Here is a 56,461-nt window from a genome sequence, read left to right as displayed (position 1 = left end):
GAACCGTCGAGCGCGTTCATCAGCTCGGCGATCAGGATCACGACCAGGGTGATCGTGGCGGCCCGGCCGGCCCCGGTGGGGCGGGTGTGGCCGGTGGTATGGGTGTCGGTTGACACGGAGAAGAGTCCTGTTCGCGTACAGAAGGAAAAGGGGGCAGGGGCAGGCCTGGGCGTGCCCCCGCACGCCGACAGCGCGACAGGGGAAAGCAGGGTGCAACGGGCCCAGGCCGGCAAGGGCGCCGCCGTCGAGGCATACATCGGGAGCCCGCCGTAGCGGACGACCGGGGAAGAGCCTCAGAACGAGCGGCTACTTGGCCTGGGAGATACGTCATCACCTCGAAACGCAGCGCCGGGCCCCGGAACGGGCACCGACGGAACGGAAACAGGCTAGAAGGGCCGCGGACATCCGTGCAACGCGATATCTCTCGGCCCGGGCGACCCGCATCCCACCGATGATGCGGTTCCTGCGCCGTCGCCTCTCTGTCGGATGCGCAAGGCGGCCCTGCCCCCGCCCGCAGCGCGCGCGAGCTGCGGCGGACATGAGGCCGACCTTCTCAGGGAGGACCGACAGGTCGCGGTCACGGCGTCGGCGTTGTGCGCTGTCAGATGCCCGCCGAGTCCATCCACAGCCGGGCGACTCCGAGATCACCGGTCACGCCCGGGCCCGCGAGGGGGAGTCGGTTCCACAGGGCCGCGTAGAGCCAGGCCGCGTCCTCCGTCACCTCGCAGTCGGCCGGGTCGTCCGTGGCGCCCGGGACGGTGCGCGGCGGCTCCGCGGACAGGTGGACCGTCCACACCGCGCCCGTGTCGGCCGCCCTGACCCGCAGGACCCGGGGTTCCGGGGTCCGGACCCGGCTGCGCGGCCGGGCGTGGAAGCCGGTGAGCAGCTCGTCGACGCCGTCCTCCGCGAACTCCGGCTCCAGCGGCGCGTAGGCCAGCCCGAGCGCGGCCTCCGCGTCCATGCGGTGCACGGCGGTCTCGTGGGCCTGGCGCCGCGCCCAGAACGCCGGCGGCGACGGGGGTGCGGTCGGGAGGAAGGTCCAGCACTGCACTTCCGCCGGGGCCTCGGACAGCGTGCGCACCAGGGCGGAGTGGCCTTCGCGGAACCAGCCGAACAGCTCCCCGCCGGCCAGCTCCGGCGGGTCCGGGAACGGCACCCGCTCCAACCACCCCTCCCGTACGTACCCGGTCGCCCAGCGGTGCACCGCGCCGGTGTGCCGCAGCAGATCGGCCACGCGCCATTGCGGGCAGGTGGGAACCGGGACGTCAGGGCCCGCCCGTTCCGCCAGGTCGGCGAGCAGCTCGCCTTCCCGTTCGAGGATCTTCAGGTACGCGGTGATCTCCATTCGGGGGAGTCTGCCAGCCGGCCCGCCACAATGGGGAGGGGGAGCCGGGAACCGGAAACGGGGGACCGGACGCGGGGACGGGTGGAGGCGGCGATGGACGGCGCGGCGATGGACAGGGCCGGGAAGGACTGGGACGCGGCGGGTGCGCGCGCGACGGGCGGCGAGCCGGTCGAGCTGTTCCCGCGCGAGCGGACCGTGATCGCTCCCGGCGCCGTGCACCTGCCCGACTGGCTCGGTCCGGCCCGGCAGGAGGAGTTGCTGGCGGCCTGCCGGGCGTGGGCGCGCCCGCCGGCCGGCCTGCGCACCGTACGTACTCCCGGCGGCGGCACGATGACCGCCCGGCAGGTGTGCCTCGGGCTGCACTGGTACCCGTACGCGTACGCCCCGACCGCCGTGGACGGCGACGGAGCGCCGGTGAAGCCGATGCCGGGGTGGCTCTCGGAGCTGGGGCGGGAGGCGGTAGCCGCCGCGTACGGTGAGCCGCCGGCTCGCGAGGTCGCGTACGACATCGCACTGATCAACTTCTACGAGGGCGACTCCCGGATGGGGATGCACCGCGACGCCGAGGAGAAGTCCCCGGCTCCCGTGGTCTCGCTGAGCCTGGGTGATTCCTGCCTTTTCCGTTTCGGAAACACCGCATCGCGGGGACGTCCGTATCGGGACGTGCGGCTGCGCAGCGGTGATCTGTTCGTGTTCGGCGGACCGAGCCGACTGGCCTACCACGGTGTGCCGAAGGTCCTGCCGGGCACCGGCCCGGTCGGACTCGGGCTGACCGGGCGGCTGAACATCACCCTCCGGGTCGGCGGGCTCGGCTAGCGCCCGGCGTCCGCCGCCCTCCGGCCGTGCGAGGATCGCTGTCATGAACGGCAACGGGGCCCCGCCGCGGGTGGGAGATGCGACCACGGCGCCCACCGCGACCACCGCGACCACGGCGCACACCGCGTCCACGGCGCACACCGCGTCCGCGCGGACCAAACTGGAGCGGGGTCGCGGCGCGCTCGGACCGGCGCTGGAGCTGGTCCACACCGGCAGGGCTCCCACCAGGGCCGTCCTCACCGCCGAGCTCGGCGTCACCCGCGCCACCGCGGGGGCCGTCGCCGCCGAACTGGAGGCGCTCGGCCTGATCCGCGTCGACTCCAGCCCCGGCGGCGCGGGCGGCACGCAGGGCCGGCCCTCGCACCGGCTCGCGGTCGACGAGAACGGCCCCGTGGCGCTGGCAGCCCAGGTCCACCCGGACGGTTTCCGCGCCGCGCTGGTCGGCCTCGGCGGGCGGATCGTGGCCACCGCACCGGGCAAGGTCACCGTCTCCGCCGACCCGGCGCAGGTGCTCGGCGCGGTGGTGGACGCGGGCGCCGAGCTGCTGGCGGACAGCGGCCGCCGCTGCGTGGGCGCGGGCCTCGCGGTGCCCTCGGCGGTCGCGGAACCGGAGGGCACGGCGCTGAACCCGCTGCACCTGGCCTGGCCGGCCGGTTCGCCCGTACGGGCCATCTTCGCCGAGCGGGTGAAGGCGGCCGGGATCGACGGCCCCGCCCTGACCGGGAACGACGTCAACCTCGCGGCACTGGCCGAGCACCGGCACGGCGCCGGCCGCAGCGCGCAGCACCTGCTGTGCGTGGCCACCGGACACCGGGGGGTCGGCGGCGCGCTCGTACTGGACGGGCGGCTGCACACCGGCAGTTCGGGCCTCGCCCTGGAGGTCGGCCACCTCACGGTCAATCCGGAGGGCCGGGCCTGCCACTGCGGCGGCCGGGGCTGCCTCGACGTCGAGGCCGACCCGCTGGCCTTCCTGACCGCGGCGGGCCGTACGCCCGGGCCCGAGGTGTCGCTGCTCCAACAGGCCCGTGACCTGCTGCGCGAGGAGTACGCGGAGCCGGCGGTACGGGAGGCCGCGGAAGAGCTCATCGACCGGCTGGGGCTGGGTCTCGCGGGCCTGGTGAACATCCTGAACCCGGACCGGATCATCCTCGGCGGGCTGCACCGCGAGCTGCTCCACGCCGACCCGGAGCGGCTGCGCGCGGTGGTCGCGGACCGCAGCCTGTGGGGGCGCAGCGGGGGCGTACCGATCCTGCCGTGCACCCTGGACCACAACAGCCTGGTGGGCGCTGCGGAGCTGGCTTGGCAGCCGGTCCTCGACGACCCGCTGGGGACCCTGGGCACGACGGTCGCGTAGGAGCGGGCGGCGCGGCGGAGGAGCCGGACGACGGCGACCCGAGGCGCTGACCGCCGAACGCCACCCCGGCCGCTACCACGACCGCCGGCCTCCGGGCCGCTATCCGGGCCGCGACCCGGCCGCGGCTTCGGCCCCGCCGGCCCCGGACCGGGTGCCGACGGGCACCACGACCGACGGACCGGCGATGTCGATGTCGATGTCGATGTCCGGCTCGGCGCCCGTGCCACCGGCGCCGGCGTCCATGCTGATCAGCACCGGCCGCACGGGTTCCCGTACGGGTTCGAGCCCGATCCGGACCGGTCGCTGCGGCGCGGGCGGAGTGGGCGTCGCCGTCAGCGAGAACCACACCACCTTGCCCGGACGGTCGTCATGCTGCCTCGCCCCCCAGGCCTCGCTGACCGCAGCGACGAGCGCGAGCCCGCGCCCGCAGGTCTCCAGGGTCTCCGGCGTGCGGGACGGCTGGACCCGACTCTCCCGTAGCACCGGGAGCCGGGGATCACTGTCGATCACCGAGACGGTGAGGCGCCCGAGGCGGAACTCGATCTCGACCGTGCAGGTCTTGTCGGGCTGCGCGTGGCGATGGACATTGCTGAGCAGTTCCGTCACTCCCAGCGCGGCCCGGTCGATGAGCGGGTCGAGTTGCCAGTGGCGCAATTGCGCGGCGACGATGCGGCGGACCTGACCGATCCGCGAAGGCAGGGCCTGCAGTTCTACGACGCAGTGCCTGCGGGAATGACTGATCACGGCTGCGACTCCCCGACATCAGTGTTACGGGTGCTGCACCCTCGGTAATGCTCCACCAGGGTCACCCACGGTGTGCCGGTGTGCAACCGAAGGCGATCGAAAGCGATCCGAATGGAAACCCAAAGTGACTGTTTGTGCAGGTGAGGGAGGTACATTGCGAAAGCAGGGGGTAGAGATACACGCACGAAGGAGCACGGCGCATGAGCACCACCGGCACCACCGGCACCACCGGTTCGACTGCCACGACCACGGCCGCGACGGTCGACGTCGACCGCAGTGACGCGGAGTACCGTGCCTGGCTCAAGGAGGCCGTCCGCAAGGTCCAGGCGGACGCCAACCGCTCGGCGGACACCCACCTGCTGCGCTTCCCGCTCCCGGAGTCCTGGGGCATCGACCTCTACCTCAAGGACGAGTCCACGCACCCGACGGGCTCGCTGAAGCACCGCCTCGCTCGCTCGCTCTTCCTCTACGCCCTCTGCAACGGCTGGATCCGTCCCGGCCGTCCGGTCATCGAGGCCTCGTCCGGCTCGACGGCCGTCTCCGAGGCCTATTTCGCCAAGCTGATCGGCGTCCCGTTCATCGCCGTCATGCCGCGCACGACCAGCCCGGAGAAGTGCCGGCTCATCGAATTCCACGGCGGCGAGTGCCACTTCGTCGACGACTCGATGAAGATGTACGAGGAGTCCGCCGAGTTGGCCGCCCGCACGGGCGGGCACTACATGGACCAGTTCACCTACGCGGAACGGGCCACCGACTGGCGCGGCAACAACAACATCGCGGAATCGATATACCAGCAGCTGCGCCTGGAGCGGTACCCCGAGCCCGCCTGGATCGTGGCCACCGCCGGTACCGGCGGCACCTCCGCGACCATCGCGCGCTACGTGCACTACATGCAGCACGACACCCGCATCTGCGTCCCGGACCCGGAGAACTCCTGCTTCTTCGACGGCTGGACGAACAACGACCCGTACGCGAGCAGCGACTGCGGCTCGCGCATCGAGGGCATCGGACGGCCCCGGATGGAGCCGAGCTTCGTACCCGGCGCGATCGACCGGATGATGAAGGTCCCGGACGCGGCGAGCGTCGCCGCCTGCCGGATGCTGGAGACAGCCATAGGGCGCAAGGCGGGCGGCTCCACCGGCACCGGCCTGTGGAGCGCCCTGAAGATCATTGCGGAGATGGTGGCCGAGGGCCGCACGGGCAGCGTCGTCACCCTGCTGTGCGACCCCGGCGACCGCTACCTGGACAAGTACTACTCCGACGGGTGGCTGGCGGCCCAGGGCCTCGACATCGCCCCGTACCTGGAGACGATCACCACCCTGCTGTCCACCGGCACCTGGCGCGAACCCACCCGTGACGGCGTCCCCGGACCGACTCCGCGACGGTGACCCCGGACCGACCTCGTGACGGTTACCCCGGACCTACCTCGGACCGGTCCCGCGCGGGCGGGGCCGGCGCTACTGGTCGGCCCCGCGCCGGGTCGTGAGGCGGGTGTCCAGCGCGCGGACCGCCGTGCGGAAGGAGCGTCCCAGGCCCGGGCGGGCCGCGGTGAGGGCCAGCCGCAATGGGATCGGCCCGTCCGCCGCGAAGGTCCAGCGGATGCGGGTGCCCGAACCCGCCGGCGCGAGCCGCCATTCCTCCAACAGGGCCCGCAGGCCGGGCGCGTTGGTCTCGTCGACCCGGTAGGCGTAGCGCCGCTCGGGCTCCGCCGCCATGACGGTCTCCTGGAAGCGGACGCCGCCCACGAGCTTGATCTCCCGACCCGCGCCGCCGTGCGTCGGGCGGGCCAGGGACACGGCCCCGAACCACCGCGGCCAGCCGGTGACTTCCTCGGCCAGGGCCCGGTACACGTCCTCGGGCGCCGCCGACACCTCGGCGGCGAAGACCAGACGGATCGGCGCGTCCTCGATGAAGTCCAGTCCGACCGGGCGCAGTCGACGAGCCATGAACGTACCCCCTGGGCGTGGTGACGGACACTCCCTGTGTGCGCTGCACCCTAGCTGGCCGACCGTCAGATGTCCTCTCCACCGACCGAGTCCCGCAGCAGCGGTCGGGGGCCTGGGCAGGAGCGGCCCCGCGCGGGATGCTGGTGCGAGCCGAACCCGCGCCCGTGAGCGGAGGCCGTCGTGCCGGACACCCCACCCGCCCCGCCCCTCGCCCTCGAACTCCTGGTCCACGGTGTCGCCGGAGCCCCGCCCGGTGAACTGCTCGGCGATCCGCGCACGGTCCGCGTGACCGGGGACTCCACCGCCGCCGTGTTCCGCCGTACCGAGGACGCCGACGCAGAAGCACACCCCGACCGGTACGCGGGCCGGCCCGTCCCCGAGGCCTACTGCTGGTCCCGCCTCACCTCCGGCAACGGCGCCCGCGCGCTGTGGCTGCTGCTCCTGCCGTTCATGGTGGTCAACCTCGCCCACTGGGCCCGCCCGGCGACCCCCGCCCGCGACCCGGCGCCGCGCGCGGTCCGCGCCTACGGGTTGCTCGTACGGATCCTCGCGCTCAGCCTGACCGTGCTGCTGGTCGCGGCCGCCTGCGAGGTGGCGCTCGACCTCGTCGCCTGGCAGTGCGCGGGCTCCGGTACCTGCGCCGCGTCCCGTTCCTGGCTCGGCTTCCTCGCACCCGGCGGGGGCTGGTGGGCCCAGCCGGGGCGCCGGTTGGCGCTCGCCGCCGTCGTTCCCGCCGCTCTCACCGGCCTGCTCTGGTTCCTGTCGGACCGCACCTGGAGCGCCTACGAGTCCCAGCCGCCGCCCGCCGACGAGCACCCCGGCACGACCGCTCCCGCTCCCGCCCCCGCTCCCGCACCGAAATCCGCCCGCGCCCCGGACCCGGCCTCCGCCCCCGACGACTCCGCCCTCGCCCCGGACCCGGCCTCCGCCCCCGCCCCCGACGACTCCGCCCGCGCCCGCCACGACTCCGCACGGGCCCCGGACCCCGACGGGCAGCCCCCGCTCGCCCGCCCCGGGTTCTGGTACGGCCGCCGGCTCGTGGCCCGGCTGCGCGCCGCGCACACCGCCGCCGCACTGCTCACCGTCGCCTGGGCCGTCGCCGCGCCCACCGCCGCCCACGACCGCCGCAACGACACCCCCGTCCTCGAAGTCCTGGGCTGGGCCGCCCAGGCCCTGCTCCTCGCCGGCGCGCTGACCGCGGCGGGGATCGTCTGCCGCCGCGGCCGCACCGAGGTCCGGCCCGATCACCGGCTCGACCGGGCCGCCGTCACCCTGCTGCCCGGCGCCGCTCTCGCCCTCCTCGCCGCCGTCCTGCTGTACGCCGCGTGGTCCCGCCCGGGCTGGACGTCCGCCGGGCGGCTCCCCGGGGACTTCGCCTTCGGCACGCTGATGCTCGGCCAGGGCATGTGCGTGCTCGGCCTCGCCGCCGTCGCCGCCCGCCTGCACCGTCGCGCCCCCGACCCGGCCGCCGCCCTGCACGGCCTCGGCGGACCCGCCGTCGCCATGCTCGGCTGCGCCCTCGGCGGCGTGATGTCCGGCGGGGTCGCCCAGCGCGTCGCCGACTGGCTCGACGGCGCGGCCACGCCCGGGGCGGCCGGCGCCCCGCTGCCCGGGCCGCCCGTGCTGCTGTCCTGGCAGGCCGCCGTACTGCCGCCCCTGCTGCTCGTACTGGCCCTGCTCGCCGCCTGGTTCGCGGCACGCGGCGCCCGGGACCGGCGCCGCATCGCACGGGCCGTCGCCGCCGAGTACCCGGGGGAGCGGGCGGACCCGGCCCGCAGCGGCCGGATCGCCGGGGCGCGGGCCGCGGCCGCGCTGACCGACTCGGCTCCCTGGTTCGTGGCGGCCGTCTCCGGGATCACCCTGCTGCTCGGCGCGGGCGCGCTCGCCGGAGCCCGGATCAGCGGACAGGTCCCGGCCGAGGCGGCCCGGGGCAGCGGGCCCCTCCTGGAGCTCGCCGCCCGCGCCGCCCAGGACTCCGGGTCCTGGCTGATCGGACTCGGCGTCGCCGCCTTCGTCACCTGGGGGCGCCGCGCCTACCGGGACCCCGCCGCCCGCCGCACGGTGGGCATCCTGTGGGACGTCGGCACCTTCTGGCCGCGCGCCGCGCACCCCTTCGCACCGCCCTGCTACGCCGAACGCGCCGTCCCCGACCTGACCTGGCGGATGGCCGGCTGGACCGCGCGCACCGGCGGTCCCCTGGTGATCTCCGGGCACTCCCAGGGCAGCGTGCTCGCGGCGGCCGCCGTCTGGCAGCTGCCGCAGTACGCCCGCGGCCGCGTCGCCCTGCTCACGTACGGGTCCCCGCTCGGCCGCCTGTACGGGCGCTGGTTCCCCGCGTACTTCGGCCCCGGCCCGCTCGCCGCCCTGCACCGAGAGGTCGACTGCTGGCGCAACCTCTGGCGCGCCACCGACCCGATCGGCGGCCCCGTGCTGCCCGGCCCGGGTGCGGGCGTCGACCGGGGTCCGCTCGTCGACCCGCTCTCCTACGGGCGCACCGCCCGCCACCCGCTGCCCGCGCCGATCCTCGGCCACTGCGACTACCAGGCCGACCCCGTCTTCGCCGCCGAACGCGACGCCCTGCTGGCCCGGTTGGCGCGCCCCGACGGACCGGGCGTTCCTGCCGCCCGGCTCAACAAGGAGCGGGCAGGGCCGGCAGCGCCGGCAGCGGCGGAAGGTCCGCCGGGAACAACAGGGTGAGGTCGTCCGTACTGGGCTCCGACAGCTGCGCCACGCGCCCCGCGTGCCGCTCGACCATCGACTCGAAGGTCTGGCGGGCGGTGCGGCCGTTGCCGAAGGCCGGTCCCTTGGGCAGCTCCGTGAAGTACACCAGCAGCGCCTCGCGGGCGCCCTCGCCGAGCCGGTACTCGTGCTCCTCCGCCTGCTGCTCCACGATCCGCAGCAGCTCTTGCGGGCCGTAGTCGCCGAAGGTGATGGTGCGGGAGAACCGCGAGGCGACCCCCGGGTTGACGGTCAGGAAGCGGTCCATCTCCGCCGTGTACCCGGCGACGATCACCACCACCGCGTCCCGGTGGTCCTCCATCAGCTTGACCAGCGTGTCGATGGCCTCGCGCCCGAAGTCCCGACCCGAGTCCTCCGGCGCCAGCGCGTACGCCTCGTCGATGAACAGCACGCCGCCGCGCGCCCGTTCGAACGCCTCCTGCGTACGGATCGCGGTGGAGCCGATGTGCTCACCGACCAGGTCCACCCGTGACACCTCGACCAGATGGCCGCGCTCCAGCACGCCGAGGGAGGCCAGGATCTCCCCGTACAGCCGGGCGACCGTGGTCTTGCCGGTGCCGGGGGAGCCGGTGAAGACCAGGTGGCGGCGTACCGAGGCGGCCTTGAGCCCCGCCTGCTGCCGCCGGCGCCCCACCTCGATCATGTCGGTGAGCGCGCGCACCTCCCGCTTGACGCTGTCCAGACCGACCAGTGCGTCGAGTTGGCCCAGCACCTCGGCGGAGCCCCGCGCGGCCCCGTCCGCACCGCCGTCCGGCAGGTCCGCGGTCCGGGGCACGGGGACTTCCGGCGCGTGCCCCGCGGGACCCTGCGCCGCGGCCACCGTACGCACCCCCGCGCGCGCCCCGGCCAAGGCGCCGCCCGCGGCCGACCGGTCCGCCGCCCGCGCGCCGGACTCGTCGCCGGTGCACTCCTCGGCGACCGGCCCGTCCTCCGCGAACTCGTAACCCCCGCGCGCGCAGCGCTCGGTGTGGCAGCCCTTCAAGGTGGTGCGGCAGCCGTCGAGGACGTGGAAACCGAAGCCCGCGCTGTCCGTGACCCGGCACGCGGTGAAGGTGCCCCGGCCGCCGGCCGACACGTAGAACCCGGCCTCGGCGGGGGACGTGACCGTGCACCGCTCCAGGGTCGGATCGGCGCCCTTGGTGACGATCACACCGGTCTGCACGGCGTCGATCGTGCAGTTGGCGAGGGTACCGCCGCTGCCGTGGTCACGGAACCAGGCCCCGGTGGCGGCTTCCCGGATCCGGCAGTCGTCCAGCTGGGCGGTGGCGCCGTCGCTGACCGAGACGGCCGTGTTGCGGACCTGCGACAGGTCGCTGTCGACCACGTCGGCGCGCGAACCCCGGTCCAGAACGAACACCGCGTCCGGTACGTCGTGCACCCGGCAGGAGTCCAGTGAGGCGGTCGCCCCGTCGCTGATCCAGACGGCCGGGTAGTCGCCGGTGCTGTCGTGGATCTCGCAGGACTCCGCGTCGACCCGGGTGCCCGGGTCCCACACCGACAGGCCGTTGCGGCCGAACCGGCGCACCGTGGTGCGGCTGAGGGTGAGCACCGAACGGGAGCGCAGGTCCACCGCGTTCTCCGGGATGTCGTGGATGTCGCAGCCGACCAGGGTGAGGACCGCGTCCGTGTCGAGGGTGACCCCGTCGGCCGAGGTGCGGTGCACGGAGCAGTCCGTGAGCCGGGCCGTGGCGCGGGAGGCGATCTGCACCCCGGTGCCGTTGATCTCGTACACCTCGCAGCCCAGCGCCTCCAGGCCGGAACCCTCACCGGTCACCCCGATACCCGCGCCGGTGGCGTGGTGGATGCGGCAGCGCTCCAGCCGGGGGCGGCCGCCGCCGCGCACGGAGACCCCGGTCTGGCCGGCGGCCACGACCTCGCACTCCTCGAACACCCCGCCGCCGCCGTCGAGCACGGCGATGCCCACGCCGGTCGGATTCTCCACCGTGCACCGCCGCACGAGGGGCCGGGCCCCGCCGCGGACCTCGATGCCGGCCGCGGAACGGGTGCTCACCCGCAGGTCGGTGAGCTCGGGGGAACCGTCCTCGACGAGCAGCGCGGGCGCCGCCCGGTCCTGGCCCTCCAGATGGAGGTCCTGGACCACCGCCGAGGCGCGCACGGTCAGCGCGACCCCGTCGGGCGGGGCGATCCGGACCGAGCCCAGCCCGCCCTCGGGCCCGCGCAGGATGACGGCGTGGTGCAGCACCAGGTTCTCCCGGTAGGTGCCGGGGGAGATGGACAGCACGTCGCCGTCGCCCGCGACGGCCAGCGCCGCGGTCAGCGTCGGATACTCCCCTGAGCGGCGCCGCCACCGCGAAGACCCGCCGCCGTGCGTCACCTGGACCGTGCCCTGAGCCATGGTGCTGTCGTGCCCCCACCCTCGTACTCGTCCTGCCGATGCGACCGATCCGGTCCGGCCGCCCCACCGTAGCGCGCGTGGCGCCGGTGAGCTGCCAGGTCAACTGCCCGCGCCCGCTCGCCCCCAGTCGGGTCCGGCCGCCGCCCACGCGTGGTCCAGCCGCGCGTACCGCTGATGCATGAGCCGCCGTACGACCAGCCGGCGCACCGTCTCGACCAGGGCGGCCACGGCCAGGGCGGCGGCCAGGCCGGCCGCGGTCGCGTGGAAGACGGCGGCGGACGTGTCGAGCGGCTGCCCCACCAGGCGGCCGTGCGCGTCGGTCCATATCCGGAACCGGTCGCCGGTGAGCGGGGGTTCCTCCGCGGCGGGCACCGTGCCCTCGTGGCTGCTGCCGTCCGGCGCGGTCCACGCGGCCACGACCTGGGTGCGCCGCGGGGCGGTCCGCTGCGCCGCCGGGTCGGCGGACTCCGCGGCGGCCGGCTCCGGCGCGGGCCGCACGACCACCGCCGGGACGAGGTGCCGCTCCCGCAGCTGCTCGCGCGCGGCCCCCTGCAAGGTGGCGTCCACCCGGACGCCCGCGACGCAGCCGACGGTCGGAGCCACCACCAGCACGCACACGAGTGCGGCGAGGGCCGCCCACGCCTCGATCAGATCGCTCCGCCGGCGCAGCGGATTGCGCCGCCAACGCCACACACCCATCGCTGTCCGCACGGTCCGGCTCCCCCCGCTTCCGCCTGCCTGCGCGTCCCAGCCTTCCGCATGCCCCCGGGACGCGCATTCCGGGACGCGCGAGACATGCGTCACCCAGTACGTCACGCGTACGTCACCCCGAGGTCCCTGTCGGAATCCGGGCGGGCGTCCACCTGTCCCGACTGATCCAACGGCCCGGCGGGGCCCGTTGGTTCCGGCACGGGCCGCGAGCCCCTCGAAGGTGTCATTCCGGTCGGCCGACCGGGCTGCCCCCGCAGCGTCACCCCAGGACACGGACCTCGTCGCCGACCCGCACCGTGCCCAGCCGCACGGGCACCAGCTGCCGCCCGAAAGCCAGCGACGTGCCGATCCGCCGGTGGGCGGCCAACGTCCTCAGCGGTTCCCTGCCGCGTTCCGCCGTGGTCTGGTCGGTCGTGGTGACCACGCACCGGCCGCACTCCCGCACCCCGCGGAACACGGCGTCGCCGATCGCGATGCGCCGCCAGCCGTCCTCCGCCCAGGCCTCGGCGCCGGACACCACCACGTTCGGTCGGAACCGGTTCATCGGCAGCGGCCCCTCCGCCGCGTGGTCGCCCCGGGCGATCAGCGCGTTGAGCGCGTCCAGCGAGGCGAGGGTGGTGACCAGCAGCGGGTACCCGTCGGCGAGGCTCACCGTCTCGCCGGGCAGGGCGTACTCGGGGTCCACCGGCCGGCGCACGGCCGGGTCGTCCATGTGCACCAGCCGCGCCGGTGTGCCGAGGTAGGCGCTGAACCAGTCGGCCGCGGCCGCCCCGGCCACCACCGTCTCGAACTTCTTCCCGAACAGCACCACCGGCTCCAGCGGACCGGGCGCGGGCACCTCCACGACCAGCTCCGCCATGCCCGGCGCCGTCACCGCGATCCTCCCGCCGTCGACCGGCCGGGCCGCCGCCAACGCCAGCCGCGGTTGCCGGCGTTGCGTGATGACCGTTCCCTCGGCGTCGACCAGCGCCCACCGCCGGTCCCCGGCCGGACCCCAGGGCTCCACGGCCACCTCGTCGGGAGCGGTCCCCGCGAGCGACTTCACCGGATGGACGTGGAGGGCCTGGACGTACAAGTTCGACATGGGAGCATCCTGCCAGCCTCCCGTGTCACCGCCCCGGACGGGCGGATCGGACCCCGTCAGTAACCACGCCCCTGGTAAGGCCGCCCGTACGGGTCCTCGTACGAGGCGGCCGGCACCGGCGCCGGAGCCTGCATCGGCCGGGGCGCGGCCGGGCGCATGGCCTCGTAACCGGTGGCCGCGGCGACCGGACGGGGCTGCTGCGGCTGGGGCTGCTGCACGTATCCGCCGCGGGCCGCGACCGGCTGCTGCTGCGGGATGTACGGAGCGGGCGCGTGCTGCAGCGGCATCGGCTGCGGCGCGGCCTGCTGCTGGTACGGGTACCCGTACCCCGAGGCCTGCTGCTGCGGCGCCGCGGGCGGCAGCGCGGGCATCGCGGACGAGAGGGCCGGCAGGTACCCGCCGCTCGAATAACCGGCACTCGGGGAGTCGTAGGCGGCCGGGACGCGGATCGGGGCGATCTGCGGAGTGCCGCGTTCGGCGACGAGGGAGTCGTAGATGGGGGTGTCCGGGAAGGAAGGCGCGGAGTAGTAACCGCCGCCATAAGTGGAGCGGGGGGAGGTCATGGGACCTAAGTTAAGCCCACGACTTCACCGGGTCCATAGCGAGGTGCTGCGAACACCGCCCTGACCTGCATCTTCCCAGGTCAGGGCCACAGCTTTCACTTGGGGTTCACGTGCACGATTCGCCACTTCCACCCCATCTTGTTCCTACTCGTGCCTACCGGTTGTGTGTTGCACCGACTTCTTGCTGACGCAGCGTCACAACGCGGTGACCTCGGATGACTCCGCTCCGGGCAGGGGACCGTCGTTTCAGGCGTCGCTGGGACGGGCATAGGTACGTCCCTTCCAGGCCGCGCCGCGGCCCCGGTAGTGCTGGACGGCCGAGTCGACGGTCATCAGGAGGTACAGGAAAGCGGTCAGGGGCAGCAGCGGCGCGAGCACGGCCGGCTGGCGGTAGTGGCGCAGCATCGGGAGGTACGTACCGGCCATCAGCAGCCAGGCGAGACCGCCCGCCCACGCGACGGCGGGCCGGTCGGCGGCGAGGCCCGCGAAGAACGCGGCCGGCGGCACCAGGTACACCAGGACGAGCCCGGCCACCGTCCCGGCCAGGAGCAGGGGCTGGTGGCGCAGTTGCGCGTAGGCGCTGCGCGCGATCATCCGCCACAGGTCCGCGAGTGCGGGGTACGGGCGCACGCTGTCGACCCGCTCCGCCAGGCCGAGCCAGATCCGACCGCCGGAGCGCTGGACCGCGCGGGCGAGGGAGACGTCGTCGATGACGGCCTGCCGGATGGAGTCGGGCACCCCCGCGCGCACGGCCGCCGCGGTGCGCAGCAGGACGCATCCGCCGGCCGCGGCGGCGGTCCGGGAGCCGGGGCGGTTGATCCGACGGAAGGGGTAGAGCTGCGCGAAGAAGTAGACGAACGCCGGGACGACGAGCTTCTCCCAGACGCTGACGGTGCGCAGCCGGGCCATCTGGGAGACGAGGTCGAGGTCCGCGGAGGTCGCGGCGGCGACCAGCTCGCGCAGGCTGTCCGGCTCGTGTGCGATGTCGGCGTCGGTGAGGAGCAGGTACTCGGGCCCGGAGGCGGGCGGGGTGCCGCCCCTGTCGTGCGGGACCTCGTCCGCGGTGCCCTGCGGGGCCTCGTCCGCGGTGCCCTGCGGGGCCTCGTCCGCGGTGCCGTGGGCGGAGCGGACGAGCGCGATGCCGTGGCGCAGCGCCCACAACTTGCCGGTCCAACCGGGGGCGGGGTCGCCGGGGAAGGTGACCGTCAGCGGGAGGCCGGGGTTCTCGCGGGCGAGCCGCAGGGCGAGTTCGGCGGTGCCGTCGGTGCTGCCGTCGTCGACCAGGACGACCTCGGCCTCGCCGGGATAGTCCTGGGTGAGGAGGGAGGGGAGGCTGTACGGAAGCACCTCGGCCTCGTCCCGCGCCGGGACGACGACGGCGACGGACGGCCAGCGGGCGGGGGCGGAGCGTGGGGGGAGCCGGACGTCGGTGCGCCAGAACATGCCCTGGGCGAGGGTGAGCCAGAGCCAGGCGGCGAGGGAGGCGTAGGCCGCGCAGGCGGCGATGAGGGGGCCCATTCCGGCAGTGTGCCGGGCGCGACGGGACGTGTCGCGCCGTTCCGCGCCTGCGCGTCGGGCACGCCGGTCCGGCGCGGCCGGGACCGCCGCCGGGAGCTCGCCCGGAGCGCCGCCGGGAGCGCCGCCCGGACACGACGCCCACACCCGCCGCCCGGAGCGCCGCCGTACCTGCCGCCGTACCTGCCGCCGGGAGCGCCGTCCGAGCCCGGTGCCGGGAGCGCCGCCCGGACCGCAGTCGCACCCCGCCGCCGCACCTGCCGCCGGGGCCGCCGGGGCCGCCGCACCCGCCGCCCGGAGTCTGCGGCGGTGCCGGGTGCGGAAGGGGGGTCGGCTAAGGTGGGGCGGGTGAAGATCGCGCTCATGGACTCCGGAATCGGCCTCCTCGCGGCGGCCGCCGCGATGCGGAGGCTGCGGCCGGACGTCGAGCTGGTGCTGTCCTCCGACCCGGACGGGATGCCCTGGGGTCCGCGGACTCCCGACGACCTCACGCAGCGGGCGCTCGCCGTCGCCCGGGCCGCCGCCGCGCACCGCCCGGACGCGCTGATCGTGGCGTGCAACACCGCCTCCGTGCACGCCCTGCCCACCCTGCGGGCCGAACTGGAACCGTCCGTCCCCGTCATCGGAACCGTGCCGGCGATCAAGCCCGCCGCGGCCGCCGGCGGGCGCGTGGCGATCTGGGCCACCCCCGCCACCACGGGCAGCCCCTACCAGCGCGGCCTCATCCGGGACTTCGCCGCCGGGGTCCGTGTAACCGAGGTGCCGTGCCCGGGACTCGCGGACGCCGTCGAGGCCGCGGACGCCGCCGCCGTGGAGGCCGCCGTCGCCGCCGCGGCCGCGCTGACCCCGCTCGACGTCACGGACGTGGTGCTCGGCTGCACGCATTACGAACTGGTCGAGGCCCCGATCCGTGCCGCCCTCTCCGCGCGCGCCGGAATCGGTTCGGACGCCCCGGCGCCCGTCTTCCACGGTTCCGCCGAGGCCGTCGCCGTGCAGGCGCTGCGCCGCTGCGGGGTCCGCCCCGAACCGGCTCTGCCCCGTACCGGCACCCTCACCGTGCTGCACAGCGGCCGGCCTGCCGAACTCCCCGCCGCGGCCCTCGGGTACGCCGCCGGCCGGCTGCTGCTCGCCGGGCACGGCGCGGTCGTCGTGTAGGACGCTCCACCACCGCTCGCCGGGGGCGGGGCGCCGGGCCCACTGCCGTCGGGCCCGCCCTGAACGCCCACACCGCCTCAGCGGGCGCCGGCCTCCGCGAGCCGCCGCGCCAGAGCGCGCAGATCCTCGGCGTCCAGCACCCGGTCACCGAACCCGGGCAGCGGTACGTGCAGCGGCCCCGTCCACTCCGTCGGAACCGCCCCCGCCCCGTACCGGGCCCCGGCCGGCATGCCCGTCACCGCCTCCACCGTGTCGGCGTCCCCGCCGAGGTCGACGGCGGCACGTACGGCCCGCGCACATACCCGTTGGTGGTGCGCAGCGCCCACACCGCCGAGCCCGAGCACGGCCGGACGGCCCCGAACTCGGTGGCCAGGCCGGGGTGCCGGTCGGGGGCGAGTACGCGCTCGTAGCGCGCGCGGTGCTCCGGATGCACCTCGGCGAGCGCCCCCAGTGGGTCGCCCCCGTCCAGGGCCACCCGTACGAGCTCGTGCAGGACGGCGGTCCCCTCCCACGCGGCCCGGTCGCCGTGCGTCAGCGCCGCGATCCGGCGGGCCGCGTCCATGGTGCCCAGGCGTCCGGCGGCGGCGAAGTACACCGCCGAGGTGGCGGCCCGCATCAGGGAACCGTTGCCCGTCGCCCGGACGTTGACCTGGAAGTGCAGCGCCGCCGCGAGGTCCCACGGCTGGCCGCTCGTCAGTACGTCCTCGGTCCGGAGCCCGATGTCCTTGGACTCGCCGGCGGCCCAGCGCCGGAACCGCTCAAAGGTGTCCGGGAGTTCGAGGCCGCCGTGCTCCAGCAGGGATTCGCCGACCAGCACGGCCATCTGGGTGTCGTCGGTCGCCTCGCCCGGATCCCAGCCACCGCCTCCGCGCATCTCCGCGCCGCCCGCGGACAACTGCCCCGCGGGGCCGAACTCGTAGGGCGCGCCGAGGGCGTCGCCCGCCGCCGAGCCGACCACGGCCCCCGCGGCCCGGTCCAGTCGGGTGATCACGCCGTTCCCGCCGGGAACAGGGCGGTCAGCAGGCCGCGGGCGAAGCCGTCCAGGTCGTCGAGCCCCGCCGCGGCCAGGGTGTCCGGAGCGCCGGCCAGCAGGTGGGGGATCGCACCGTGGAGGGCGAGGGCGAGGGCGAGGGCGAGGGCGAGGGCACGGGCGAGGGCAAGCGTGCGGGTCTGCGCGGGTCCACCGGGCAGGCCGACCCCCCGCAGCAGGTGCGCGTACGCCGTGAAGTCCGCCGCGCCGATCGGGTCGAGGAGCGCGGCCGGCCACGACCGCCGGGTCGCCTCGGTCCGGAGTTCCAGATGGGCCAGGACCCGGGGCCGCCCGGGACCGGCCGCGTCGCGCAGTAGTTCTTGGTGGTGCCCGTCGGTGCCTCGGCGGCGGCGGCGACGGCCCGGTGCGTCAGCCCGCGCGCGCCCGATTCCGCCAGTACGGCGACGGCCGCGTCGCGCAGCCGGTCCCTCCGGTCCTGACCCACATGGCCGCCCTCACCACGTCCGTGGTTCCGCGGATGCAGTGCCGCAGATGTGGTGCTCACGCCGCCGGCTGGATCCGGTACGGGATGCGCCTCCTGTATCCGCGCTCCGCGCCGACGGCCACGGCGGGCCGCGCGGGCGTCCTGGGGCGGTAGTGCTCGGGAACGGCCCGGGCCGCGTCATGGGTGTTCATGCGGACGGACGCAGGACCTCGCGTTCGGTTCAGACGCCTGTCGGCACGCCTGTCGGCACGCCTGTCGGCACGCCTGTCGGCGCACCTGTCGGCGCCCGGTGCGGTCGGGTGGGCAGGCGGTGGCGGGCATGCGGAACGTGAGTAGGCTGACGCCCATGACGGTTCACCCCCCGGGCCCGCTCTGGACGGGCCGGGCTTCCAACCGCGCGCAGTGGCTCCTGGCGGCAGCCGGTGCGGCCTGTCTGGCCCTGGGCATCCAGCTCGCCGTGGACGGCTCCTGGACCTCGGGCATCGCACCCCTGCTCATGTCCGTGGTCGGCTGCCTCGCCGCGGGCCTGCTGATCCTCTACGGGACCCTGGCCTTCGTGCACGTCGCCGTCACCGTGGACGCCGAGGTCCTGGAGGTGCGCTGCGGGCACGTCGGGCTGCCCCGCCGTACGATCAGGCTCGCCGAGGTGACCTCCGCCGCGTTCGTCCCCCGCATCACCCCGCAGCAGTGGGGCGGCTGGGGGTACCGCTGGCGCCCGGAGAAGGGCACGGCGGTCGTCGTCCGGCGCGGCGAGGGACTGGAACTGGAACTGGACGACGGCAAGCGGTTCACCGTCACGGTCGACGACGCCGAGAACGCGGTCCGGGTCATCCGGACGCACCTGAGGGCCCTCTCCCGGCCGGACCACCCGTGAGGCGGTAAGGGGCTCACCCGGCTCCGACCGGCGGGGACGTACACTCCGCCAGATGAGCAGCAGTGTCACCCGCGCGGCCGGGAACGAGCCCGTGAATCCCTCCGGAGCGGCCCCCGCGAGTCCCGATCCGGCGGACCCGCCCGCAGGATCCTCCACCGGTTGCGACCCCTCCGCCGGTTCCGGCCCCGTCGCCGGTTCCGACCCCTCCGCCACGCCGGCACCCGCCGGGCCCGCCGCCCCGGCCGGTCCCGGGCGCAGGGCGATCCCGCTGCTGCGCGCCGTGCTCGCGGCGCTCGCCGGCGTACTGCTCTACCTCAGCTTCCCGCCCCGCCCCCTGTGGTGGCTGGCCCCCCTCGCGCTCGCCCTGCTCGCCGGCTGCCTCCACGGCCGCCGCGCCCGGGCGGGCTTCGGCCTCGGACTCCTCGCCGGCCTCGGCTACCTGCTGCCGCTGCTCGTCTGGACCGGTGAGGAGGTCGGCCCCGTGCCGTGGGTGGCCCTGGCCGCCGTCGAGGCCCTCTTCATCGGCCTCACCGGCCTCGGTATCGCCCTCGTCAGCCGGCTCCGGGCCTGGCCCCTGTTCGCCGCCGCGGTGTGGGTCGCCGGAGAGGCGCTGCGCTCCCGGGTCCCCTTCGGCGGGTTCCCCTGGGGCAAGCTCGCCTTCGGCCAGGCCGATGGTGTCTTCACCCCCCTCGCGGCGCTCGGCGGCACTCCGCTGCTCTCCTTCGGCGTCGCGCTGTGCGGATTCGGACTGTACGAGGCCCTGCGCACCGCCCGCGCCCACCCGCGCCGGGCCACCGCCGCGCTGGCCGCGCTCACCGTCGCCGCGCCGATCTGCGCGGCTCTGGCCGCCCGACCCCTGGTCTCCGACGCGGCCGAGGACGGCACCGTCGTCGCCGCCGTCATCCAGGGCAACGTGCCCCGCCTCGGCCTCGACTTCAACTCGCAGCGCCGCCAGGTCCTCGACAACCACGCCAAGCGCACCGTCCAGCTCGCCGAGGACGTCAAGGCCGGCCGCGTCCCGAAGCCCGACTTCGTGGTCTGGCCGGAGAACTCCTCCGACCTCGACCCGTACGCCGAGCCCGATGCCCGAGCCGTCATCGACCATGCGGTCAAGGCCATCGGCGTGCCCGTGGCGATCGGCGCCGTGGTGGCGCCGGAGACCGGCACGCTGCGCAACACGATGATCCTCTGGGACCCCGTCGCCGGGCCCACCGCGACCTACGACAAGCGCAAGATCCAGCCCTTCGGCGAACGCATCCCGATGCGCTCCTTCGTCCGGCTCTTCAGCTCCGACGTGGACCGGGTACGCCGCGATTTCGGCCCCGGCAAGGATCCCGGCGTGTTCGACATGGCCGGGAGCGGGGTCGGCATGGTCACCTGCTTCGAGGCCGCCTTCGACGACGCCGTCCGCTCCACCGTCCAGGACGGGGCCCAGGTCATCGCCGTTCCCAGCAACAACGCCACCTTCGGCCGGAGCCAGATGACCTACCAGCAGCTCGCGATGGACCGGGTCCGGGCCGTCGAGCACAGCCGGACCGTCCTCGTCCCCGTCACCAGCGGGGTCAGCGCGGTCATCCGCCCCGACGGGACGATCGTCCAGCAGACGAGGATGTTCACCCCGGACGCGCTGGTGGCCGAGATCCCGCTGCGCTCCAGCCGCACCCCGGCCACCGTCGTCGGGCCGCTGCCGGAGTACGCGCTCCTCGCGCTGGCCGCCGGCGGACTCGGCGGGATTCTGGCGCGCCGAACGCGCACGCGCCGGACCACCTGAGCCGCGCCGACGCGCGCGACGCGGCACGTCACGGCCCGCCCGGGTTCGGAAGCGGCCACCCAGGCCTCGTACGCTCGGGGAATGACCACGCCCGAGTTCATCCGCGAGATCCGTGCCGGCGCCGGGCACCAGCTGCTCCTGCTGCCCGGCGTCACCGCCATCGTCCTCGACGACCGGGGCCGGGTGCTGCTCGGCCGGCGCTCGGACACCGGGCGGTGGAGCGTGGTCGGCGGCATCGCCGAGCCGGGCGAGCAGCCCGCGGACACCGCCGTGCGCGAGGTCTACGAGGAGACGGCGGTGCACTGCGTCCCCGAGCGGGTGGTCCTCGTCGAGATGCTCGCGCCGATCACGTACGCCAACGGCGACGTCTGCCAGTTCCAGGACATCACCTTCCGCTGCCGGGCGACGGGCGGCGAGGCGCGGGCCAACGACCACGAGTCGCTCGAAGTGGCCTGGTTCGAGGTGGACGCGCTGCCGCCGCTGGAGCCGTTCTCGCTGCACCGGATCCAGCGCGCCCTGCGGGACGAGCCCACCTGGTTCGCGGCCGCCGCCGAGGTCGCGCGGTAGCGCGGCGCGTCTCAGCCGACGCCGGCCGCGCGGCGCGCATCAGCCGACGCCGGCCGCGCTGCGGTACAGCTCCAGCGCCGCGTCGCCCATCACCGCGCTGTACGAGACCTCCGGCACCGTGCCGCCGCCCTCGTGGCCGCCGAGCACCCCGGCAAGGGCGCCGTCCACCAGCCAAGGGCTCCCGCTCGTGCCGCCGCTGAGGTCCGGGCAGCCGATCCGGCGCTGCGTGTCGGAGATCAGCTCGGTGGCGTTCACGCAGCGCAGGGGGGCCTCCTGGTCCCGCGGGTACCCGACCACCGTCACCGCGGCGCCGTCCGGCTGCGCCCCCGCCACCGGGAAACCGCCCACCGCGTCCTCCACCGCGTCCTCCAGTGCGGCGTGCTCCCCGCCGTCCACCGGCGCCACCGTGGCGAAGGCGATGTCGGCGTCCGGGTCCTGGCCGTCGGTCCAGCCCGGGGCCACGTGCACGCCGGTGAGCCGCCAGACACCGTACGGGGCCGTGCCGTCGCGGTAGCCCGGCGCGAAGACCGTGGTGCCGGGGCCGTCCAGGCAGTGTGCGGCGGTGGCGATCACGTCGCGGCCGGCGCTGCGCACCACGGCGGCGGAGCAGAAGTGCCCCCCGTCCAGGCCGCCAGCGAAGAGGGGACCCACCCGGTCCGCCACCGCGTCGGGCACCGCCCGCGCGGTCACGCCCAGCGGCGTGCCGGCCGGGGCGTCGGGGACGTCCACGCTCAGCAGCGCGGCCATCGCGGCGAACGCGAGCGCGATCCGGGCGGGGCGCCCGGTACGGGCGCGGGACCGGCCGGCCGCCCGGGGCGGGTGGAACATGCGGTGGATCATGTTCCGAACCTGCCCGGCGAACCTTTGTCCGGAGCCCGGTATTCCGTATGAATCCGCTGTGAATCCCGTGAACCCCGCGTGAAACCCGGGCCGTCCCGGTCGTCCGAGGCGGCGGCGCGGCCCGCCCGGTCGCGGTTATCCCTGCTCGCGCCGTTCGTACACCGTCACCCGGCGGCCCCGGACCTGCCGGTCCTCCACCACCGTGAACCGCTCCCGCAGGACCTGCGTCTTCACCTTGTCCCGCTCCGCCGACGGCGGCTTCGCGACCCTCGCCGCGTCCGTCACAAGCAGCACCCGCCGCTGCCCGAGCAACGCCTCCCTGATCCGCGCCGGATCACCCTCCTCGCCCTTGAGGGTCCCCGACTCCGCCGGCGTCCGGGCCAGCGCCAGGTCCGTCAGCCCCGTGAACGCACCGGGGGAGACCAGCGCCGTGTCCCGCCGCGCGGCCGGGACGAACACCACCGCGTCCCCCGCCCGCTTGAGCTCGGCCACCTCGCCGGCCGCCGCCAGGACGTCGTCGACCCGGCTGGCCGGCGCCCGCTTGCCCAGCTCCACCGGCAGCAGCGCCAGCGCCGCCACGCCCACGACGCCCGGCACGAGCGCGCCCGACACCCTCGGGAAGCGGGGTGCCAGGGCCCGTACGGCCGCGCCCAGCGCGCCGCCGAGCAGCAGAGCCAGACCCACCATGGAGAACAGCACGTACCGGTCGAGGAACAGCGGCTGGACCAGCGACAGCCCGATCAGCCCGAGCTGCGGCACGGCGAGCAGCGGAAACCCCACCGCCGCCGCCGAGAGCCGTCCGCGCGCCGGGCGGTCCGCCCACGCGCACAGGCCGCCGACCGCGAGCAGGATCCCCGGCCCGATCAGCATGTGCCAGGTCAGCGGCGGTATCCACGACACCTGGCCCGACTGGCCCCGACTGAAGAGGATCAGCGGCAGCGCCCCCGCCACCGCGCCGGCGCCGTACGCCGCCCAGCGCAGCCGCACACCGCGCCCGGCCCGGGTCCACCACAGGGTGGCGGCGTGGGCGGGCAGGACCAGCAGCGACAGCCAGTTCAGCAGGGCGCACACCAGCACGGTCAGCCCGTACGCGACCCAGCGCGGCCACGTCCGCCGGCGCCCGGCCGCCTCCCCGACGAGGGACACCAGCAGCAGCGTCGACAGCGCGGCCCCTGCGGCGACGAGCGCGTACGGGCGTCCCTCCTGGAGGTAGAACTGCACGGCCGGCAGCATCGCGAGGGCCAGACCGGCGCCGAGCCCCGCCCGGTAACCGGCGAGCCGCCGCCCCAGCAGCGCCACCCACCCCGCGGCGGCGGCGACCGCCAGCACGGACGGCAGCCGCAGGGTCGTGGTGCCGGGGCCGAAGACCTCGAAGAGCCCGTGCATCAGCAGGTAGTACAGCCCGTGCACGGCGTCGACGTTGCCCAGCATGTGCCAGATCTCGCCCGCCGAGCGGCCGGCCACCTGCCAGGTCGCCGCCTCGTCCCGCCACACGCTGTCCTGCCGGGAGAGTCCCCACAGGCCGAACGCCAGGGTCCACAGGAAGGGGACCAGCCAGAGGAAGGCACGGTGTCGGGGCGCGGATGTGTGGCACAGCATGAGAGTGCTGGGGTCCTCGGTCGGGCGGTCGGGCGGTCGGGCGGTCGGGCGTTCGGGTGGAAGGCGCCAGTCTATGGACGACACGGACGGTTCCCGACCACCTGTTTGTGCACGACGGTGCGTGAGCGTCCGGCCCGCCCGCCCCTAGCCTCGCCGCAGGAGCACGAATGAGGGGCGGTACCCGGTGAACTGGCTCATCCACGACTACCGCGAGAGCGATCTCGCGGCCGTCGTCCATCTGATCGACACCACGGCCGAACTCGGCCAGGAGTCCCTCTTCTCGCTCGCCGAGTGCATCAGCGCCCTCACCGACCGGCAGCCCTGCGTGGTCGCCGTCCACCAGGGCGTCCCGATCGGCGCCGCCCTCGCCTGCGTGACCGGCGAGCGGGCCTGGGTGATGCGCATCGCCATCGCGGCCGGTTGGCGCGGCCGGGGACTGGCCAGCGCCCTGCTCGTCGAACTGGAGCGGCGGCTCATCGCCGCCCGCGTCGGCCGGATCGCCTACGTGCTGCCCGAGGAGGACCTGCTCGGCGAGGGCCTGCTCAACGCCGGCTACACGCGCCAGCCCGCCGTCGCCTACTTCGAGAAGACCGAGCCGCTGCACGGCCCGGCCGCCGGCCTCCTCGACGACCTCGGCGGGCGGTTCCTGCAGGGCGACCTGTGGGCCGGGGTCGCGGGCATGGAGAAGGAGAAGGACCTCATCGAACGGCGCGTGGTGCTGCCGCTCGCCGAGCCCGAACGGGCCGCTTCGCACGGCGTGCGGCCGCCGCGCGCCATCACCCTCTTCGGTCCGCCCGGCACCGGCAAGACCACCTTCGCCCGGGCCATCGCCTCCCGGCTGGGCTGGCCCTTCGTGGAACTGCTGCCCTCCCGCCTCGCCGACGAGGGCAATCTGGCCGCCGCCCTGCGCGACGCCTTCGCCCGGATCGCCGAGCTGGAGCGTGTCCTCGTCTTCATCGACGAGGTCGAGGAGATCGCGCCCGTGCGCACCGAGCCCGCGCAGCCGGGCGGCATCCACGGCGTCACCAACGAGCTGCTCAAGCTGATACCCGGCTTCCGGGAGGGCGACGAGCGGCTGCTGGTGTGCGCCACGAACTCCATCCGCTCCCTGGACCCGGCGTTCCTGCGGCCGGGGCGCTTCGACTACCTCATCCCCATCGGCACCCCGGACGCCGGGGCGCGCGCGGCGATCTGGTCCCGCTACACGGCGGGGCGGGCGGACGTCGACGTCGAGGCCCTGGTGGCGGCCACGGAGCTGTTCACGCCGGCCGACATCGAGCACGCGGCGCGGATCGCGGCGCAGGTGTCCTTCGAGCGGGACCTGGAGGCGGTGGGCGCGCGGGGCGGGGGAGCCGCGCGGCTGGGAGCGACCACGGACGACTACCTGGCGGCGGTCCGCGAGTGCCGGCCGACGGTGACCCCGGCGATGACGGGGGAGTTCGAGGCGGACATCACCGCGCACGCCCGGTTCTGAGCTCCGTCCCCCGGTCGCGGCGGGGAGCGTGTCGCGCGCTCCTCCCGACACCCGGCCGAGGGGCCCGCGGCACGCCCCGGGACAGGGAGGGGGCCGGCTCAGGGGGCGCAGCGGTAGGTGAACTCCACCGCCGCCGTGCGCTGCCCCGGCGAGACCAGCTGGAGCTCGGCCCGCGCCGGGTAGGTACCCGTGCCCCGGAACGTCCACAGCAGGTGCAGGCGCGCCTCGTGCCGTCCGCGCGGCACCCGCTCGGTCAGCCGCTCGGAGTACGTCCCGTCGCTGCGCGCCCAGCGGTACGTCAGGGTCCCGGGGCGCCCGTTGGTACGTACGACGGCCACCACATCGGCCGCCGAGTCGCAGGACGGTCCGGCGGCATCCGCGACCACGGCGACGTCGCGCACCTCGATGGCCGGCCCGTACCGCTGCCAGCCGAGGTAGCAGAGCACGGCGAGCAGCACGGCCGCGGCGAGGGCGTACCGCCGCAGGCCGCCGCCCCGGCGCGGTCGGGACGGCGCGGGGGCGGTCAGCGGGAAGGGCGCGGGCATGGCCGCGGTCACCCCGGGCCCGAACCGGAGCACGGACCCCTCGACCCGGTCGGGGGCGACCTCCGGCTGCTGCGCGGGCCCGCTGAACCAGTGGCTGCCGAGGACCGTCGCGCTGTAGTCGTCGTCCTGCGGGGCGCGGGGATCGGTCATCGGAGGGGCTCCTGGCAGCGCAAGAGGTACTGAGAGTCGGACGCGGACGTGTTCCCGGCGGCGGGCTTGGTGGTGACCCGGACGCCGCCGTAGCAGCCGCGGTCCCGGGCGAAGGTGTGGGTCCGGACCAGGGGCGCCAGGGATCCGGCCTGGACCACGACGGTGTCCGTGCCGTCGGGCACGGAGTAGTCGCCCGCCCTGCTGCCGAGGAACCACTCCAGTACGACGGTCACCGGGCCGGTGCCCTGCGTGGCGACGGAGACGGTCGCCTCGCCCCGGTAGACGCCCGTCCGGAGCGAGACGTCGACCTTCGTGACCTTCGTCGCCGGGGTGGGCGTGGGGGTGGGCGTCGGCGTGCGGGTCGGGGAGGGCGTGGGGCTCCATGTCGGTGTGGCGGTCGCGGTGGCGGTCGCCGTCGGCGACGCGGTCGCCGTCGGTGAGGGGCTCGCGGAGGCCGAAGGGCTGGGACCCGGCGACGGGGAGGCGGAAGCGGCGGGCGTCGCGGACGGCGTGCCGGTACCGGGCGCGGCCGGGCCCGTGGTCGCGAACGCGCTCAGGGCCGAGGCTCCGCGAGGCGCCGCGCCCAGGGCGTCCGTCGTGAGCACCAGCGCCGTCCCCAGCACCAGGGCGAGTCCCGCCGCCAGCCAGCCGCTGCGGCCGGGGGCCCAGCCGGAGCCGCTGCTCAGCGTCGTCGTCGCCACCGCCGTGGTGCCCGCGGCAGGCGCCCCGGCCGAGGGGAACAGCAGCGGGAGCAGCGCGGCCAGAGCGGCGAGCTTGCGCTGCCCCGTCTCCTCCCAGTGGGGCCCGTACGCGGCGAGCGCCACGCCCTCCAGCTCCGCTACGAAGGCCTCGGCGTTCTCCGGGCGCTGCTCGGGCTCCTTGGCCAGACCCCGCCGGATCAGCGGGCGTACGGGTTCGGGGGCCTCGGTCTCCGGGACCGGGGCCTCGATGTGCTGGACGGCGAGCTCGGCGAAGTTCTCCCCGTCGTAGGGCTTGCGTCCCGTGAGGCACTCGAAGAAGGTCGCCGTCGCCGCGTACACGTCGGCGGCGGGCGAGGCCGGGCGGCCCTGCCACTGCTCGGGAGCCATGTAGGCGGGCGTTCCCGCGACGCCGGGCGTGGTGCCGCGGCCCGCGGCGATCCCGAAGTCCACGAGCTTCGACGAACCGTCCGCCGCGACCAGCACGTTCTCCGGCTTGTAGTCGCGGTGCACCACGCCGGCCCGGTGGGCCGCCGCGAGGCCGAGCAGGGAGCCCTTGAGGACCACCAGGGCGGCCTCGGCGTCGGCCCGCCCGGACTGCTTCAGCAGGGCGCGCAGGGAGATGCCGTCCACGAGCTCCATGACGATGGCGGCGCCGCCGGGCGCCTCCACGTACTCGTACAGGCCCACCACGTACGGCGACCGCAGCCCGCCGAGGAGCCGCGCCTCGGCCCGGAACTCGCCGACGAAGGCCGGGTCCTGGCGCAGCCGGTCGCTGAGGTACTTGACGGCGACCGGCGTGCCCGTGCCGTCGTGGACGGCGAGCACCACCCGCCCGCTGCCGCCCGAACCGAGGTCCCGGATGTGTGTGTACCCGGGGACCGTCCACGCGTGGTCCATCGCCCTGCCCCCTGCCTGCCGTGACGCACCGCGTCCCTGCGCCGGACCGGTCCTCTGTGCGGCCGGTCGGTGACCGGCCGCACCGGGCCCGGTCTCCCCCTGGGACACGGTTTCCGCCACGGCCGGTTCCCAACCGCGCGGGGTGTCTCAGCCCGCGGCCGACATCGCGCCGATCAGGGCGTGCAGCCGGTCGGCCGCCGCCCGTCCGAAGTCCGGATCGTTGATGTGGGTGTCGTAGTCGTAGAGCCGGGCGGCACTGCCCCGCAAGCCTTCGCGCAGCGCCGAGAACAACGCCGTGTCCGCCGCGGGGTCATGGTAGGGCCCGCCCGGCGCACCGAGCGTCGACAGTCCGCGGAGCGGGACGCAGACGGCGGTGGGTCCGGTCGCCGCGCGCAGTTTCGCCGCGACGCGCCGGCCGAGTTCGGCGCACTCGTCCGGCGTCGTGCGGATGACGGTGATGGAAGGGTTGTGAACGTGGACGCGCCGGTGGGGGGCCTGTTCGGGCAGGGTCTCCAGGGGGCCGAGTTTCACCATGTCCAGCGCTCCCAGGCTCACCACCTGCGGAATCCCGGCGATCCCGGCCGCGCTGAGCCGGTCCGGGCCGGCCGTGAGGATGCCTCCGCACAGGTCGTCGGCGAGCTCGCCGAGCGTGAGGTCGAGGACGCCGGCGAACAGTCCCCGGCCGGCCAGGGTCTCCAGTGTGCGGCCGCCCGTACCGCTCACGTGGAAGACGAGCACCTCGTAGCCCAGTGCGGTCAGCCGCTCGCGGGCCGCGTCCACGCCGGTCGTGGTCACCCCTGCCATGCTCGTGGCGATCAGCGGCCGGGGGCCGGCTCCCGGGAGGGGGGACGGGCGCGCCTGCGGGGCCGAGCGGGCGAAGGCCTCGGCCATCGCGGCGATCGCCTGCACGGCGTTGGCGAGGATCGGCCCGGACACACGGTTGATGCCCCCGATGTCCACCACGCTGTACATCATCGTGATGTCCGAGGAGCCCACGTACGGGGCGACGTCCCCGGACGCCATGGACGAGACCATGAGTTTGGGTACGCCCAGCGGCAGGGCCCGCATCGCCCGGGTGGCGATGGAGGTGCCGCCGCTGCCGCCGATCGCCATCACCCCGTGCAACCGGCCCTCGGCGTGCAGGCGCAACAGGGTCGCCTCCGCGCCCCGGGCCATCGTGGTCACGGCCGCGCCCCGGTCGGCGGCCGTGCGCAGTTCCGACAGTTCGGTGCCCGCGGCCCGGGCCACCGCCCCACGCGGCACTTCGGCGGGCACCCGGGGTTCGCCCATGATGCCCGTGTCCACCAGTACCACGTCGACGCCGGCGCGCAGCAGCCTCTCGCGCAGCCAGCCGTACTCCATCCCCTTGGTGTCCAGGGTCCCCACCAGCACGACGTTCGTCATGTGTGCAATCTGCGCGCAGGCCGACGGGTTGGCAAGCCGGGTCGCGTCAGTCCTCAAGAAGGGTCAACAACCGCTCCAAAAAGGGCATCTGAGAAACCATCAGCTTCTTGGCGGCCGCCTCCGGAGCGAACCAGGCCACCCGGTCCAGCTCCGGGAACTCCTGTACGTTCCCGGAGCGCCGCGGCCACTCCATGGAGAAGGTGCCGGGCACCACCAGCGCCGGATCGAGGTCCGCCTCCACCGCCCAGATGGTCACCAGCTTCCCGCTGGTCAGCGACACGTCGCCGAGCGGGAGGTACGGGCCCTGCGGCGGCGGCAGCCCGAGCTCCTCGGTGAACTCCCGGCGAGCCGCGTCCCGGGGAGTCTCGTCCGGCTCGTACTCGCCCTTCGGGATCGCCCAGCCGCCCGCGTCGCGGGAGGACCACAGCGGACCGCCCATGTGCCCGAGCAGCACCTCGACCCCCGGGCCGGTCCTGCGGAACAGCAGCAGGCCGGCACTGCGTTTGCGCGTCATGTTCCATGCATGCCCCGCGCGCCCGCCGCTCAGTGCTCGGATCGTTCGCCGCGGCCGTTCAATGCGCGTGCGGGCCGTGCCGGTGCACCGGCCCGTGGGCGTCCGCGCAGTGTGCGTCGGCCGGCTCCTCGCCCGCCCGGCCCACGGTGAGCAGGGAGTCCTGCGCGTGGTCCACCTGGAGGGTGGTGTGGGTGATCCCGTACTCCTCGGCGAGCAGCCGCTCCAGGTCGCGGCGTACGGCGTGGCAGTCACCGGCCGGCTCCACGAGCACGTGCGCGGAGAGCGCCGCCTGCCCGGAGGTGATGGTCCAGATGTGCAGGTCGTGGACCTCGGTGACCGGCGGGTGGCCGACGAGCCGGTCGCCGACAGCGTCCGGGTCCACATGGGCGGGAGCGGCCTCCAGGAAGATCCGGCCCGACTCGCGGACCAGCCCGTAGCCCGCCTTGACCATCAGCACCACCACGACGAGGGTGGCGATCGAGTCCGCCTGCCGGAAGCCGGTGGTGAGCACGATCAGACCGGCGACGGCCGTCCCGATGAAGGCGAAGAGGTCGTTGAGGATGTGCTGGTAGGCGCCCTCGACGGCGAGCGAGGACCGGTTCGCCCGGGAGATGCACCAGGCCGCGGCCAGGTTGACGAGGATGCCCGCGAGCGCCGTCACCAGCACCAGCCCGCCCTCCACCGGCGGCGGGTCCATCAGCCGGCGCACCGCCTCGTAGGCGAGCCAGACCGCCAGCAGGAGCAGGGTCAGCCCGTTGGCCTGGGCGGAGAGTATTTCCGCCCGCTTGAGGCCGTACGTGAAACCGCCGCGCGCGGGGCGGGCGGCGAGCCGCATCGCGATCAGCGCGAGGACGATCGAGACGGCGTCCGTCAGCATGTGGGCGGCATCGGAGATCAGCGCCAGCGAGTGGGCCACGATGCCGATGCACACCTCGACGGCCATGAACGCGCCGATCAGGCCCAGGGCGATCGCCAGCCAGCGGCGGTCCGCGTCGGCGCTGACGCCGTGGCTGTGGCCCGCGTGGCCGTGCCCTCGGTCGTGCCCCCGGTGCCGGTCGTCACCGTGGTCCTGACCGTGGTCGTGCCCGCTCATCGTGTCCCCCGTCTGTTCGGTTTCTCCGCGTCCTTCGCGTGAAGTGAAGCGCACCCCGGCGCGATGGGCAAAGGCTGCAACGGGGACCGTTGTCATTACCCATAAGATGCCTCTGACCTGCGACGATGCCGGGCCGCTGCCGGTGCTCCGGGATCGTGGGAAAATCTGGTCATGGTCCAGCGCTCCGGTGTGCCGCCCGCGCCCCAGCTCGTCCTGGAGACCGACTGGGGCGCCACTGACATGGATCCCCGCCGCGTCTACCACGTCGGGCGGGACCCCCTCTGCGAGATCTGCCTCGAAGACGCCCGCGTCTCCTGGCACCACGCGATCCTCCGCCCCGACGGCGACCACTGGACGCTGGAGGACGACAACAGCACCAACGGCACCTGGGCCGACGGCCACCGCGTCCACGCGTCGAGCGTCGGCCCCGGCAGCGAACTGCGCTTCGGCAGCGCCCAGGACGGCCCCCGCGCCGTCCTGGTCGGCCGTACGCCGCCCCCCGCGCCCCCCGCCGACGGGCCGCCCCAGGTCTCCCACCCGGATCTGACCCGCACCTTCCGCCGGCCGACCAGCGTCCGTCCGGTGCCCGCACGGGCCGTCGTGACGATCGGCCGCGCCCCCGACAACGAGCTCGTCATCGACAACCTCGTCGTCTCGCGCCGGCACGCCGAACTGCGCGGCCTCGCCGACGGCGCGTACGAGATCGTCGACCTCGGCAGCCACAACGGCACCTACCTCAACGGTGCGCGGATCCACGGCGCCGCCCGCCTCGCCGAGGGCGACATCGTCGGCATCGGCCGGTCGGCCTTCTGCCTCGTCGGCGACCAGCTCCAGCAGTACGTGGACACGGGCGAGGTCTCCCTCGACGTCCAGGAGCTCGCCGTCACCGTCGACCAGGGCCGCAAGACCCTCCTGGACCGCGTGTCCTTCCCCGTGGGCGCCAAGAGCCTGCTCGCCGTCGTAGGCCCCAGCGGAGCCGGCAAGTCCACCCTCCTCGGCGCCCTCACCGGACTGCGCCCGGCCGACCACGGCTCCGTCCTCTACGACGGGCGCGACCTCTACCGGGACTACGCCGAACTGCGCAGCCGCATCGGGCTCGTCCCCCAGGACGACATCCTGCACCTCCAGCTCACGGTCCGGCGGGCCCTCACCTATGCCGCCGAACTGCGCTTCCCGCAGGACACCGCCAAGGCCGAACGCCGGGCCCGGGTGGACGAGGTCATCGGCGAACTCGGCCTCCAGCAGCGCGCCGACCAGCCCATCCACAGCCTCTCCGGCGGCCAGCGCAAACGCGTGTCCGTCGCCCTGGAGCTGCTCACCAAGCCCTCCCTGCTCTTCCTGGACGAGCCCACCTCGGGCCTCGACCCCGGCATGGACCGCTCGGTGATGAACATGCTGCGCGGCCTCGCGGACGACGGCCGCACCGTCATCGTCGTCACCCACAGCGTGCTCAACCTCAGCGTCTGCGACCGCCTCCTGGTCCTCGCGCCGGGCGGCCGCGTCGCGTACTACGGCCCCCCCGACGAGGCCCTCGGCTACTTCGGGTACGACCAGTGGCCCGAGGCCTTCGAAGCCTTCGAGAACGACCGCGACCGCGACTGGGCCGGCGAACACCGGGCTTCACCCATGCACCGCCGCTACGTCGACGTCGACTCCGGCCGGGTGCCGGGCATGGCGGACGCCGACCGCGCCGCAGGCGTCCAGCCGCCGCCCAAGGCCCAGAGCTGGGGCTCCCAGCTCTCCACCCTGATCCGCCGGTACGCCGCCGTGCTCAGCGCCGACCGCACCTTCCTGATCATCATGGTCGCGCTGCCGTTCGTCATGGGCGCCATGGCCCGCGCGCTCGCCGGGAGCGCCCTCACGGCCGAAACGGCGCTGAACGCCCTGTTCATCCTGTGCGTCGGCGGGGTCCTGACCGGCGCCGCCAACGCGGTGCGCGAACTGGTCAAGGAGCGCGTCATCTACCAGCGCGAGCGCGCCGTCGGCCTGTCCAGATCGGCGTACCTGATGTCCAAGGTGGTGGTCCTCGGCACGGTCACGGTCGGCCAGGCCGTGGTTCTCACCCTGGTGGGGCTCGCCGGGGTCCAGATCAACGCCCCCGACGGCCAGGGCGTCTACCTGCCGCCCCTGATCGAGATCACGGTCGCCGTCGCCCTGCTGTCCGTCACCGCGATGCTGCTCGGACTGCTGATCTCCGCCCTGGTGAGCAAGGAGGAGGTCACCATGCCCCTCCTGGTCCTGCTCACCATCGTCCAGGTCGTCTTCTGCGGTTCCCTGCTCAAACTGACCGGGGTCCCCGTCATCGAGCAGCTGGCCTGGTTCGTGCCGGCGCGGTGGGCGATGGGGGCGATGGGGAACACCATCGACCTGGGCGCCATCGTGCCGGGCAAGATCACCCAGGACCCGCTGTTCGACCACGAGGCCGATCTGTGGCTCATCGAGATGGGCATGCTCGTCGCCCTGTGCGTGCTGTTCGGCGTGCTGGTGCTCCGCGTGCTGCGCCGCCACGAGCCCGCGGTCATGCGGAAGTAGGGCACATGAGCAGCCCGATGGCGGACGCAGGGGGTGAGGTGCCGGACTTCCGGCCCACCCACGTCGTACCGGGAGAGGGACTCGCCGCCTGGGAGACGGCGGACGTGTCCCGGCCCACCACCGCGCTGGACCCCTTCCTGCCCGTGCAACTGCTGGCCCGACGCGGGGAGTGGGGGGAGATCCTGTGTGCCAACGGCTGGTCCGCCTGGGTGGACGGCCGCCTGCTCGTCCCCGTGCCGCTGCCGCCGCCGACGACGGGAGGCCCGGCCCCGGCGCGTACCGAGGACCCGCGGCCGCTGCTCGCCCGGAGCGCCGACGCGGTGGAGCGCTACCGCAGGGCCGTGGAGGAGTACGCAGTGGGAAGGCTGGACGCCGAGGGGTTCCGGAACTCCGTGCGGGGGCTGCGGGCCGGGATCGTACTCGAAGGGGAGTCGGCCTGGCTGTACGACCGCACCGCCGGCCGGTGGCTCTACGCGGAGGGGCCCCGCGCCGCGACCTTCGCCGTGGCCGGCGGGCCGGAGCGACCCGCGCCGGCGTCCGTGCCGGAGCCGAGCGAGGCCGACACGGTCGGGGTCCAGCTCGACGTCCTGCCGGAGCCGGGGGAGACGCACGAGCCGACGAGGATCGTCCAGATCCCGGAGGCGCCACGGGCCACCGAAGGCGGAGAGCGCTGATGGAGCCGGGACCGGGACAGGAGTCGGGACCGGAGCCGGGGCAGGAACCCGAGCGGGAATTCGAGCGGGAATTCGAGCGGGAACCTGGGCGGGAGCCGGAGCGGGAACCGGGTCCGGCGCGGGCGCCGGGTGCCGGAGAGGAGGATCCGGCCTCGGTGCCCGGGCGGCCCGCGGACCTGCGGGGGCAGCGGATCGCCGGGTACCTGGTGGAGGCGGAGATCGGGCACGGCGGGATGGCCGTCGTCTACCGGGCCCGGGACCTGCGGCTCGACCGGATCGTGGCACTGAAGGTGCTGGCGCCCGCGCTGGCCCGCGATGAGACGTTCAGGAAGCGGTTCACCTTCGAGTCGAAGGTGGCCGCCGCGATCGACCACCCCCACATCGTGCCCGTCTTCGAGGCGGGCGAGGCGGACGGACTGCTGTACATCGCCATGCGCTACGTCGTCGGACAGGACCTGCGGGCCATGCTGGACCGCACGGGTCCGCTGTCGCTGGTCGCGGCGGCCCGGATCACCGGTCAGGTGGCGTCCGCGCTGGACGCGGCGCACGCCCACGAGCTCGTCCACCGCGATGTCACGCCGGGCAACATCCTGGTCGCCAAGGGCACGGACAGCGAACACCCCGAGCACGTGTACCTCACCGACTTCGGACTGACGAAGAAGTCCCTGTCGCTCTCCGGGTTCACCCACGCCGGGCAGTTCGTCGGAACCCTGGACTACGTGGCTCCCGAACAGATCTCGGGCAAACCGGTGGACGGCCGGTGCGACGTCTACAGCCTGGGATGCGTCGTCTACGAAACCCTCGCCGGCGCCCCGCCGTTCCGGCGCGACGACGACATCGCGCTGCTGTGGGCGCACCAGTTCGATCCCCCGCCGTCGCTGACCTCGCGCCGTCCGGGGCTGCCGGCCGGGGTGGACGCGGTACTGGCGAGAGCGCTGGCCAAGTCCCCGGAGGACCGGTGGCACAGCTGCCTGGAGTTCACCGGCGCGCTCCGACGGGTGGGTGCGCAGGCGGAGGCGGGGCCGGAGGCGGGGTCCGACGTGGGACCGGCCGGCGCGGACGACGCCGACGCGGGGACCCGGACCCACCCCCCTCCGTTGCCCCCGCGATGGGCGGCGCCGGTGTTCCGGCGCCGCGACTGAAGCGGCCGCGGGACCCGCGAGCCCCCAGCCGCGGTGCCCGCGGGCCCCGGGGCCGCGCCGCAGGTCAGCTTCGAGGCGGCGCGGGATCGCCGGTGCGGTGGTGGAAGGGGCGGGCCAGCAGGGCGCCCAGGAACCCGGCCACCGCTCCCCACAGGAGGGCGAGGCCGACGGTGCGCCCCAGCACCGGGACGAGTTCGACCTCGGCGCCGAGCCCGTCCGCCCCGCCGATGCCCAGCAGCGAGAGGCCGAACTGGACCTGCACCCTGGCCAGCAGGCAGACCGTCAGGGTGGCGAGGGCCAGCGCGATGCCCAGGTGGAGCGCGTGCTGCCAGGGCCGGACGTGAGCGGGCGACCGTACGGCCGCCAACACCCCCGTGCCGAGCAGCAGGACGGCCGCCACCGCCACCAGCCACCACGCCCGCGAGTCCTGCTCCGCGAGCGAGGACACGTCCACGGAGGACAGCTCCGGTCCCCGCAGCACCTGGTCGAGCAGTGGGGGCATCGGGAGTCCGAAGGGCCCCTCGACCCTGCCCTCCCAAGCGCCGCCGAGGCCCAGGGTCAGGGCGGGCCAGGCCAGATTGGGAAGCCCCAGCAGGACCACGGCCAGGGTCCGTGCCGCATTGCCCTGGGTCACGGCCACCACCAGGGCGACGACCACTGCGAGCACGACGTACGTGAGGAGCAGCGCGGTCGTGGCGAAGGCCGCCGGACGCACCGCCGCGTGGAAGCGGACCAGCCGGGCCGGCAGCGGAGCGCGCCGCGACACCAACAGCGAGATCAGCAACAGGCCGAGGATCCACAGGAGTCCGTAGCAGAGGGTGGCGGGCACGGCGGCCCGGAAGCCCACCGTCGGTGTCGCGTCGATGAGTTCACCGATCTCGCCGATGAGGGAGTCGCCGGTGACGACGCCGAAGGTCTGCCGCGCGAGCACGGCGACGCCGGTGAGGACGAGCAGCCACAGCAGGACCAAGGGGGCGGCCCGGCCCAGCAGTTCGCGTGGGCGCGCCACCGCGCGGTTGTGCAGCGGGCGGAGGAAGAGGAAACCGGTCGTGAGGGCGCCGGCGAGGCTCACTGAGAGCGGGAGCACCGACAGGCTCGCGCCGCCTCCCGCCAGGAAACCGGCCCCGCCCGTGACCTCCACCGCGCCGCCCGCCGCCAGTACGACCACGGCGGCGACCACCCGCGGGAACGCCCCGTTCGGCAGGTTTCCGGCCCCCGCGCAGGCAAGTCCGGCCGCGGCGACGGCAGCCATGACCACGAAACCCGCCAGGACCGCGACGAGGGAGTCGCGCCACGCTCTCGCGGCGCCCCCGGACGCCGTTACCACTGGCGATTCGGCAGACCTGGTTGTCCGGCTCACCCTGCCACCGTGGCACTCTCGGCTTGCGGGCACCACCTGAACGGCGCACACAATGGTCGCCAAAGGGAACTCCTCCTCCTAGGAAGAAGAGCCCGTGAGTACGCACCCCGATCACCAGCCGCCCCCGCAGCCCCCACCCCCACCGTCCTCGTCGTCCGCGTCGACGACGCCGTCGTCGGGGCGCCCCACCGGGCCGCCGTCCGGCCCGCTGTCGGGCGGCCAGCAGGCGGCTCCGCCGCCCCCGCCCCCTCCGCCCGCACCCCCGGGCGGGTCGGGCGGTTCGGGCGGCGCCGGCGGACCGGCCAAGGGCCCCTGGTGGCGGTCCGTGCCCCGGCTCGTCACCGCGCTCGTCGCCGCCGCCGCGGCCGTGGCCCTCGTCGTGGTGCTCATCAAGCCCGGCGGCAGCCCCGGCAACGCCAACGCTGAGGTGTTCCTCCAGCCGGCCGCCGCTTCCGGCCCGGACCCGTTCACCGCGTCCACCGCCACGCAGCAGGCGCCGCCGGAGAGCCCGGCCCCGCGGAGCCCGTCGCCGGCCGGCACCTCCGCGGGCAACGTGGGCACCCGCAGCGTCAGCGGCGCCGAACCGGGTGTGTACCAGGGAACCAGTGCCGCGGCCAGCTGCGACGTCGAGAAGCAGATCAAGCTGCTGAGCGCCCAGCCCGCCAAGAACGCCGCGTTCGCCTCGGTCCTCGGCATCCAGCCGGCGGCCGTCCCCGGGTACCTGCGCTCGCTCACCGCGGTGCAGCTGAGGATGGACACGCGGGTCACGAACCACGGCTTCCGGGACGGCCAGGCCACCTCCTACCAGGCCGTGCTCCAGGCGGGGACGGCCGTGCTGGTGGACGACCGCGGAGTGCCCCGGGTGCGCTGCGCCTGCGGAAACCCGCTCAGCGAGCCGGTGCCGCTACGGGCTGACCCCAAGCGCTTCGGCCAGACCTGGCCCTCGTACCAGCCGGCGAAGGTCGTCGTCATCGCGCCCGCGGTGACGGTCGTGAACAAGTTCGTCTTCTACGACTACGAGAGCCGGCGCTGGTACGAGCGCGACCGGCGCGACCACCACGGCCGCAACGACAGGCCCGTGCCGCCCCCGGTCATCCCGCCGCCGCTCACCCAAAGCCCCGTGGTCACGCCCACTTCTCCGACCGGCACCCGGACGGGGACCGGGACCCCGACGGGGACTCCGACGGGTACGAGGACCGGGACCCCGACGGGTACGGACACCGGGACTCCGACGGGTACGGAGACCGGGACCCCGAGGACCGACACCGGGACCCCGACGGGTACGGAGACCGGGACCCCGACGGGTACGGAGACCGGAACTCCGACGGGTACGGACACGGGAACTCCGACGGGTACGGACACCGGAACTCCGACGGGTACGGAGACCGGGACCCCGAGGACCGACACGGGGACCCCGACGGGTACGGAGACCGGGACCCCGAGGGGGGCCGAGACCCGGCCGGAGACCCCGACCCCGACCGAGGCGGTGACGCCGACGACGCCGCCGCCGGTGACGGAGTCAGAGGCACCGTTGGTCACCGAGTCACCGCCCCCGGTGACCGTGACGCCCCCTCCTTCGACCCCTCGCTCGGCCGCGCCGCCGATCGTGACGCAGCCCCCGACCACGCCCCAGCAGGACGTTCCGGAACCGCCGCTCGCGACCCCGGAGCCGGAAGGACCGGTATCGCCTCCTCCGGAAGAGCAGCCCGGTGACGGCCCCGGTGACGGACCTGGTGACGGACCTGGTGACGGCCCCGGTGACGGACCTGGTGACGGCCCCGGAAACGGCAACGGCAACGGAGACGGAAACGGAAACGGCGGGCAGTAGGACCCACCGATCAGCCGCGGGTGCGGCGGGCGAGAGAGTCGCCCGCCGCACCGGCCGTCCGTGCTCGTGGCGGCGCCGGCCGGTGACCGACGGCGAGCGGTGCGGCCCGCGTCCCGCAGGGACAGCGGCGGGCATGGGTGAGACCCTGGCTGCATGGCCCAGAGGGGACACCACCCCGAGGTCGACTGGCCCGCTCGGCCGGACACGAGCCTCGCGCTCAACCGCATGGGGACCTTCGACTGGGACCTCGACAGCGGACGCATGCACCTGGATCCCACCGCCTTCGAGGTCCTCGATCTGCGCCCGGACGAGTTCAGCGGGACCGCCGAAGGGCTGCGCCGGCGCATCCCGCCCGCCGAGGAGGCCCGGCTGGACGCCCGGGTCGCCCAGGCCCTCAAGGCCGGCCGCAGCCACTACGGGGCCTACATCCGCAGCCGACGGCGCGACGGCTCCCCGGCCTGGACCCACATCCAGGGCAGCATCCTGCGGGACCCGGACGGCCGCCCGTACCGCGTGATCGGGATCGTCCGCGACGCCGCCCACGACCCCGCCGAGCCCGGCGCCGCCGGTGAGCGCAGCGAGGGGCGGCGCCGGATGACCGGAGTCGTCGAGCGGACCACCGCCATCCTGGCCCACGCCCGCACGGTGAACGACGTGACCGACATCCTCAAGGACCCGCAGGCACTCGGATACCTCGGCGCGGTCAGCGTGATGCTCGGCGTGGTCGACGGCGGCCGGATCCATCTGGTCGCCGAGGGGCAACTGGGCTCGTACGTGCCCGAGATCGAGTACACGCGCATCGACGCGCGACTGCCGATGAGCGAGGCGGTACGGACCATGCGGCCGGTCCTGCTCGCCTCGCGGGAGGAGTTCCAGCAGGGCTACCCGGACCTGTGGCCGTACATCGAGCCGCTGAACGTCCGCAGCGGGGTCTACCTGCCGCTGATCGCCCAAGGGCGCCCCATCGGCGCGCTCGGGCTCCTGTACGCGCGGGACGGGGACTTCACCGCCGAGGAGCGGAACCTGCTGATGGCGCTCGGCAGCGGCATCGCGCAGAGCCTCCAGCGCGCCATCCTCTTCGAGCAGGAGCACGACCTCGCCGAAGGCCTCCAGCGGGCCATGCTGCCCCGCCGGATTCCGGAGGTGGCGGGCGCGCGGATCGCCGTACGGTACCGCTCGGCCCGGATGGGACGGGACATCGGCGGCGACTGGTACGACGTGATCCCGCTCGGTGAGGGCCGGGTCGGGGTGATGATCGGGGACGTCGAGGGGCACGACACGGACGCCGCCGCCGTCATGGGGCAGCTCCGCATCGTCCTGCGCGCGTACATCGTCGAGGGCCACACCCCCGGCACGGCCATGGCCCGGGCCTCGGACTTCCTGCGGGAACTGGAGACGGAACGCTTCGCCACCTGCACGTACGCCGAGGTCGACCTCGCCACCGGGATGCTCCGGATGGTGCGCGCCGGCCACCTCGACCCGTTCGTGCGGCGGGGGGACGGCAGCTGCCACCGGATCCAGGTCGCCGGCGGCCTCCCGCTCGGCCTCCCGCGGAACGGGGCGGGCAGCGGGCTGGGTCCGGACACCGTTCCGGACACGGGTAGGGGGCGGGGGCCGTCGAGCGGTCCCGACTCGGGCGCGGACTGCGGTTACCCCGTCACCACGCTCGAACTGCACCCCGGGGACACCCTGCTGCTCTGTACGGACGGGCTGATCGAGCGGCCGGGTACGGACCCCGACACCGGTATGCGGGAGTTCATGTCGACGGTCGGCCGCGGCCCCCGCGAGGTGGAGGAGCTCGCGGACGTGCTCTGCGAGCTGGTCGGCGACTCGGGCGGTGGGGACGACATGGCCCTGCTCGTCCTGCGCCGCCGAGGCACGCCCATCCCTCGCGGCGGCGGCCCACTGCGCCACCGGCTGGACCCCGGCGACACGGAGGGCCCGGCGCTGGCCCGCCATCTGATCCGGGCCGCGGCGGCCGCCTGGGGCGCGCCCGAGCGGTCCGACGAGATCGAGCTGGCGGCCGACGAGCTCATGACCAACGCGCTCGTGCACACGGAGGGCGGCGCCGACATCGGGCTGCGGCTGACCGGCGAGGGGCGGATCCGGGTCGAGGTCGCCGATTCCAGCAGCGCGCTGCCGCAGCGGCGCGAGGCGGAGGACTGGGCGGTGTCGGGACGCGGGCTGATGCTGGTGGAACGGCTCGCGGACGCCTGGGGCGTGCAACCCCGGGGTGGCGGAAAGCTCGTGTGGTGCGAGTTCTCCGTACCAGCACCCGCGGGCGGATAGCGGGGCCACCCGGCCGGCGGCGGGGACGTCGGAACCGTGGTGCGGTGCACCCGGCCCGTCGTGCGCGGTGGTCGCGGTCAGGGCGAACCGTCGTGCGGTGCACCCGGGCGACCGCCGCCGGCGTGACCACCGACGGCCGCGAGACGGTCGGCGAGGTTCGCCACGGCGAGCACGGCATCCGCCGGGCGGTGTCCCTCCCGGTACAGGCCCACCACGATGAACGGGGGGTTCTTGACGGCGACGACGCCCCCGCCTCCGCGCTTGCCGTGCAGGAGGCGCCCGTCCGCCTCCGCGGCCACGTACCGCACGCCGCCCACGGTCATCCCCGACGCGACGGCGTCCTTCGGCGCCTCGAACAGCTTCGCCAGTTGCCGGCCCTCCCGGACCGTGGTCAGGAACGCACCGGTAGCGGCCCGGACCGAACCGTCCAGGCGCAGGATCTCCGCCGCGGCCACACATCCCGAGTCCAGGACCTGCCGCAGACTGAGCGTCGTCTCGTCCACCAGGTCACTCCTTCGTGTCGGCGACCGAAGCGACGGCCGCCTTCGGGGCGCCTACCCGCCTCGCGCCCACTCACCCGGTCCGCCCCGCCCGACGCACGGGTTCCCCGGTGCCCCGAACGGCTCGCATCCCGTGGACAACGGCGCGTCCGGGGCTCTCGGCGGGTGCGAGTCGTCGATCCTGCCGGGATGCCGCCGTCCCCGCGTTCCGCGCTGCCGGTCCTGCTCGCCGTGCTCCTCGCCGCGCCCGCGGCGCCCGCCGCTCCGGCCGTGTCCGCCGTGTCCGCCGCTCCGGCTGTGTCAGCCGCGCGTGCGGCTGTCGGCGACGGGGTGGAGACGGCCCGTACCGTCCGGCAGGTCGCTCCCGGCGTCCGGCTCGCCTCGTACGACCGGCTCGAAACCGACCGCTGGCTGCGCATCGACGAGCTCGTCGTGGACCTCGGCGGCGACGCCGGCGTCCGGGCCGAGTACCTCCGGGGCACCGGGGCGGGCACCCGCCCCGCCACTGTCACCACCGTCGCGGAGGCCGCGGTCCGGCACCCCGCCGGGTCCGGGCGGCGCGTGGTGGCCGCGGTGAACGGCGACTTCTTCGACATCCGGGGGACGGGCGCACCGCTGGGCCCCGGCCTGCGCGCGGGGCGGCTGCTGCACTCGGCGTCGGCCGGAGCGGGCGCGGCGGTCGGCTTCGGCGCGGACGGCAGCGGTCGCGTCCTGCGCGTCGCGCTGACCGGCGGCGTCACCCTGCCGGGAGGCGCCGTGCGCCCGCTGACCGGTTACAACGCGGCCAGGCCGGTCGCCGGGGGCTTCGCCGCGTACACCGCCGACTGGTCGGCGGACGGCATCCAGGTACCGGCAGGGGGCGCGGCGGCGGAGGTCCGGGAGGGGCGCGTCACCGCGGCCGGCACGGTACGGGGCCCCGTACGCCGCCCGCGTCCCCGACCCGGCACCACGCTGCTGGTCGCGGACGGCCGGACGGCGGCCGAACTCGCTCCCCTGCGCCCCGGCGACGCGGTGGCCGTCGAGGCCCGGCCCGCGGTCGCCGCCGCGGCTACCGCAGCCGACCCGGTGCCGGTCACCGCGATCGGCGGCCGGGAGCCCCTCGTGGTGGCCGGGGTCCCGCAGAACCACGACGGCAAGGCGAACAACGCGGCTGCCCCGCGTACCGCGGTGGGCTTCTCGCGCGACGGCCGGCGGATGCGGATCGTGACGGTGGACGGCAGGCAGCGGGACAGCGGCGGCCTCACCCTCACCGGCTTCGGCCGCCTGCTGCACGGGCTCGGCGTCCACGAGGCGCTGAACCTGGACGGCGGCGGCTCCTCCACCCTGCTCGCCGCCCTGAGCGGGGTGACCGGGCTCGCGCTGGAGAACGCGCCCTCGGACGGCCGGCTCCGACCGGTCCCCAACGGCCTGGTCCTGACCGCCCCGACGGGCTCAGGACGGACGGCCGGCTTCCGCGTCGAAGCCCTGGGCGGCGCCGTTCGGCTCTTCCCCGGCCTGACCCGGACCCTCACGGCGACCGGCCACGACGATGGGCTCGGTCCGGCGGCGGGCGAGCCGGTGTGGTCGGCCGACACCGGCCGGATCGGCGCGGACGGGGTGCTCCACGCCCCGCCGGCGGCGAGCGTCACCGTGCGGGCCGCGCGCGGGGCGGCGTACGGCACGCTCCGGCTGGACGTGCTCGGCCCGCTCGCCCGGATCCGGCCGGCCCCCGACCGGATCGGGCTCGTGGCGGCGGGGGAGAGCGCCGGCTTCGTCCTGACCGGGTACGACGACCAGGGCGCGGCGGCCACCGTCGAACCCCGGGACGTGAGCCTGCGCTTCGACACGTCGCAGTGGCGCGTCACCGAGGACGGCCGGGGCGGCTTCACCGTGACCGCGCTCGTCCCGCGGGCCGTCGGGCGGCTCCGCGCCACCGTCCGGGCCACGGGGGCCACGACCGAACTCGCCCTCGGCGCCGGCCTGGTCCCGCTGCCCCTCGCCGACCTGGAGGACGCGGCCGCCTGGACCGGACCCCACGCGGCCCCCACCGAGGGCCGCCCGGGCCGCGGCATCGCCCTCGCCCTCGACGCCTCCCCGTCCCCCCGAACCACCACCCCGCCCGCCTCCCACCCCGCCCGCCCGGTCCCGCCCGCCGCCACCCCCCGGGGCCCGGTCCGCGCTGCCCCACCCGCCGCCGCCGTCCGGGGCCCGATCCGCGCTGCGTTACCCGCTTCCCTCCTGGGCCCGGTCCGCCCGGCGCGGCCCGCCGCCGCCCCTACCGGGGGCCCGGTCAGCGTCCCCGGCTCCGCCTTCCTCGGGCCCCCGCTCCCGGCCGCCGCGCCGACGCCCGTGGGGCGCCGCTTCCCCGGCTCCCATGTCCCCTCCTCGCCGCCCCGGGTCACCGCCTTGGCATCCGCTGCGCCCGGCGTCCCCGGCTCCGTCTTTCTCGCCCCGGGGTCCCGGGCCACTGCCCTGAGGCCTGCCGGGTGCAGCGTCCCCGCATCCGGTGTCCTTTCCTCGCCGGCCCCTCCCGCATGCCCGGTGCCCGCCGGGCCCCGCGATACCGGCCCCGGTGTCATCGCCCCGCCGCTTGCGGCTACGGTCCTGCCGACCGCCCCGCAGCGCGGGCCGGGCCGGGCCGTTGCGGTCGCGCCCGCCCCCGGCTCGGCGACCCCGCCGCGACCGCTGCCCGTGCCCGAGTTGGCCCGGGCGCTGTCGCTGTGGGTGCACGGAGACGGGTCCGGGGCTCGGGCCGCCGTGGAACTGGCCGATGCCGACGGGGGCGCGGTCGTCGTGCGCGGGCCGGCCGCCGACTGGACCGGCTGGCGGGAGGCCGTCCTGCCGCTGCCCCCGGAGGCCACGGCGCCGCGCCCGCTGTCCGTCACCCGACTCTCGGCCTCGGGCGGCACCCGGCCGGGCCGGCTGGTGCTCGACACCCTGACCGCGCGGACCCCGCCGACGGGTCCGGCGGCGCCCGAGGCGACGCGCCCCGACCCGATCGTGGCCGCGGCGGCCGCGGTCCTGGCCCGGCCGTGGCGGTTCGCCGTCGTACCGTCCCCGTCCTTGGCGCGGGCCGAACAGACGCGGGCGGAACAGACCCGGGAGGACGGCGCCGACCTCGTGCTGACCGGTGCCGAGAGCGCGCCCTTCGTGCACCGGGGCGTCCGGTTCCTGCCGCTGGACACCGGCCGCCGCACGCTGGCCGGCGGCGGGGTGGCCCGGATGCGGGCGCTGCGCGAGGCCCTGTCGGCTGCCGCCCGCGAGCCGGGTACGGGCGCGCTGGCCGTCGTCCAGCGGTACGCGCCGGCCGCGCTCGACGGCAAGGAGACGGCCCTGCGGGACCGGTGGCTGGCCGAGTTCCGCCGCACCACCGGCAAGCGGGTGGCGGTGCTCACGATCGGCGGCCCACGCTTCGAGGCCGGACGGTCCGAGGGCGTGCTCCGGCTCACGGCCGCGCGCGACGCTCGCACCCTGGTCGGCGCCGACGCCTTCGCCCGGGCCGGCCGGGACTGGCTTTCGGTACTACCGGGGCACCCCGGCAGGCTCTGAACTCCGGCCCGCCAGCGGCGCACCCGCACCGAACCTCGTGGCTCCGGCGCGAGGCGCGCCCGACCGGAACTTCCGACTCCGGCGCATGGCGCGGCCGGGCGAAGGCTCGGGCTCCGGCGTGCGGTGCGGTGCGGCCGGGCGGCGGGCTTGGCGCGGGGGCCGCGCCCTGAGGTGTCAGTCTCGGCGTCCCGGCTCCGCCCCGGTGCCGACCGCGTCGAGCAGGATGCGGGCCAGCTCGCGCGGCCGGGAGAACATCGGCCAGTGCCCCGTGTCCAGTTCGACCAGCTGCCACCGCGGACCGCTCCGGAGCAACGCCGCCACTTCCGCCTTCGGCTCGGCCCCGTCGAGCAGGCACTTCACGTAGGTCGCCGGGAGTTCGCCGAGCGGGCGGGCCAGTACGGCCGGCTCGGTCAGGGTGGCGCCGGGGTGCGGGGTGGCGCCGCTCACGATACGGGCGGTCTGCTCGGCGTCGAGGCCCTGGCCGGCGTAGTCGCCGGCGGTCAGCGGGGCCCAGAAGCCACCGGTCGCCGCGATCGAGGCCTCCACCACCGCCCGCCCGTCCGGCCAGCCGGAGACGAACGACTCGCCGTCGGCCGGGACTTCGGAGTCGACGAAGACCACCCGGGTCAGCCGATCACCGAGCCGCTCGGCCGCCTGGCCGACCGGGATGCCCGCATAGCTGTGCCCTACCAGCACGACGTCCCGCAGGTCCCGGCGCTCGATCTCCTCGACGACGTCCCGCACATGGGTCTGCTGCCCGGCCGGGACCCCCTGCCTGTCGGCGAGCCCGGACAGCGTCAACGGATGCGCCCCGTGCCCTGCCGCGCGCAGCGGCGCCACCACCTCGGACCACGCCCACGATCCGAGCCAAGCGCCTGCGACCAGCACGAAGTTTGCCATGCACGCACCGTAGCGCGAGGGTCCGACAACGCTCCGTCCGTCTGGTCGACGGGCACGGCGGCCCCGCAGCCCCGCGGCCCCCGCCCCGCAGCTCAGAGGCGTACCAGCGTGACCTCGGTCGCCTTCACGCTCGTCCAGACCGCCACGCCGTCGACGATGCCCAGCTCGGCCGCCGCGTCCGGCGTGATCTCCGCGACGAGGTCCGGCGCCTCCTCCGAGGCGACCAGCACGCGGAGCCGGCTGCCGACCGAGGTGATCTCGCGGACCGTCCCCCGCCAGACGTTGCGGGGACTGCCGCCCGGGCGGGTCCGGTGCACCGAGACCGCCTCGGGGGCGATGATCGCGAGCGCCCCGGTCCCCTCGGGCAGAGCCTCGGACACCACCAGTCGGCCGCCACCGGCCAAGGCGAGACCGTCGGCCGAGGCCGTGCCGGGCCAGGCGTTGCGCCCCAGCATCCGCGCCACCCAGGGGGAGCGCGGGTGCCGCGTCACCTCGGCGGGCGGCGCGTCCTGGAGGGCGCGCCCGTCGGCGAGTACGAGGACCCGGTCGGCCAGCGACACCGCCTCGACGGGGTCGTGCGTGACGATGAGGCAGACGCCGCCGAAGCCCGCCAGATGCGTGCGCAGCGTGTGCCGCACGCGGCCCCGTGTCGTCTGGTCCAGCGCGGCGAGGGGCTCGTCGAGCAGGAGGAGCCGGGGGCGCGCGGCCAGGGCGCGGGCGAGGGCCACGCGCTGGGCCTGGCCGCCGGAGAGCTGCGAGGGCTTGCGCCGGGCGAGGTGGCCGACGCCCAGCCGGTCCAGCCAGGCCTGCGCCTCGCGGCGGGCGTCGGCGCGCGGCACCCGGCGGGCGCGCAGCCCGTACGCGGTGTTGGCCAGGGCGGACAGGTGCGGGAACAGCGCACCGTCCTGCGGGACCCAGGCCACCTGCCGCTTGTGCGGCGGCAGGGAGGTCACGTCGGTGTCGCCGAGCCGCAGGTCGGCGTGCGCCCGGGGGGTCAGCCCGAGCAGCGCGCGCAGCAGGGTGGTCTTGCCGGCGCCGTTCTCGCCGACGACCGCGATGGTGGTGCCGGGCCGGGCGTCGAGGGTGAGCTGGTTGAAGCCGGTGACGGTGGCGTGCAGGGGCCAGTGGCCCCGGTCCGCGCCGTCCTCGCCGTCCGCGAGGTTCGGGTCGGTCCGGTCGGCCCGGTCGTCGGGCTCGTCCGGCGCGTCCCGGCCGGCCGGTTCCTCGACGGCCGGCGGCGCTCCGGCGGTCTCCGCGGCGGGCGGCCTTCCGGTCCAGCGGCCGCGCAGGGCGATCAGCACGCCCATGGCGATCACCAGGAGCAGCAGGGAGACGGAGGTGGCGGCCTCGGGCTGGTCCTGCAGCAGCAGGTACACCTGGAGCGGCAGCGTCTGGGTGGTGCCGGGCAGGTTCCCCGCGAAGGTGATCGTGGCGCCGAACTCGCCGAGGGCGCGCGCCCAGGTGAGTGCGGCGCCGGCGACCAGGCCTGGGGCCACCATCGGCAGGGTCACCGTGAAGAAGACGCGGACCGGTGCCGCGCCCAGCGAGGCGGCCGTCTCCTCGTAACTCGGCTTGAGCCCACCGAGGGCCCCTTCCAGGCTGATGACGAGGAACGGCATGGCGACGAAAGTGGCCGCGACGACGGCGCCGGAGGTGTGGAAGGGCAGGGTGATCCCGAAGGAATCCTCCAGCCAGGGTCCCAGCAGCCCGCGCCGGCCGAAGCCCAGCAGCAGGGCCACGCCGCCGACGGTCGGCGGCAGCACCATCGGGAGCAGCACCAGCGAGCGCACGAAGGCCTTGCCCCTGAACTCCACCCGCGCGAGCAGCCAGGCGAGCGGCACGCCGAGCAGGAGCGACAGGATCAGCGCCCACGCGGACACCAGCAGCGACAACCGCAGCGCCTCGACCACACCGGGGCTGGTGAGGTGCGCGCCGAGCCGGCTCCACTGGGTGCGGGTGAGGATGCCGACGAGCGGGAGCAGCAGGAACGCGACGGCCAGGAGCGCGGGCAGCGCCAGGGCCACCGGAGGCCGGGTGCGGGTGCGGGGTCTGTTCATGTCCGTTCCTGGCGGGGGAGGGGGCGGCGAGCGAAGCGTACGGTGGGCGCTGCCCGGAACCGCGCAGGACGGCGACGCGTGGCCACCGAATACGCGGGGGCCGTCCGGGCGGTGGCCGCGGCGCGGCCTCTACGGGGTGCGGAGCCGGGGGGACGCCCGTCCCCCCGGACCGGGCGTGCCCCCGGACCGGGCGTGCCCCAGGACCGGTCGCCCCCCTGGACCGGGCGTCCCCCTCGGCGTTCTGACGCGGGCGGAGGTCAGGCCGGCTGGAAGCCCGCGTCCTGGAGGATCTTCTGCGCCTCGGGGGCGCTCAGCCAGGCCACGAACGCGGCCGCGGCCGCGGCGTTCTTGGACTGCTTGAGTGTGGCGGCCGGGTAGGAGGCCACCGCGTTCTCGGCGTCCGGGATGTCCACGGTGACTGCCTTGTCGCCGGACTTGACGGAGTCGGTCTTGTAGACGAGGCTGGCGTCGGCCTCGCCCAGCTCGACCTTGCTGAGTACGGCGCGGACGTTGGGCTCCTGCGAGACCGGCTTCACCTCGATCCTCTGGGCGTCGAGGATCTGCTTGCTGTAGCGGCCGACCGGGACCTCGGGCGCGGCCAGCACGACCTTGATCTTGGAGTCGGCGAGGTCCTGCAGCTCGTCGATCTTGAACGGGTTGCCCTTGCCCGCCGCGATGACCAGGCGGTTCTTGGCGATGATCCGGGCGTCTCCGGTCTCCGCCCCGAGACCGTCCATCGTTCTGGTGTCGGCGGTGACCAGCGCGTCGGCCGGGGCGCCCTGCTTGACCTGCGCGGCGAGTTCCTGGGAACCGGCGAAGGAGAAGGTCACCTTCGTGCCCGGGTGGGCCTTCTCGTACGCGGCGCCGGCGGTCTTGAAGACGTCGGTGAGGGAGGAGGCGGCGAGGACGGTGAGGTTCGCCGCCTTCACCTCGCCCGAGGTCGAGGAGCCGCTCGTGGCGTCGGCGGTGGACTCCCCGCCGCCGTTGCCGTCGGCGCAAGCGGCCAGAGGTACGAGAAGGGCGGCGGCGAGCACGGCGGTGAGGGTGCGGCGACGGGACGCGGTCGGGGACATGGGCTTGCTGCTCCTCGGTCGGGCCGGCGGCCGGCCCGGTGCCGGTTCCGCGCGATGGTGACCCGCGCCGGCGACGGCCGAGCGGGTGGGGCGTGATGGGTGGGGCGGTGGAGTCGCGGGCGTCGGGTCCCAAGGCCCCACGCCGCGGTCCCCCGGATCAGGAACGGCGCGCCGGTTGGTTCAGGTCCGCTCGATGCGCACGCCGGCGGAAGTCCCCCGGCCTGTGTCCCGCCTCCCGACCTCCGGGCCCGCGAAGGGGCGGCATGGCGTACCTCGACGGGGAAGGCCGCCGGATCGCGGCCGCCGTCCGGCCGAGGGAGTGAGACTGCATGTGCCATACGGTAGAGGTGTATGAGCCGCATTTGCAATCACCTTCGGATGATCTGCATGGCATGTGCGTAAGGACTCGTCTCATCCGACAAAAGTCGCTCCGTACCCACCGGGTCACCTCGCTAGAGTCGAGGCATGGCTGATGAGGTAACGGCAACGGGCTCGGTGCGGGTGGACGCGTGGATCTGGTCCGTGCGGCTGACGAAGACCCGCTCGATCGCGGCGACCGCCTGCCGGGCGGGCCACGTGAAGGTCAACGGGGAGCGCGCCAAGCCCGCGCAGGCGGTGCGGGCCGGTGACGAGGTGCGCCTCTTCCACGCCGGGCGCGAGCGCATCGTCGTGGTCCGGCGGCCGGTGTCCAAGCGGGTGGGGCCTCCGGTCGCGGCCGAGTGCTACATCGACAACAGCCCGCCGCCGCCCACCCCGGTGGAAGCGGCCGTGGTCGGCATCCGCGACCGGGGTGCCGGGCGCCCGACCAAGCGCGAACGCCGCGAGATCGAATCCCTCCGGGGCCGCTGATCACCGAAGAAGACAGGACAACAGTGACCCACTACATCGGCTCCGGCCCGTACTGCTACGCCAACTCCCTGGGCATGGTGCTCGGCGAGGCGGCCCCGCCCCCGGCGGTCATTGAGGTGCTGACCGGTTCGCCGTTCGGCTTCGAGTTGCTCGGCGGCACTTTGCCGCTGTTCGACCCCTACGGCTGGGACCCGGATCTGGGACTGGACGCGGCCATCGCCCTACTCGGCGCGCGCTGCGCGCGTACCACCGGCGGCACGGCGGAGGAGGCTGAGGAGCGGCTGCGCGAAGCCTCCGCCCAAGGCCCCGTCCTGGTCGGCCCCGTCGACATGGGGCTACTGCTCCACCAGCCGGGCACACCCACCGCCGACGGTGGCGACCACTTCGTGGTCGTGCTGGAAGTCGAGGGCAGCATGGTGGTCTTCCACGACCCGCACGGTCATCCCTGTGCGACGCTGCCGGTCGCGGACTTCCTCGCCGCGTGGGAGGCGAAGACGGTCGGCTATGTCGACGCCCCCTACGTGATGCGCGCCGGCTTCGTTCAGGAACGGAAGGTCACTCCGGAGGAGGCGCTGCGACGGTCGCTGCCCAATGCGGAGCGATGGCTGGCCGGTGGCGGCGACCAGCCGGTGCCGCCGGGAACGCTCGGAGGTGCCGCCGGTGTGGAGGCCTTGGCCGCCCAGGTCGACGGGGGACTCGACGCAGGCATGCGCGGGTTCCTGGCGCACTTCTCGATCAGAGTCGGCGCGCGCCGACTCGCCGACGCCGCGCACTGCCTGGACTTGCTGGGACTCCCCGATGCGGCGGCAGTCGCGTCCGGGCAGTCGCGGCTGGTCGGCGGCCTCCAACACCCCCTGGTCACGGGCGACGACCGGGCCCTGGCGGACGGTCTGCGCCGGTTGGCGCCGAGCTACGAGCGGCTGCGGAAGGCGCTCGCGTCCCGCGTTGCTTGAGTGGGGCTGGTGCGGGGCGTGACGTGACAAGGGCCGCACGGGTTCTTCGAGTGCGACCAAGAAGTGGGCCCGTGCGGCTTTGTCCCATCCTGAACCGCGCGCCCGTTGTGGGACCTTCCGCGCCGCCTTCCGCCGGCCGGCGGCAAGACCGGTCCCCCGGCGGACCCGTCGCGCCCGTACTGACCGCAGCCGGGGGCGGGGCCGCGCGCCGTGCGGCGCCGCATCTCGTCACCGCACCGGGACTGCCCCACGGGCCTCCTACGTCCGCCCCGCGCGGCCAGTGGCCGGCCAGCGGGGGTGGTGGCGGTCGATGACGTAGTGGTGGCCGTGCCGCCAGCCGTCCGGGGCCGGTCGGGCGTCGGCGAGGTGGGGGTGGCCCGGCGGCAGGTCGGGGTGGGCGTGGTCCAGGCGGGAGGGGTCGCTGGCGGGCCAGACCGCCGACGCCGCGACCGCGGCGGCCAGGGCCACGGCGCCGAGGGCGGCCGAGGCGACGGGCAGTCCGGCGCCGGTGCCGAGCCAACCGGCCAGCGGGTACGTGACGAGCCAGCAGCCGTGCGAGAGCGAGAACCGGGCGGCGAAGGCGGCGGGCAGGTCCGCATCGGCGGTGGAGCGGCGGATGACCCGGCCGGCGGGGGTCGACGCGGCCGAGCAGGCGGCGCCGATCCCGGCCCATACCGCGAGGAACGCCCACCACCAGCCACCGGGAGCGGAGGACGCCAGCAGGGCCGCGGCGCCCAGCAGCACCGGCAGGACGAAGGCGGCCGGCAGCATCACCGCGCGGTCGGCCACCCGCCGCAGCAGCCGCGGCAGGAGCAGCGCGGTCAGCATCGAGCCCGCCCCGTACGCGCCGAGGGCCAGCGAGACCGCGCCCGCGCCGCGCGCGAAGTGGTCCCGGACCAGTACGACGGTGTGCACGAACACGAGCGCCCCGGCGGCCGCGACCGCGAGGTCGAGGGCGAGCAGGGCCCGCAGCCGCGGCGTGGCCCGGAACAACCGGGCACCGAAGGCGGCCTTCGCGTACGCGCCGCCCTCGCGCTCGGCGTGTACCGGGGTCGGCAGGGCGACGGACACGACGAGCGCGGCGGAGGCCAGGAAGCCGGCGGCGGTGCCGGCGAACAGCCAGGCGGAGGGGAGCACGGTCAGCAGGGCGGCGGCCAGCACCGGACTCAGCAGGCTCTCCAGGTCGTGGGCCAGCCGTGACATCGACAGGGCCCGCGTGTAGTCGCGTTCGTCGGGCAGGACCTCGGGGACGGTGGCCTGGAACACCGGCGTGAAGGCCGCCGAGGCCGCCTGCAGCAGGAGGATCAGTACGTAGACCTGCCAGACCTGGGAGACGAAGGGCAGCGCCAACGCGGCGGCGGCGCGGAGCAGGTCCGTGGCGGCCAGCAGGGCGCGGCGGGGTACGCGGTCGGCGACCGCGGCGGCCAGCGGGGCGACGGTGACGTAGGCGGTCATCTTGAGGGCCAGCGCGGTGCCGAGGACGGAGCCGGCGTCCGCGCCGGCCATGTCGTACGCGAGCAGGCTCAGCGCGACGGTGGCCAGGCCGGTGCCGAGGAGGGCCACCACCTGGGCGGAGAGCAGGCGGCGGTAGGTGCTGTTGCGCAGTACGGACAGCATCGGGACCCGTCCCGGTCGTCAGGGGGTGGGGGCCGTACCAGCGTAGCCAACATGTGCGTACCTGTGCACGTATGGCGCGGCGCGGAGGCGGAAGCCCGGGCGGGGAGCCGACGGGCCGGGCGGCCGGGTCAGTCGTGGGGCGGCAGGCCGCGCAGTTGGTGGTCGGCCACGTTCAGGGCCTCGTCGACCAGGCGGCGCAGATGCCCGTGGCGCAGCGAGTAGACGACGCGGCGGCCGTCCTTGCGGGTGCCGACGAGCCCGGCGAGGCGGAGCTTGGCGAGGTGTTGGCTCACGGAGGGGCGGGCAGCCCCGCACGCCTCGGTGAGCGTGGTGACGTCGGCCTCGCCGCGGCCGAGCCGTTCGAGCAGGGCCAGCCTCGTGCGGTCGGCGAGCAGGGCCAGTACGGCCGCGGCGGTCTCCAGGCGGTCACCCGGCTGCTGGGTGGCCTGGGTGTCCTGTGACTCCTGCGGATCGTGCCGGTCGTGCGCACCGGCCGGACGCCTGCCTGCGGTCATGCGGACATCGTAGGGCGGCCGGGTGGGGCGGGTGCACGCGTGCGCGCCCGCGCACGGATTCCCGCCGCCCGGCGTGAGGGGCGGGGAGTGCGAGGGGCGGCGCCGCGGCCGCACGCACAGGTGCCCCGGCGGGGACGTGCCGGGGGACGCGCGTGGCCCGGCGGTTCCCCCTGAGGGACGCGCGTGCCCCCGCCCCCCGGGGGACGCGCGTGGCCCCGCCGCCCCCGGGGGGACGGCGGGGCCACGTCGGCTCCGGCTCGGGTGCGGCGGATCAACCGGCCGCCGGCACCTGCCGCTGCGCCGGCGTACCGCCGTCGACGGCGGAGTCGGTCGTGGGCGGAGCCAGCAGTCGCTGGGCGAGGAGCCCGAAGACGACCGCGAACACCACCCACAGCACGAGCTGGACGGCCAGTGAGGCGATCCGGAACTCCCACAGCAGCGCCGCCGGGAAGCCCGGCTTGACCGCGTCATCGTTCCCCGGCAGGAACGCGAACGCGAGGCCGGCGGCCAGGACGAAGCCGGCCCCGGCGACGAGCGTCGCGTTCCAGTTGCCCAGGCGCGGTGCCAGCCGCCTGCCCGCGATGACCGCGCCGACGCCGAGCAGCACGCTCAGCAGGATCATCAGGAAGAACAGCGTGGTGCGCTGCCCGATGGTGTCCGGGTTCCCGACCGCCGGGGGAGTGGCCGGGTACTTCAGGAACGGCACCAGATAGACGGTGGCGAAGGCCCCCGCCGCGGTGAGGGCCGCCGTGGCCCGCGGGCTGAACGCGCCCACGCGCCCGAGGGCGAAGGAGAAGGCCAGGGAGGCGATGCCGCCCAGGGCGACCCCGTAGACGAGGACGCCGGTGGCCAGGCCGAAGGTCGACTGGACCGGCCGGCTGACCAGTTCCTCTTCCTCCTCGGCGGCTCCGGCCGCGGCCGCGCCGCCGCCGTGACCGGCGTGGGCGCTCTGGGCGTCCCGCGCGGCCTGGGCCTCCTCCACGGCGATCGAGCCGTTCACCGGGGGCTCACCGACGACGTAGGCGACGGCGAAGGCGAACAGGCCGGCGATCAGGCCCGCGAGCATGCCGCGGACCAGGAGGCCTCTGACAGTCGAGGCGTGCATGGTGTGCGTGCCTCTCAGTGGCAGGGGAAGCCGAGCAGGTGGCGTCCGTCGTGGACCCACTCGTGCACACCGGCGCCGGAGAACACCGACGTGGCGCCCTGCTCGGCGCCGACGAAGTAGAGGGCCACGAGCATCAGCAGGCCGGCGAAGAGGGCCCAGGGCAGGACCGCTTTCACGGGCAGCGGAGCCGGCAGGGAGCCGGCGGGGGTGGAAATGGCGGTGGAGACGACGGCCTCGGCCATGGTGGAACCTCCTCGGGGAACAACGCGTCCCATACGGTGGTGCAGGACGACGGTCCCCGGGTCTGACTCGCCGCGCCGAATCCCCGCAGGGATACCGCCGCAGCACACAGTGGCGCGACCATGCCGGATTCTCACCGGACTTCCGTCTCGCCGTCGTCTGTCTGTTGAATTGTCGCCGTGACGGTACCGCGTGACGGGCTGTCGGCCAAGAGCGTGAGTTGCTGATCACATCCGCGCGCCCCCTGTGACGTGCCGAAAGCATGGCCAAGACGGAAGCGCGAACCGCCGGCCGGGCGCAGGGCCCGGCGCCCGGCCGCGCCCTTCATTCGTGCAGATGTTCGGTTCCTGGAGTTAGGCTGGGTCCATGCACGTGGTCAGCGGCCTGCAGGGGTCCCTCTTCGATCAGGGCGACGAGCTCCGGCTCGGCCCGCTCGTGGGCCTCCGGCGGACCGAGCTCGGAGCCGGTGCCTGGGTGGAGCACCTGCCCGGTTGGCTGACGGGCTCCGACGCCCTGTTCGAACGGCTGGCCGCCGACGTCCCCTGGCGCGCCGAGCGGCGGCAGATGTACGAGCGCGAGGTCGAGGTGCCGCGCTTGCTCGCCTTCTACGGGGAGGGCGAGGCCCTGCCGCACGAGGTGCTCGAAGAGGCGCGCCGGACCCTGAGCCGCCACTACGTCGAGGAGCTCGGCGAGCCCTTCGCCACGGCCGGGTTGTGCCTCTACCGGGACGGTCGGGACAGCGTCGCCTGGCACGGCGACCGGACCGGCCGGTCCTCGACCGAGGACACGATGGTCGCGATCGTCTCCGTCGGCGACCCGCGCGACCTGGCCTTCCGGCCCCGCGACGGCGGCGCCACCGTGCTGCGCCTGCCCCTGGGGCACGGCGACCTCGTCGTGATGGGCGGCTCCTGCCAGCGGACGATGGAGCACGCCGTGCCCAAGTCGGCGCGGGCCGTCGGGCCGCGCATCAGCGTCCAGTTCCGGCCCCGGGGCGTCCTGTGACCTATCCGCTTGTGCGCGGCGGGAGTTGCTGCCCCGGGCCGAGCGGGTCGTGCAGGGGGCCCGGCTCCTTGCCCGGCAGGCGGGCGGCCGCCGCCTGCAGGGAGCGCAGCGCCAGCAACAGGATCCCGATGTCGTCCAGGTAGACCGGATCCGGGACGAGGTCCACCGGCGAGACGGTGTAGATCACGGCCACCCAGAAGAGCGCCTTGTCCCGCACCGGGATCCCGGCGTCGAGCAGCAGCCGCCGCGCCTTGAAGACCCGTACGAGCAGCACCGCCGCGGCGATCGCCAGGCCGATCGCGAGTACCGCGGCCACCGTGAGCCAGACCTTTCCGTCCATGCAGCCCGTTATACCCGGATACCGGCTCCGCTATCACCACCCGGGGCGTACGGCCCGGCGGCAGCACGGGCGTGCCGGCCCGGCGAGGGGGGCGCGGCGAGGGGGCCGCGGCGGGTGGAGCGGGTCAGGCGCCCTGTTCGCGCAACCGCCGGCCGACCTCGCCGAGCCCGTCGGCGAGCGCGTCGAGCTGTTCCGGGGTCAGCACGTCGACGAGGACCTCCCGGACCGTCGCCACGTGCCCGGGCGCGGCCTCGTCCAGCCGGGCGCGGCCGGCGTCGGTGAGAACGGCGAAGATCCCGCGGACGTCGGAGGGGCAGCTGCGGCGGCGGACCAGTCCGGCCTTCTCCAACTGGGTGATCTGGTAGGTCAGCCCGCTCTTGGAGTTGATCAGCCCGTTGGCCAGTTCGGTCATCCGCAGTTCCCGGTCGGGCGCCGCGGCGAGGCGCACGAGGATCTCGTACTGCGGGTGCGAGAGCCCGGAGTCGTCCTTGAGCTGCTGGTCGAGGCGGCGGTTGACGAGCGCCGAGGCGGCCAGGAAACCGCTCCAGGCCCGCATCTCGCGCTCGTCCAGCCATCGTGTCTGCGCCATGCCTCCAGCCTACACAGGTTGTTCCAATTTGAATCAGTGGCTAGGGTCGGAGCGAGCGGTTCGAATTTGAACAACTGTGTCCGTCCCCCACTCCCGGACCGCCCGACCGGAAGGAACCACCTGATGACCAGCCCCTCCGCCGCCACGACCAAGCCGCGGGCCACCGCACCGGCCGCGCGCGGCGCCGCCGGCGCCCCCCTGTCCACCGCCGGTACGGACTCCGGTCTGCTGCTCCTGCGCCTGGTCCTCGGCCTCACCATGGCCGCCCACGGCTCCCAGAAGCTCTTCGGCTGGTTCGGGGGCGGCGGCATCGACGGGACGGGCCGGTTCTTCACCGCCAGCGGCTACCCGGCCGGCGACGCCATGGCCGTCCTCGCGGGCCTCACCGAGACCCTCGGCGGCCTCGGCCTCGCCGCCGGGCTGCTCACCCCGCTCGCCGGGCCGCCCTCGTCGGCACCATGATCAACGCCATCGCCGTCCACGGCACCGGGGCCTTCTTCGCCCCGAAGGGCATCGAGTACGAACTGCTCCTGACCGTCGGCGCCGCCGCGCTCGCCCTCACCGGCCCCGGGCGGTACGCCGCGGACCGCTTCCTCCCCGTACTGCGCGACGGGCGCCCGGCCCACGGAGCCCTCGCCCTCGCCCTCGGCATCGTCCTGGGCGCCGCACTGCTCCTCGTACGCGGCTAGGCCGTCCCGGCGACCGACCGCGCGTAACGGGCGGGACCGGTGGGGCCGGTGAGGTCGGTGTGCACGAAGGTGTCCGGGGCCGGATCTGATTGGCCCCGGGTATTCGAGGGAAGAGCGCACAAATGACACAACCCATCGAAGACTACGCACTCATCGGCGACCTGATGACCAGTGGGCTGGTCGGCCGTGACGGGTCCATCGACTGGCTGTGCCTGCCGCGCTTCGACTCGGCGGCGTGCTTCGCCAAGCTCCTCGGCGACGAGGAGAACGGCCACTGGCGCATCGCGCCACTCGACGCCGCCGACGGCGAGCAATGCACCCGCCGGGCCTACCTCGACGGCTCGCTGATCCTGGAGTCCTACTGGGAGACCGACACCGGCACCGTCAAGGTCACCGACTTCATGCCGCAACGCCATGTCGCTCCCGACGTCGTCCGCATCGTCGAGG

At 75.1% G+C, this 56,461-nt stretch carries 46 protein-coding genes and 4 pseudogenes (2 of these 50 only partly in view); 20 read left to right on the top strand and 30 right to left on the bottom strand.

Annotated elements, in window-relative coordinates; all coding sequences use genetic code 11:
* Together ACWFQ8_RS06210 and ACWFQ8_RS06205 are read right to left on the bottom strand one after the other, a co-directional pair.
* Positions 1–116, bottom strand: the beginning of a protein-coding gene (locus tag ACWFQ8_RS06210) for an MFS transporter (protein ID WP_453785013.1). It extends 1,333 nt beyond the left edge of the window; 116 of the gene's 1,449 nt are visible here — the first part of the coding sequence; the start codon lies at positions 114–116; its stop codon lies off the left edge, out of view.
* A 485-nt stretch (positions 117–601) separates the two neighbouring features.
* Positions 602–1,345, bottom strand: a complete 744-nt coding sequence (locus ACWFQ8_RS06205; RefSeq protein WP_453785012.1) for a maleylpyruvate isomerase family mycothiol-dependent enzyme — start codon at positions 1,343–1,345, stop codon at positions 602–604.
* A gap of 93 nt (positions 1,346–1,438) precedes the next feature.
* On the opposite strand from ACWFQ8_RS06205, the gene ACWFQ8_RS06200 reads away from it, so the two are divergent.
* Complete coding sequence (locus tag ACWFQ8_RS06200; protein ID WP_453785011.1) at positions 1,439–2,161, top strand: alpha-ketoglutarate-dependent dioxygenase AlkB family protein; 723 nt, start codon at positions 1,439–1,441, stop codon at positions 2,159–2,161.
* 43 nt (positions 2,162–2,204) lie between these two features.
* On the top strand, positions 2,205–3,515 hold the full coding sequence (locus ACWFQ8_RS06195; protein WP_453785010.1) for an ROK family protein: 1,311 nt from the start codon (positions 2,205–2,207) through the stop codon (positions 3,513–3,515).
* A 99-nt stretch (positions 3,516–3,614) separates the two neighbouring features.
* Here the strand turns inward: ACWFQ8_RS06195 and ACWFQ8_RS06190 are convergent, their stop codons facing one another.
* A complete protein-coding gene (locus tag ACWFQ8_RS06190; protein WP_453785009.1) occupies positions 3,615–4,259 on the bottom strand; it encodes an ATP-binding protein in 645 nt (214 codons plus the stop codon).
* A gap of 200 nt (positions 4,260–4,459) precedes the next feature.
* Between ACWFQ8_RS06190 and ACWFQ8_RS06185 the strand changes: the two genes are divergently transcribed.
* Positions 4,460–5,647, top strand: coding sequence for a PLP-dependent cysteine synthase family protein (locus ACWFQ8_RS06185; protein ID WP_453785008.1), 1,188 nt, complete (start codon positions 4,460–4,462; stop codon positions 5,645–5,647).
* 69 nt (positions 5,648–5,716) lie between these two features.
* On the opposite strand, the gene ACWFQ8_RS06180 is transcribed toward ACWFQ8_RS06185, so the two are convergent.
* Positions 5,717–6,205, bottom strand: coding sequence for an SRPBCC family protein (locus ACWFQ8_RS06180; protein WP_453785007.1), 489 nt, complete (start codon positions 6,203–6,205; stop codon positions 5,717–5,719).
* 180 nt (positions 6,206–6,385) lie between these two features.
* Here ACWFQ8_RS06180 and ACWFQ8_RS06175 point away from each other — a divergent pair, with 180 nt between their 5' ends.
* A complete protein-coding gene (locus ACWFQ8_RS06175; protein WP_453785006.1) occupies positions 6,386–8,902 on the top strand; it encodes a hypothetical protein in 2,517 nt (838 codons plus the stop codon).
* Here the strand turns inward: ACWFQ8_RS06175 and ACWFQ8_RS06170 are convergent.
* From ACWFQ8_RS06170 to ACWFQ8_RS06150, 5 genes are all read right to left on the bottom strand, one after another.
* On the bottom strand, positions 8,835–11,300 hold the full coding sequence (locus ACWFQ8_RS06170) for a right-handed parallel beta-helix repeat-containing protein (RefSeq protein WP_453785005.1): 2,466 nt from the start codon (positions 11,298–11,300) through the stop codon (positions 8,835–8,837). The two genes, ACWFQ8_RS06175 and ACWFQ8_RS06170, sit on opposite strands and share 68 nt — an antisense overlap.
* 99 nt (positions 11,301–11,399) lie before the next feature.
* Positions 11,400–12,011: an Rv1733c family protein gene (locus tag ACWFQ8_RS06165; protein WP_453785004.1), complete on the bottom strand. Its 612-nt coding sequence runs from the start codon at positions 12,009–12,011 to the stop codon at positions 11,400–11,402.
* Positions 12,012–12,270: 259 nt separating this feature from the next.
* Positions 12,271–13,095: an MOSC domain-containing protein gene (locus ACWFQ8_RS06160; RefSeq protein WP_453785003.1), complete on the bottom strand. Its 825-nt coding sequence runs from the start codon at positions 13,093–13,095 to the stop codon at positions 12,271–12,273.
* Positions 13,096–13,151: 56 nt separating this feature from the next.
* Entirely contained in the window at positions 13,152–13,658 is a 507-nt protein-coding gene (locus ACWFQ8_RS06155) for a DUF6643 family protein (protein ID WP_453785002.1), read from the bottom strand.
* A 246-nt stretch (positions 13,659–13,904) separates the two neighbouring features.
* Positions 13,905–15,176 (bottom strand): glycosyltransferase, encoded by a 1,272-nt coding sequence (locus ACWFQ8_RS06150; RefSeq protein WP_453785001.1) that lies wholly within the window; start codon positions 15,174–15,176, stop codon positions 13,905–13,907.
* 345 nt (positions 15,177–15,521) lie between these two features.
* Between ACWFQ8_RS06150 and ACWFQ8_RS06145 the strand changes: the two genes are divergently transcribed.
* Complete coding sequence (locus ACWFQ8_RS06145) at positions 15,522–16,328, top strand: glutamate racemase (RefSeq protein WP_453785000.1); 807 nt, start codon at positions 15,522–15,524, stop codon at positions 16,326–16,328.
* Between the two features lie 77 nt (positions 16,329–16,405).
* Here the strand turns inward: ACWFQ8_RS06145 and ACWFQ8_RS06140 are convergent.
* The 3 genes and pseudogenes from ACWFQ8_RS06140 to ACWFQ8_RS06130 all read right to left on the bottom strand — a co-directional run bounded on the left by ACWFQ8_RS06140 (position 16,406) and on the right by ACWFQ8_RS06130 (position 17,994).
* Positions 16,406–17,316: pseudogene (locus ACWFQ8_RS06140) on the bottom strand (ADP-ribosylglycohydrolase family protein).
* Positions 17,316–17,803, bottom strand: a pseudogene (locus ACWFQ8_RS06135) (TetR/AcrR family transcriptional regulator). The pseudogenes ACWFQ8_RS06140 and ACWFQ8_RS06135 overlap by 1 nt, the downstream one beginning before the upstream one ends.
* A 56-nt stretch (positions 17,804–17,859) precedes the next feature.
* The gene (locus ACWFQ8_RS06130) at positions 17,860–17,994 is read right to left on the bottom strand and encodes a hypothetical protein (RefSeq protein ID WP_453784999.1); all 135 of its coding nucleotides are present in this window, start codon (positions 17,992–17,994) and stop codon (positions 17,860–17,862) included.
* Positions 17,995–18,149: 155 nt separating this feature from the next.
* Here ACWFQ8_RS06130 and ACWFQ8_RS06125 point away from each other — a divergent pair, with 155 nt between their 5' ends.
* The 3 genes from ACWFQ8_RS06125 (at position 18,150) to ACWFQ8_RS06115 (ending at position 21,015) form a co-directional block, all read left to right on the top strand.
* Positions 18,150–18,677: a hypothetical protein gene (locus ACWFQ8_RS06125; protein ID WP_453784998.1), complete on the top strand. Its 528-nt coding sequence runs from the start codon at positions 18,150–18,152 to the stop codon at positions 18,675–18,677.
* 52 nt (positions 18,678–18,729) lie between these two features.
* On the top strand, positions 18,730–20,448 hold the full coding sequence (lnt, locus tag ACWFQ8_RS06120) for an apolipoprotein N-acyltransferase (RefSeq protein ID WP_453784997.1): 1,719 nt from the start codon (positions 18,730–18,732) through the stop codon (positions 20,446–20,448).
* Positions 20,449–20,529: 81 nt separating this feature from the next.
* Positions 20,530–21,015, top strand: a complete 486-nt coding sequence (locus tag ACWFQ8_RS06115; protein WP_453784996.1) for an NUDIX hydrolase — start codon at positions 20,530–20,532, stop codon at positions 21,013–21,015.
* 39 nt (positions 21,016–21,054) lie between these two features.
* On the opposite strand, the gene ACWFQ8_RS06110 is transcribed toward ACWFQ8_RS06115, so the two are convergent.
* Positions 21,055–21,855: a trypsin-like serine peptidase gene (locus tag ACWFQ8_RS06110; RefSeq protein WP_453784995.1), complete on the bottom strand. Its 801-nt coding sequence runs from the start codon at positions 21,853–21,855 to the stop codon at positions 21,055–21,057.
* A gap of 135 nt (positions 21,856–21,990) precedes the next feature.
* Positions 21,991–23,454: a glycosyltransferase family 39 protein gene (locus tag ACWFQ8_RS06105; protein ID WP_453784994.1), complete on the bottom strand. Its 1,464-nt coding sequence runs from the start codon at positions 23,452–23,454 to the stop codon at positions 21,991–21,993.
* A 184-nt stretch (positions 23,455–23,638) separates the two neighbouring features.
* Here ACWFQ8_RS06105 and ACWFQ8_RS06100 point away from each other — a divergent pair, with 184 nt between their 5' ends.
* Positions 23,639–24,928, top strand: a complete 1,290-nt coding sequence (locus tag ACWFQ8_RS06100) for an ATP-binding protein (protein WP_453784993.1) — start codon at positions 23,639–23,641, stop codon at positions 24,926–24,928.
* A gap of 98 nt (positions 24,929–25,026) precedes the next feature.
* Here ACWFQ8_RS06100 and ACWFQ8_RS06095 read toward each other — a convergent pair whose 3' ends face one another.
* The 5 genes from ACWFQ8_RS06095 to ACWFQ8_RS06075 all read right to left on the bottom strand — a co-directional run bounded on the left by ACWFQ8_RS06095 (position 25,027) and on the right by ACWFQ8_RS06075 (position 30,232).
* Positions 25,027–25,623, bottom strand: coding sequence for a hypothetical protein (locus ACWFQ8_RS06095; protein WP_453784992.1), 597 nt, complete (start codon positions 25,621–25,623; stop codon positions 25,027–25,029).
* Positions 25,620–27,221: a serine/threonine-protein kinase gene (locus ACWFQ8_RS06090; protein WP_453784991.1), complete on the bottom strand. Its 1,602-nt coding sequence runs from the start codon at positions 27,219–27,221 to the stop codon at positions 25,620–25,622. The genes ACWFQ8_RS06095 and ACWFQ8_RS06090 overlap by 4 nt, the downstream gene beginning before the upstream one ends.
* 147 nt (positions 27,222–27,368) lie before the next feature.
* A complete protein-coding gene (locus ACWFQ8_RS06085; RefSeq protein WP_453784990.1) occupies positions 27,369–28,625 on the bottom strand; it encodes a Tm-1-like ATP-binding domain-containing protein in 1,257 nt (418 codons plus the stop codon).
* 46 nt (positions 28,626–28,671) lie between these two features.
* A complete protein-coding gene (locus ACWFQ8_RS06080; protein ID WP_453784989.1) occupies positions 28,672–29,139 on the bottom strand; it encodes an NUDIX domain-containing protein in 468 nt (155 codons plus the stop codon).
* Between the two features lie 58 nt (positions 29,140–29,197).
* Positions 29,198–30,232 carry a cation diffusion facilitator family transporter gene (locus tag ACWFQ8_RS06075; protein ID WP_453784988.1) on the bottom strand — a complete coding sequence of 345 codons (1,035 nt, stop codon included), beginning with the start codon at positions 30,230–30,232 and terminating at the stop codon, positions 29,198–29,200.
* Between the two features lie 171 nt (positions 30,233–30,403).
* Here ACWFQ8_RS06075 and ACWFQ8_RS06070 point away from each other — a divergent pair, with 171 nt between their 5' ends.
* The 3 genes from ACWFQ8_RS06070 to ACWFQ8_RS06060 all read left to right on the top strand — a co-directional run bounded on the left by ACWFQ8_RS06070 (position 30,404) and on the right by ACWFQ8_RS06060 (position 34,580).
* On the top strand, positions 30,404–32,764 hold the full coding sequence (locus ACWFQ8_RS06070; RefSeq protein WP_453784987.1) for an FHA domain-containing protein: 2,361 nt from the start codon (positions 30,404–30,406) through the stop codon (positions 32,762–32,764).
* Between the two features lie 5 nt (positions 32,765–32,769).
* Positions 32,770–33,438: a hypothetical protein gene (locus tag ACWFQ8_RS06065; protein WP_453784986.1), complete on the top strand. Its 669-nt coding sequence runs from the start codon at positions 32,770–32,772 to the stop codon at positions 33,436–33,438.
* Positions 33,439–33,593: 155 nt separating this feature from the next.
* Positions 33,594–34,580: a serine/threonine-protein kinase gene (locus tag ACWFQ8_RS06060; protein WP_453784985.1), complete on the top strand. Its 987-nt coding sequence runs from the start codon at positions 33,594–33,596 to the stop codon at positions 34,578–34,580.
* Positions 34,581–34,644: 64 nt separating this feature from the next.
* On the opposite strand, the gene ACWFQ8_RS06055 is transcribed toward ACWFQ8_RS06060, so the two are convergent.
* The gene (locus ACWFQ8_RS06055; protein ID WP_453784984.1) at positions 34,645–35,832 is read right to left on the bottom strand and encodes a streptophobe family protein; all 1,188 of its coding nucleotides are present in this window, start codon (positions 35,830–35,832) and stop codon (positions 34,645–34,647) included.
* A gap of 316 nt (positions 35,833–36,148) precedes the next feature.
* On the opposite strand from ACWFQ8_RS06055, the pseudogene ACWFQ8_RS06050 reads away from it, so the two are divergent.
* Positions 36,149–37,315: pseudogene (locus ACWFQ8_RS06050) on the top strand (DUF6777 domain-containing protein); the annotation flags it as partial.
* A gap of 606 nt (positions 37,316–37,921) precedes the next feature.
* Positions 37,922–40,057: a SpoIIE family protein phosphatase gene (locus ACWFQ8_RS06045; protein WP_453784983.1), complete on the top strand. Its 2,136-nt coding sequence runs from the start codon at positions 37,922–37,924 to the stop codon at positions 40,055–40,057.
* Positions 40,058–40,134: 77 nt separating this feature from the next.
* Here ACWFQ8_RS06045 and ACWFQ8_RS06040 read toward each other — a convergent pair whose 3' ends face one another.
* Positions 40,135–40,560, bottom strand: a complete 426-nt coding sequence (locus ACWFQ8_RS06040; protein WP_453784982.1) for a profilin — start codon at positions 40,558–40,560, stop codon at positions 40,135–40,137.
* 186 nt (positions 40,561–40,746) lie between these two features.
* Between ACWFQ8_RS06040 and ACWFQ8_RS06035 the strand changes: the two genes are divergently transcribed.
* A complete protein-coding gene (locus tag ACWFQ8_RS06035) occupies positions 40,747–44,085 on the top strand; it encodes a phosphodiester glycosidase family protein (protein ID WP_453784981.1) in 3,339 nt (1,112 codons plus the stop codon).
* 174 nt (positions 44,086–44,259) lie between these two features.
* On the opposite strand, the gene ACWFQ8_RS06030 is transcribed toward ACWFQ8_RS06035, so the two are convergent.
* From ACWFQ8_RS06030 to modA, 3 genes are all read right to left on the bottom strand, one after another.
* Positions 44,260–44,985 (bottom strand): alpha/beta fold hydrolase, encoded by a 726-nt coding sequence (locus tag ACWFQ8_RS06030; protein WP_453784980.1) that lies wholly within the window; start codon positions 44,983–44,985, stop codon positions 44,260–44,262.
* A 92-nt stretch (positions 44,986–45,077) separates the two neighbouring features.
* Complete coding sequence (locus ACWFQ8_RS06025; protein WP_453784979.1) at positions 45,078–47,042, bottom strand: ABC transporter permease; 1,965 nt, start codon at positions 47,040–47,042, stop codon at positions 45,078–45,080.
* 257 nt (positions 47,043–47,299) lie between these two features.
* A complete protein-coding gene (gene modA / locus ACWFQ8_RS06020; protein WP_453784978.1) occupies positions 47,300–48,115 on the bottom strand; it encodes a molybdate ABC transporter substrate-binding protein in 816 nt (271 codons plus the stop codon).
* Positions 48,116–48,580: 465 nt separating this feature from the next.
* Between modA and ACWFQ8_RS06015 the strand changes: the two genes are divergently transcribed.
* Positions 48,581–48,964 (top strand): RNA-binding S4 domain-containing protein, encoded by a 384-nt coding sequence (locus ACWFQ8_RS06015; protein ID WP_453784977.1) that lies wholly within the window; start codon positions 48,581–48,583, stop codon positions 48,962–48,964.
* Positions 48,965–48,987: 23 nt separating this feature from the next.
* A complete protein-coding gene (locus tag ACWFQ8_RS06010) occupies positions 48,988–49,917 on the top strand; it encodes a hypothetical protein (RefSeq protein WP_453784976.1) in 930 nt (309 codons plus the stop codon).
* A gap of 258 nt (positions 49,918–50,175) precedes the next feature.
* Here the strand turns inward: ACWFQ8_RS06010 and ACWFQ8_RS06005 are convergent, their stop codons facing one another.
* The 4 genes from ACWFQ8_RS06005 to ACWFQ8_RS05990 form a co-directional block, all read right to left on the bottom strand.
* Positions 50,176–51,534 (bottom strand): MFS transporter, encoded by a 1,359-nt coding sequence (locus ACWFQ8_RS06005; protein WP_453784975.1) that lies wholly within the window; start codon positions 51,532–51,534, stop codon positions 50,176–50,178.
* 128 nt (positions 51,535–51,662) lie between these two features.
* The gene (locus tag ACWFQ8_RS06000; RefSeq protein ID WP_453784974.1) at positions 51,663–52,049 is read right to left on the bottom strand and encodes an ArsR/SmtB family transcription factor; all 387 of its coding nucleotides are present in this window, start codon (positions 52,047–52,049) and stop codon (positions 51,663–51,665) included.
* Between the two features lie 271 nt (positions 52,050–52,320).
* Positions 52,321–53,154, bottom strand: coding sequence for a CbtA family protein (locus ACWFQ8_RS05995; RefSeq protein WP_453784973.1), 834 nt, complete (start codon positions 53,152–53,154; stop codon positions 52,321–52,323).
* 14 nt (positions 53,155–53,168) lie between these two features.
* Positions 53,169–53,396: a CbtB domain-containing protein gene (locus tag ACWFQ8_RS05990; protein ID WP_453784972.1), complete on the bottom strand. Its 228-nt coding sequence runs from the start codon at positions 53,394–53,396 to the stop codon at positions 53,169–53,171.
* A gap of 364 nt (positions 53,397–53,760) precedes the next feature.
* Between ACWFQ8_RS05990 and ACWFQ8_RS05985 the strand changes: the two genes are divergently transcribed.
* The gene (locus ACWFQ8_RS05985) at positions 53,761–54,396 is read left to right on the top strand and encodes an alpha-ketoglutarate-dependent dioxygenase AlkB (RefSeq protein WP_453784971.1); all 636 of its coding nucleotides are present in this window, start codon (positions 53,761–53,763) and stop codon (positions 54,394–54,396) included.
* 1 nt (position 54,397) lies between these two features.
* Here ACWFQ8_RS05985 and ACWFQ8_RS05980 read toward each other — a convergent pair whose 3' ends face one another.
* Together ACWFQ8_RS05980 and ACWFQ8_RS05975 are read right to left on the bottom strand one after the other, a co-directional pair.
* Positions 54,398–54,736 carry a YkvA family protein gene (locus ACWFQ8_RS05980; RefSeq protein WP_453784970.1) on the bottom strand — a complete coding sequence of 113 codons (339 nt, stop codon included), beginning with the start codon at positions 54,734–54,736 and terminating at the stop codon, positions 54,398–54,400.
* A gap of 124 nt (positions 54,737–54,860) precedes the next feature.
* The gene (locus ACWFQ8_RS05975) at positions 54,861–55,325 is read right to left on the bottom strand and encodes a MarR family winged helix-turn-helix transcriptional regulator (RefSeq protein WP_453784969.1); all 465 of its coding nucleotides are present in this window, start codon (positions 55,323–55,325) and stop codon (positions 54,861–54,863) included.
* A gap of 123 nt (positions 55,326–55,448) precedes the next feature.
* Between ACWFQ8_RS05975 and ACWFQ8_RS05970 the strand changes: the two are divergent.
* Together ACWFQ8_RS05970 and ACWFQ8_RS05965 are read left to right on the top strand one after the other, a co-directional pair.
* Positions 55,449–56,014 (top strand): annotated as a pseudogene (locus ACWFQ8_RS05970) (DoxX family protein).
* 122 nt (positions 56,015–56,136) lie between these two features.
* A protein-coding gene (locus ACWFQ8_RS05965) for a glycoside hydrolase family 15 protein (RefSeq protein WP_453784968.1) crosses the window boundary here: on the top strand, positions 56,137–56,461 show its 5' portion. The gene runs 1,469 nt beyond the window's last position; 325 of the gene's 1,794 nt are visible here — the first part of the coding sequence; the start codon lies at positions 56,137–56,139; the stop codon falls past the right edge of the window.

It is taken from the genome of Streptomyces sp. NPDC055254 (assembly GCF_053606025.1).
This window is presented reverse-complemented; position numbering and strand designations above follow the sequence as displayed.

Bases quoted from the DNA above. Each gene is read 5' to 3' on its own strand.
- ACWFQ8_RS06205 (WP_453785012.1), bottom strand. From the start codon at position 1,345: ATGGAGATCACCGCGTACCTGAAGATCCTCGAACGGGAAGGCGAGCTG.
- ACWFQ8_RS06200 (WP_453785011.1), top strand. From the start codon at position 1,439: ATGGACGGCGCGGCGATGGACAGGGCCGGGAAGGACTGGGACGCGGCG.
- ACWFQ8_RS06195 (WP_453785010.1), top strand. From the start codon at position 2,205: ATGAACGGCAACGGGGCCCCGCCGCGGGTGGGAGATGCGACCACGGCG.
- ACWFQ8_RS06185 (WP_453785008.1), top strand. From the start codon at position 4,460: ATGAGCACCACCGGCACCACCGGCACCACCGGTTCGACTGCCACGACC.
- ACWFQ8_RS06180 (WP_453785007.1), bottom strand. From the start codon at position 6,205: ATGGCTCGTCGACTGCGCCCGGTCGGACTGGACTTCATCGAGGACGCG.
- ACWFQ8_RS06170 (WP_453785005.1), bottom strand. From the start codon at position 11,300: ATGGCTCAGGGCACGGTCCAGGTGACGCACGGCGGCGGGTCTTCGCGG.
- ACWFQ8_RS06160 (WP_453785003.1), bottom strand. From the start codon at position 13,095: ATGTCGAACTTGTACGTCCAGGCCCTCCACGTCCATCCGGTGAAGTCG.
- ACWFQ8_RS06155 (WP_453785002.1), bottom strand. From the start codon at position 13,658: ATGACCTCCCCCCGCTCCACTTATGGCGGCGGTTACTACTCCGCGCCT.
- ACWFQ8_RS06150 (WP_453785001.1), bottom strand. From the start codon at position 15,176: ATGGGCCCCCTCATCGCCGCCTGCGCGGCCTACGCCTCCCTCGCCGCC.
- ACWFQ8_RS06130 (WP_453784999.1), bottom strand. From the start codon at position 17,994: ATGAACACCCATGACGCGGCCCGGGCCGTTCCCGAGCACTACCGCCCC.
- ACWFQ8_RS06125 (WP_453784998.1), top strand. From the start codon at position 18,150: ATGACGGTTCACCCCCCGGGCCCGCTCTGGACGGGCCGGGCTTCCAAC.
- lnt (WP_453784997.1), top strand. From the start codon at position 18,730: ATGAGCAGCAGTGTCACCCGCGCGGCCGGGAACGAGCCCGTGAATCCC.
- ACWFQ8_RS06115 (WP_453784996.1), top strand. From the start codon at position 20,530: ATGACCACGCCCGAGTTCATCCGCGAGATCCGTGCCGGCGCCGGGCAC.
- ACWFQ8_RS06110 (WP_453784995.1), bottom strand. From the start codon at position 21,855: ATGATCCACCGCATGTTCCACCCGCCCCGGGCGGCCGGCCGGTCCCGC.
- ACWFQ8_RS06105 (WP_453784994.1), bottom strand. From the start codon at position 23,454: ATGCTGTGCCACACATCCGCGCCCCGACACCGTGCCTTCCTCTGGCTG.
- ACWFQ8_RS06095 (WP_453784992.1), bottom strand. From the start codon at position 25,623: ATGACCGATCCCCGCGCCCCGCAGGACGACGACTACAGCGCGACGGTC.
- ACWFQ8_RS06090 (WP_453784991.1), bottom strand. From the start codon at position 27,221: ATGGACCACGCGTGGACGGTCCCCGGGTACACACACATCCGGGACCTC.
- ACWFQ8_RS06085 (WP_453784990.1), bottom strand. From the start codon at position 28,625: ATGACGAACGTCGTGCTGGTGGGGACCCTGGACACCAAGGGGATGGAG.
- ACWFQ8_RS06080 (WP_453784989.1), bottom strand. From the start codon at position 29,139: ATGACGCGCAAACGCAGTGCCGGCCTGCTGCTGTTCCGCAGGACCGGC.
- ACWFQ8_RS06075 (WP_453784988.1), bottom strand. From the start codon at position 30,232: ATGAGCGGGCACGACCACGGTCAGGACCACGGTGACGACCGGCACCGG.
- ACWFQ8_RS06070 (WP_453784987.1), top strand. From the start codon at position 30,404: ATGGTCCAGCGCTCCGGTGTGCCGCCCGCGCCCCAGCTCGTCCTGGAG.
- ACWFQ8_RS06065 (WP_453784986.1), top strand. From the start codon at position 32,770: ATGAGCAGCCCGATGGCGGACGCAGGGGGTGAGGTGCCGGACTTCCGG.
- ACWFQ8_RS06055 (WP_453784984.1), bottom strand. From the start codon at position 35,832: ATGGCTGCCGTCGCCGCGGCCGGACTTGCCTGCGCGGGGGCCGGAAAC.
- ACWFQ8_RS06045 (WP_453784983.1), top strand. From the start codon at position 37,922: ATGGCCCAGAGGGGACACCACCCCGAGGTCGACTGGCCCGCTCGGCCG.
- ACWFQ8_RS06035 (WP_453784981.1), top strand. From the start codon at position 40,747: ATGCCGCCGTCCCCGCGTTCCGCGCTGCCGGTCCTGCTCGCCGTGCTC.
- ACWFQ8_RS06030 (WP_453784980.1), bottom strand. From the start codon at position 44,985: ATGGCAAACTTCGTGCTGGTCGCAGGCGCTTGGCTCGGATCGTGGGCG.
- ACWFQ8_RS06025 (WP_453784979.1), bottom strand. From the start codon at position 47,042: ATGAACAGACCCCGCACCCGCACCCGGCCTCCGGTGGCCCTGGCGCTG.
- modA (WP_453784978.1), bottom strand. From the start codon at position 48,115: ATGTCCCCGACCGCGTCCCGTCGCCGCACCCTCACCGCCGTGCTCGCC.
- ACWFQ8_RS06015 (WP_453784977.1), top strand. From the start codon at position 48,581: ATGGCTGATGAGGTAACGGCAACGGGCTCGGTGCGGGTGGACGCGTGG.
- ACWFQ8_RS06005 (WP_453784975.1), bottom strand. From the start codon at position 51,534: ATGCTGTCCGTACTGCGCAACAGCACCTACCGCCGCCTGCTCTCCGCC.
- ACWFQ8_RS06000 (WP_453784974.1), bottom strand. From the start codon at position 52,049: ATGACCGCAGGCAGGCGTCCGGCCGGTGCGCACGACCGGCACGATCCG.
- ACWFQ8_RS05995 (WP_453784973.1), bottom strand. From the start codon at position 53,154: ATGCACGCCTCGACTGTCAGAGGCCTCCTGGTCCGCGGCATGCTCGCG.
- ACWFQ8_RS05990 (WP_453784972.1), bottom strand. From the start codon at position 53,396: ATGGCCGAGGCCGTCGTCTCCACCGCCATTTCCACCCCCGCCGGCTCC.
- ACWFQ8_RS05985 (WP_453784971.1), top strand. From the start codon at position 53,761: ATGCACGTGGTCAGCGGCCTGCAGGGGTCCCTCTTCGATCAGGGCGAC.
- ACWFQ8_RS05980 (WP_453784970.1), bottom strand. From the start codon at position 54,736: ATGGACGGAAAGGTCTGGCTCACGGTGGCCGCGGTACTCGCGATCGGC.
- ACWFQ8_RS05975 (WP_453784969.1), bottom strand. From the start codon at position 55,325: ATGGCGCAGACACGATGGCTGGACGAGCGCGAGATGCGGGCCTGGAGC.